The sequence below is a fragment of the uncultured Desulfovibrio sp. genome (genome assembly GCF_902477725.1).
GTDB lineage: Bacteria > Desulfobacterota > Desulfovibrionia > Desulfovibrionales > Desulfovibrionaceae > Desulfovibrio.
The window spans coordinates 1-57,671 of record NZ_CABSIF010000009.1 but is presented as its reverse complement, the minus strand read 5'-3'; the positions used below and the strand labels follow the sequence as shown (position 1 = coordinate 57,671).

At 51.2% G+C, this 57,671-nt stretch carries 47 protein-coding genes, 1 tRNA gene and 1 pseudogene (1 of these 49 running past the window's edge); 32 read left to right on the top strand and 17 right to left on the bottom strand.

Features of this window, described 5'->3' with window-relative positions; all coding sequences use genetic code 11:
• Nucleotides 1-1,413, top strand: the 3' portion of a protein-coding gene (gene cooS / locus RDK48_RS09840) for an anaerobic carbon-monoxide dehydrogenase catalytic subunit (protein ID WP_298993661.1). Its footprint begins 483 nt before the window's first position; 1,413 of the gene's 1,896 nt are visible here — the last part of the coding sequence; its start codon lies beyond the left edge, outside the window; it ends in the stop codon at nucleotides 1,411-1,413.
• Nucleotides 1,414-1,500: 87 nt separating this feature from the next.
• On the top strand, nucleotides 1,501-2,304 hold the full coding sequence (locus RDK48_RS09835) for a P-loop NTPase (protein WP_298993662.1): 804 nt from the start codon (nucleotides 1,501-1,503) through the stop codon (nucleotides 2,302-2,304).
• A 159-nt stretch (nucleotides 2,305-2,463) separates the two neighbouring features.
• On the opposite strand, the gene RDK48_RS09830 is transcribed toward RDK48_RS09835, so the two are convergent.
• The 7 genes from RDK48_RS09830 to trpS all read right to left on the bottom strand — a co-directional run bounded on the left by RDK48_RS09830 (nucleotide 2,464) and on the right by trpS (nucleotide 9,782).
• Nucleotides 2,464-4,635, bottom strand: a complete 2,172-nt coding sequence (locus RDK48_RS09830; RefSeq protein ID WP_298993663.1) for an EAL domain-containing protein — start codon at nucleotides 4,633-4,635, stop codon at nucleotides 2,464-2,466.
• Between the two features lie 473 nt (nucleotides 4,636-5,108).
• The gene (locus tag RDK48_RS09825) at nucleotides 5,109-5,675 is read right to left on the bottom strand and encodes a twin-arginine translocation pathway signal protein (protein ID WP_298993664.1); all 567 of its coding nucleotides are present in this window, start codon (nucleotides 5,673-5,675) and stop codon (nucleotides 5,109-5,111) included.
• A 49-nt stretch (nucleotides 5,676-5,724) separates the two neighbouring features.
• Nucleotides 5,725-6,333, bottom strand: a complete 609-nt coding sequence (locus RDK48_RS09820; protein WP_298993665.1) for a hypothetical protein — start codon at nucleotides 6,331-6,333, stop codon at nucleotides 5,725-5,727.
• A gap of 455 nt (nucleotides 6,334-6,788) precedes the next feature.
• Nucleotides 6,789-7,427 carry a DUF599 domain-containing protein gene (locus RDK48_RS09815; RefSeq protein ID WP_298993666.1) on the bottom strand — a complete coding sequence of 213 codons (639 nt, stop codon included), beginning with the start codon at nucleotides 7,425-7,427 and terminating at the stop codon, nucleotides 6,789-6,791.
• A gap of 197 nt (nucleotides 7,428-7,624) precedes the next feature.
• Nucleotides 7,625-8,026 (bottom strand): pyridoxamine 5'-phosphate oxidase family protein, encoded by a 402-nt coding sequence (locus RDK48_RS09810; RefSeq protein WP_308587924.1) that lies wholly within the window; start codon nucleotides 8,024-8,026, stop codon nucleotides 7,625-7,627.
• 84 nt (nucleotides 8,027-8,110) lie between these two features.
• The gene (locus RDK48_RS09805; RefSeq protein ID WP_298993668.1) at nucleotides 8,111-8,551 is read right to left on the bottom strand and encodes a MarR family winged helix-turn-helix transcriptional regulator; all 441 of its coding nucleotides are present in this window, start codon (nucleotides 8,549-8,551) and stop codon (nucleotides 8,111-8,113) included.
• A gap of 163 nt (nucleotides 8,552-8,714) precedes the next feature.
• Nucleotides 8,715-9,782 carry a tryptophan--tRNA ligase gene (trpS, locus tag RDK48_RS09800; protein WP_298993669.1) on the bottom strand — a complete coding sequence of 356 codons (1,068 nt, stop codon included), beginning with the start codon at nucleotides 9,780-9,782 and terminating at the stop codon, nucleotides 8,715-8,717.
• Between the two features lie 362 nt (nucleotides 9,783-10,144).
• Here trpS and RDK48_RS09795 point away from each other — a divergent pair, with 362 nt between their 5' ends.
• Nucleotides 10,145-10,573 (top strand): cupin domain-containing protein, encoded by a 429-nt coding sequence (locus tag RDK48_RS09795; protein ID WP_298993670.1) that lies wholly within the window; start codon nucleotides 10,145-10,147, stop codon nucleotides 10,571-10,573.
• A 194-nt stretch (nucleotides 10,574-10,767) separates the two neighbouring features.
• Here the strand turns inward: RDK48_RS09795 and RDK48_RS09790 are convergent, their stop codons facing one another.
• The 3 genes from RDK48_RS09790 to RDK48_RS09780 are packed head-to-tail and all read right to left on the bottom strand — an operon-like array spanning nucleotide 10,768 to nucleotide 13,452.
• Nucleotides 10,768-11,625: a DMT family transporter gene (locus RDK48_RS09790; protein ID WP_298993673.1), complete on the bottom strand. Its 858-nt coding sequence runs from the start codon at nucleotides 11,623-11,625 to the stop codon at nucleotides 10,768-10,770.
• Nucleotides 11,626-11,659: 34 nt separating this feature from the next.
• Nucleotides 11,660-12,427: an alkaline phosphatase family protein gene (locus tag RDK48_RS09785; RefSeq protein ID WP_298993676.1), complete on the bottom strand. Its 768-nt coding sequence runs from the start codon at nucleotides 12,425-12,427 to the stop codon at nucleotides 11,660-11,662.
• A complete protein-coding gene (locus tag RDK48_RS09780; protein ID WP_298993678.1) occupies nucleotides 12,427-13,452 on the bottom strand; it encodes a hypothetical protein in 1,026 nt (341 codons plus the stop codon). The genes RDK48_RS09785 and RDK48_RS09780 overlap by 1 nt, the downstream gene beginning before the upstream one ends.
• Before the next feature lie 229 nt (nucleotides 13,453-13,681).
• Here RDK48_RS09780 and RDK48_RS09775 point away from each other — a divergent pair, with 229 nt between their 5' ends.
• From RDK48_RS09775 to RDK48_RS09730, 10 genes are all read left to right on the top strand, one after another.
• Nucleotides 13,682-14,773, top strand: coding sequence for a glycosyltransferase (locus RDK48_RS09775; protein ID WP_298993680.1), 1,092 nt, complete (start codon nucleotides 13,682-13,684; stop codon nucleotides 14,771-14,773).
• Between the two features lie 185 nt (nucleotides 14,774-14,958).
• Entirely contained in the window at nucleotides 14,959-15,444 is a 486-nt protein-coding gene (locus tag RDK48_RS09770; RefSeq protein WP_298993682.1) for a hypothetical protein, read from the top strand.
• 140 nt (nucleotides 15,445-15,584) lie between these two features.
• The gene (locus tag RDK48_RS09765; RefSeq protein ID WP_298993684.1) at nucleotides 15,585-16,772 is read left to right on the top strand and encodes a glycosyltransferase family 2 protein; all 1,188 of its coding nucleotides are present in this window, start codon (nucleotides 15,585-15,587) and stop codon (nucleotides 16,770-16,772) included.
• A 260-nt stretch (nucleotides 16,773-17,032) separates the two neighbouring features.
• Nucleotides 17,033-18,223 (top strand): ABC transporter permease, encoded by a 1,191-nt coding sequence (locus tag RDK48_RS09760; protein ID WP_298993686.1) that lies wholly within the window; start codon nucleotides 17,033-17,035, stop codon nucleotides 18,221-18,223.
• Nucleotides 18,224-18,284: 61 nt separating this feature from the next.
• Nucleotides 18,285-20,270, top strand: coding sequence for a glycosyltransferase (locus RDK48_RS09755; RefSeq protein WP_298993689.1), 1,986 nt, complete (start codon nucleotides 18,285-18,287; stop codon nucleotides 20,268-20,270).
• A gap of 19 nt (nucleotides 20,271-20,289) precedes the next feature.
• Complete coding sequence (rfaE1, locus tag RDK48_RS09750; protein ID WP_298993691.1) at nucleotides 20,290-21,747, top strand: D-glycero-beta-D-manno-heptose-7-phosphate kinase; 1,458 nt, start codon at nucleotides 20,290-20,292, stop codon at nucleotides 21,745-21,747.
• 25 nt (nucleotides 21,748-21,772) lie between these two features.
• Nucleotides 21,773-22,771, top strand: a complete 999-nt coding sequence (locus RDK48_RS09745) for a glucokinase (protein WP_298993694.1) — start codon at nucleotides 21,773-21,775, stop codon at nucleotides 22,769-22,771.
• A 293-nt stretch (nucleotides 22,772-23,064) separates the two neighbouring features.
• Nucleotides 23,065-23,472 carry a Fur family transcriptional regulator gene (locus tag RDK48_RS09740; RefSeq protein WP_022659167.1) on the top strand — a complete coding sequence of 136 codons (408 nt, stop codon included), beginning with the start codon at nucleotides 23,065-23,067 and terminating at the stop codon, nucleotides 23,470-23,472.
• Nucleotides 23,473-23,576: 104 nt separating this feature from the next.
• Complete coding sequence (locus RDK48_RS09735) at nucleotides 23,577-24,116, top strand: bacterioferritin (RefSeq protein ID WP_298993697.1); 540 nt, start codon at nucleotides 23,577-23,579, stop codon at nucleotides 24,114-24,116.
• 15 nt (nucleotides 24,117-24,131) lie between these two features.
• The gene (locus RDK48_RS09730; protein WP_298993699.1) at nucleotides 24,132-24,320 is read left to right on the top strand and encodes a rubredoxin; all 189 of its coding nucleotides are present in this window, start codon (nucleotides 24,132-24,134) and stop codon (nucleotides 24,318-24,320) included.
• 129 nt (nucleotides 24,321-24,449) lie between these two features.
• Here RDK48_RS09730 and RDK48_RS09725 read toward each other — a convergent pair whose 3' ends face one another.
• The 5 genes from RDK48_RS09725 to RDK48_RS09705 all read right to left on the bottom strand — a co-directional run bounded on the left by RDK48_RS09725 (nucleotide 24,450) and on the right by RDK48_RS09705 (nucleotide 31,087).
• Entirely contained in the window at nucleotides 24,450-25,301 is an 852-nt protein-coding gene (locus RDK48_RS09725) for a PhzF family phenazine biosynthesis protein (RefSeq protein ID WP_298993701.1), read from the bottom strand.
• Nucleotides 25,302-25,429: 128 nt separating this feature from the next.
• Entirely contained in the window at nucleotides 25,430-25,918 is a 489-nt protein-coding gene (ybaK, locus tag RDK48_RS09720; RefSeq protein WP_298993704.1) for a Cys-tRNA(Pro) deacylase, read from the bottom strand.
• Between the two features lie 15 nt (nucleotides 25,919-25,933).
• Entirely contained in the window at nucleotides 25,934-27,991 is a 2,058-nt protein-coding gene (locus RDK48_RS09715; RefSeq protein WP_298993706.1) for an ATP-binding protein, read from the bottom strand.
• A 139-nt stretch (nucleotides 27,992-28,130) separates the two neighbouring features.
• Nucleotides 28,131-29,705, bottom strand: a complete 1,575-nt coding sequence (locus RDK48_RS09710; protein WP_298993710.1) for a dephospho-CoA kinase — start codon at nucleotides 29,703-29,705, stop codon at nucleotides 28,131-28,133.
• Nucleotides 29,702-31,087 (bottom strand): NlpC/P60 family N-terminal domain-containing protein, encoded by a 1,386-nt coding sequence (locus RDK48_RS09705; protein ID WP_298993712.1) that lies wholly within the window; start codon nucleotides 31,085-31,087, stop codon nucleotides 29,702-29,704. Before RDK48_RS09705 ends, RDK48_RS09710 begins: the two co-directional genes overlap by 4 nt.
• Nucleotides 31,088-31,237: 150 nt before the next feature.
• On the opposite strand from RDK48_RS09705, the gene RDK48_RS09700 reads away from it, so the two are divergent.
• The 19 genes and pseudogenes from RDK48_RS09700 (at nucleotide 31,238) to RDK48_RS09610 (ending at nucleotide 56,101) form a co-directional block, all read left to right on the top strand.
• Nucleotides 31,238-31,313, top strand: a tRNA-Glu gene (locus RDK48_RS09700).
• A gap of 593 nt (nucleotides 31,314-31,906) precedes the next feature.
• Nucleotides 31,907-33,051, top strand: a pseudogene (locus RDK48_RS09695) (IS3 family transposase).
• Nucleotides 33,052-33,483: 432 nt separating this feature from the next.
• Nucleotides 33,484-34,593, top strand: a complete 1,110-nt coding sequence (locus tag RDK48_RS09690; RefSeq protein WP_298995853.1) for a DegT/DnrJ/EryC1/StrS aminotransferase family protein — start codon at nucleotides 33,484-33,486, stop codon at nucleotides 34,591-34,593.
• Nucleotides 34,594-34,625: 32 nt separating this feature from the next.
• A complete protein-coding gene (locus RDK48_RS09685) occupies nucleotides 34,626-36,626 on the top strand; it encodes a glycosyltransferase (protein WP_298995851.1) in 2,001 nt (666 codons plus the stop codon).
• Between the two features lie 223 nt (nucleotides 36,627-36,849).
• Nucleotides 36,850-37,944, top strand: a complete 1,095-nt coding sequence (locus RDK48_RS09680) for a 3-oxoacyl-ACP synthase III family protein (RefSeq protein WP_298995849.1) — start codon at nucleotides 36,850-36,852, stop codon at nucleotides 37,942-37,944.
• A gap of 20 nt (nucleotides 37,945-37,964) precedes the next feature.
• Nucleotides 37,965-38,192 carry an acyl carrier protein gene (locus RDK48_RS09675; protein WP_298995848.1) on the top strand — a complete coding sequence of 76 codons (228 nt, stop codon included), beginning with the start codon at nucleotides 37,965-37,967 and terminating at the stop codon, nucleotides 38,190-38,192.
• Between the two features lies 1 nt (nucleotide 38,193).
• Nucleotides 38,194-39,297 (top strand): ketoacyl-ACP synthase III, encoded by a 1,104-nt coding sequence (locus RDK48_RS09670; protein WP_298995846.1) that lies wholly within the window; start codon nucleotides 38,194-38,196, stop codon nucleotides 39,295-39,297.
• Complete coding sequence (locus tag RDK48_RS09665) at nucleotides 39,298-40,050, top strand: SDR family NAD(P)-dependent oxidoreductase (RefSeq protein ID WP_298995844.1); 753 nt, start codon at nucleotides 39,298-39,300, stop codon at nucleotides 40,048-40,050. It begins immediately after the preceding gene.
• Nucleotides 40,044-40,952 carry a hypothetical protein gene (locus RDK48_RS09660; RefSeq protein WP_298995843.1) on the top strand — a complete coding sequence of 303 codons (909 nt, stop codon included), beginning with the start codon at nucleotides 40,044-40,046 and terminating at the stop codon, nucleotides 40,950-40,952. Before RDK48_RS09665 ends, RDK48_RS09660 begins: the two co-directional genes overlap by 7 nt.
• Nucleotides 40,953-40,992: 40 nt before the next feature.
• Nucleotides 40,993-41,778, top strand: a complete 786-nt coding sequence (locus RDK48_RS09655; protein WP_298995841.1) for an alpha/beta hydrolase family protein — start codon at nucleotides 40,993-40,995, stop codon at nucleotides 41,776-41,778.
• 1 nt (nucleotide 41,779) lies between these two features.
• Complete coding sequence (locus tag RDK48_RS09650; RefSeq protein ID WP_298995839.1) at nucleotides 41,780-43,330, top strand: amino acid adenylation domain-containing protein; 1,551 nt, start codon at nucleotides 41,780-41,782, stop codon at nucleotides 43,328-43,330.
• 15 nt (nucleotides 43,331-43,345) lie between these two features.
• Nucleotides 43,346-44,080, top strand: coding sequence for an SDR family NAD(P)-dependent oxidoreductase (locus tag RDK48_RS09645; protein WP_298995837.1), 735 nt, complete (start codon nucleotides 43,346-43,348; stop codon nucleotides 44,078-44,080).
• Between the two features lie 9 nt (nucleotides 44,081-44,089).
• Nucleotides 44,090-45,223 carry a radical SAM/SPASM domain-containing protein gene (locus RDK48_RS09640; RefSeq protein ID WP_298995835.1) on the top strand — a complete coding sequence of 378 codons (1,134 nt, stop codon included), beginning with the start codon at nucleotides 44,090-44,092 and terminating at the stop codon, nucleotides 45,221-45,223.
• Nucleotides 45,213-46,391, top strand: a complete 1,179-nt coding sequence (locus RDK48_RS09635) for a bifunctional 2-polyprenyl-6-hydroxyphenol methylase/3-demethylubiquinol 3-O-methyltransferase UbiG (RefSeq protein ID WP_298995833.1) — start codon at nucleotides 45,213-45,215, stop codon at nucleotides 46,389-46,391. Before RDK48_RS09640 ends, RDK48_RS09635 begins: the two co-directional genes overlap by 11 nt.
• Nucleotides 46,388-47,023 (top strand): hypothetical protein, encoded by a 636-nt coding sequence (locus RDK48_RS09630; protein ID WP_298995828.1) that lies wholly within the window; start codon nucleotides 46,388-46,390, stop codon nucleotides 47,021-47,023. The genes RDK48_RS09635 and RDK48_RS09630 overlap by 4 nt, the downstream gene beginning before the upstream one ends.
• A 43-nt stretch (nucleotides 47,024-47,066) precedes the next feature.
• Nucleotides 47,067-47,300: a phosphopantetheine-binding protein gene (locus RDK48_RS09625; protein ID WP_298995824.1), complete on the top strand. Its 234-nt coding sequence runs from the start codon at nucleotides 47,067-47,069 to the stop codon at nucleotides 47,298-47,300.
• A gap of 1,672 nt (nucleotides 47,301-48,972) precedes the next feature.
• On the top strand, nucleotides 48,973-49,815 hold the full coding sequence (locus RDK48_RS09620; protein ID WP_298995822.1) for a formyltransferase family protein: 843 nt from the start codon (nucleotides 48,973-48,975) through the stop codon (nucleotides 49,813-49,815).
• A gap of 2,606 nt (nucleotides 49,816-52,421) precedes the next feature.
• On the top strand, nucleotides 52,422-54,239 hold the full coding sequence (locus RDK48_RS09615; protein ID WP_298995819.1) for a methyl-accepting chemotaxis protein: 1,818 nt from the start codon (nucleotides 52,422-52,424) through the stop codon (nucleotides 54,237-54,239).
• 176 nt (nucleotides 54,240-54,415) lie between these two features.
• Nucleotides 54,416-56,101, top strand: a complete 1,686-nt coding sequence (locus RDK48_RS09610; protein ID WP_298995817.1) for a sigma 54-interacting transcriptional regulator — start codon at nucleotides 54,416-54,418, stop codon at nucleotides 56,099-56,101.
• Nucleotides 56,102-56,235: 134 nt separating this feature from the next.
• On the opposite strand, the gene RDK48_RS09605 is transcribed toward RDK48_RS09610, so the two are convergent.
• Nucleotides 56,236-56,466, bottom strand: coding sequence for a dissimilatory sulfite reductase D family protein (locus RDK48_RS09605; protein ID WP_298995816.1), 231 nt, complete (start codon nucleotides 56,464-56,466; stop codon nucleotides 56,236-56,238).
• Between the two features lie 54 nt (nucleotides 56,467-56,520).
• Nucleotides 56,521-57,666, bottom strand: a complete 1,146-nt coding sequence (gene dsrB / locus RDK48_RS09600; RefSeq protein WP_308587932.1) for a dissimilatory-type sulfite reductase subunit beta — start codon at nucleotides 57,664-57,666, stop codon at nucleotides 56,521-56,523.
• Nucleotides 57,667-57,671: the final 5 nt, after the last annotated feature.

Here is a 57,671-nt window from a genome sequence, read left to right as displayed (position 1 = left end):
GGCAGCAGGCGCAAGGCGGTCAATTTTGTCTCCCGTGTTCCGGCCAAGCGCCGTGAGCTGTGGGAAAAGCTCGACATCACTCCGCGCGGCGTTGACCGTGAAATTGCCGAAATGATGCACCGCACCCACATGGGCTGCGATAACGATGCGCCCAATACCATGCTGCATGCGGCGCGTTGCGCCCTGGCCGATGGCTGGGCTGGCTCCATGATCGCCACGGAGCTGTGCGATGTGCTTTTCGGTACACCCAAACCCAAGATGTCCACCGCCAACCTTGGCGTAATCAAAAAGGACACAGTCAATATCCTGGTGCACGGTCACAATCCGGTGGTGTCCGAGATGATTCTTGACGCTGCTCGCGACCCAGAAATGATCGAGCTTGCCAAAAAGAACGGAGCTACCGGCATCACTGTGGCAGGTTTGTGCTGCACCGGTAACGAACTGCTCATGCGACAGGGCATCCCCATGGCGGGCAACCACCTGATGACGGAGCTGGCAATCGTGACCGGCGCTGTGGAAGTTGTGGTGGTGGACTACCAGTGCATCATGCCGAGCCTGGTGCAGGTGGCTGGCTGCTACCACACCCGCTTTATCGACACTGCCGCCAAGGCGCGCTTTACCGGGGCCATTCATTTTAATTTCCATCCCGAAAATGCGCGGGAAGAAGCCCGCAAGATCGTACGCATGGCGGTGGATGCATTCTTGGAGCGTGACCCCAAGCGTGTGGAAATCCCTGGCGAACCTGTCAGCATCATGACCGGTTTTTCCAACGAGGCCATTCTTGAGGCTCTGGGCGGCTCGCTTGATCCCTTGCTGGATGCCGTCAAGGCTGGCACTGTGCGCGGGTTTGTGGGCGTGGTTGGATGCAACAACCCCAAGATCAAGCACGACTCGGCCAACGTGGGCCTCATGAAGGCGCTTATCAAAAAAGATATTATGGTTCTGGCCACAGGCTGCGTCACCACTGCGGCGGGCAAGGCCGGGCTGCTGGTGCCCGAGGGCGCTTCCATGGCCGGGCCGGGGCTGCAAAGCCTGTGCAGCGCGCTGGGTATTCCGCCGGTACTGCACCTCGGCAGCTGCGTGGATAACGCCCGTATTTTGCAGTTGTGCGCGCTGATCGCCAATGCTCTGGGCGTGGATATCTCCGATCTGCCCGTGGGCGCGTCCTCGCCGGAATGGTATTCTGAAAAAGCGGCGGCCATCGGCCTGTATGCCGTTGCCAGCGGCATTTACACGCATCTTGGTCTGCCGCCCAACATTCTTGGCTCGGAAAAGGTGACAGATATAGCCCTGAACGGTCTGGAACAGATTGTGGGCGCATCCTTTGTGGTAAATGACGACCCCGAAAAGGCGGCTGACCTGCTGGATGCGCGCATCCGGCAGAAGCGGCAGGGCCTTGGCCTGCAGCCTTAGGCCAGTGTGTTTTGCAGAGTGGGTGGGCAGGGCCTGCCCACTCTGTGCAAAGCTCAGGGACTAATACATAAACCACAGGGGGATTGCATGAAGATTGCCGTTTCTGGCAAGGGCGGCGTGGGCAAAACCTCCATCACCGCCTGGCTTGGCGATTATCTGGCGCGGCGCGGAGAAAAGGTCTGGCTTGTGGATGCCGACACGGCGCTTTCGCTTGGGCAGGCCTCTGGTCTGGCGCGGGCTGATTTGCCGGAGGCCCTCACCCAGCGCGCCTCATTGATTGAAGAACGCATTCGCCCCGCTGGCAAGGGTGGCATGATGGATCTTGATCCGCATGTCAGCGATCTGCCCGAGGCTCTGTCAGCCCCCCTGCCTGCTGCAGGAGATGGGGGGAAAAACACTGGAGACAAACGCCTTCTGGTCATGGGCCCCTTGACCAGCGCCGGGGGCGGCTGCGCTTGTGAAAGCAACGCACTGCTCAAGGCCCTGCTGGCGCATCTGGTGCTCGACAGGCGTGAGTGGGTGCTGGTGGATATGGAGGCCGGGGTGGAGCACCTGGGCCGGGGAACCGTGGCACATGTGGACGCCTTGCTGGTGGTATCCGAGCCGAGCATGCGCTCGTTGGAAACAGCAGCAGAGGTTGCCCGCATGGCTGGCGACCTGGGACTGCACCGTCAGGTGCTGGTGCTGAACAAGGCTACTCCTGATCAGACCGCAGATCTGCCGCCTGTTGCCGATCTGCCGCAACAACGCGTCAGCATGCCTGATCTTGAGGCGCTACGTGCGCGCCAGTTGCACTCTGGCTCTGTTCTGGGGCTGGGCGACGAAACAGAACAGATGCTGGATAGCTTTTGCGCCAGCCTGTTGCAAAAAATCGAAGGCGAATCCGTCTAAAGAAGGTAGCGCAGGCTTTGCCCGTCACGCTGCCTTGGCCCTGTCTGACAGGGTATGATTGAGGCAGATTGGTGAGAGTTCAAGCTATAAAGTTCAGGCCCCGGTTATGCCGGGGCTTTTTGCGTGATGGGGCATGCGGAAAAAACGTCTGCTGCTGCATTAGGCTTCCTGATCATTCTGCCCGTTGTAGCGCAGCACAAAGTCCAGGCAGTCCGCACCAGAAAGCGGGCGGCTGAAATAATAGCCCTGAAACGTATGGTAGCCTATGCCCGTAAAAACGCGCAACTGCTGCTCGTCCTCCACTCCCTCCACCACGGTGGTTATGCGCAGGCTGCGGCTCAAATCCAGAATGCTGCGCACGATCTGTTCCTGCACGTTGCTGTTGAGGCTTTCTGTGAGGGATCGGTCAACCTTGACCGTTGTCACGGGGAAGGCGCGGATGTAGCGCAACGATGTGTGCCCCATGCCGAAATCATCAATGGCAAGGCGTACTCCAAGCACACGAAGGCGGGTAAGCAGGTCGAGAGTTCGGGCGTCCGGCTCCAGAATGGAAGATTCCGTGATCTCCAGTTCAAGCTGGGTGGGGGTAAGGCCCAGACCGTGCAGCGTACCAAGTACCATCTGGGCAAAGTTGGCATTGCGCAACTGGCTGGGAGTGATATTGACGGCGATCACAAGGTCATGCGGAACCTTGGGCTGCCATGCAGCGCGCAGTTTGCAGGCCTCAAGCAGAACAAATTTGCCCAGCCGGTCAATGAGGTTTGTGTCCTCGGCGAGCGCAACAATAATTGGTGGGGCCACAGGACCATATATGGGGTGATTCCACCGCAGCAGGGCTTCCACGCCTGCCACGCGTTTTGCCGTGTGGTCGCACTGGGGCTGAAATACAAGATAAAGCTGACCGTCATTGGCGTTTAGCGACCGCTCAAGGTCTGTGGCAAGCGTGTGGGCAAGGCGGCCCACTTCGCCGGGAATGTTCAGGCACTTGCGATTGTCGGGAGAACCAAAATCACAGCGGTTGGCAATTTGCAGCAGGCTGTGCATAACCTGTTTGCCGTGCTTTTCGCGCACTGCGTCAGAGAGAGCCACAAAGGGCAGATATATGAAAAAGCCCAGCCCAAGGTTTATCATCTGCAAAATTGAGCCGTTGATGCTGCCAGTCGCGACATAGCCGCTGATCAGCGGGGGGATGGTCCAGGCAACTCCCACCGTGGTATGCGGCACAAAGCCAATAATTGTTGCAATGTAGGCCACTACGGTTTGTACCGTCGGCACCAGAAGAAAAGGAATGGCAAAGGCGGGGTTGAGCATCAGAGGAATGCCGAAAATAAGAGGCTCATTAACGTTGCACAGGGCCGGAACCAGCGCAAACAGGCAGAGTTTTTTCATGCCCCAGTCGCGGCAGCGTACCAGAACGGCAAAGCAGAGGGCCAGGGTGGAGCCAGAGCCGCCCATGCGCGTAAATGTATCGAAAAATATTTTTGTGAACACAAATGGCGGCTGGTTGCCATACATTATGGCTTTGGCATTAACAAGGCCCGCAGGGGTGAGGATGTTCACATCCACAGAATTGAGCACGTTGGGGCCATGAGCGCCGAAAAACCAGAGCACTTGCGAGGTGAAGCTGTAGAGCAGGCCAAAGCCGAGGCCATTGCCGCTATGCTGAAAGGGCAGGGTAAGCAGCTTGCTTGTTGCGGCATGCAGGTCTGTTGCTCCCCATAGCGTCAGCAGAAAGCGGATAAATCCGAAAAGCAAGATTGTCGCCATGGCCGCTGGCATAACCGTGACTACGTCGCGCACAACCGGATCATGCCCGGCCATTTCTTCCGACAGATGAAAAATCCGGTACCGCGCCAGGCGCACAAATACGGCGCTGCCCGCCATGGCCACGCACATGGCAAGCAGAAGGCCTCTGTCCATGGAAAAGCTGATGGTCCAGGAACTTGTTTCTTCCGGCGCAACAATGACAAAAAAGCAGGAGAGAACCACCAGCGAACTCAGCATGGGGCTGACTGCTGGCGCAGAGGGATTGGTCAGATTGGCCCGCATGGCGCTGGCTCCGCCCAGTGCGCAGGCCAGGGCCAGGGCGGATATGCCGAATGTGCCTGCCACAAGGGTGTCGCACGCGCGCATTCCCACGGGGCCAAGCAGGGCGTCAACGGCATTTTGCGCGGCTTCAAAGGGCAAATTGCGCAGCAGCAGGGTGAATGAGCCGATCATTATGAGCGGCAAAACAATGAACAGCCCTCGCCGTATGGCAAGAAAAAATGGCCTCCCGCTCAAATTATCAAGCAGGGACAAGAGGGATTGGGCTAACTGTTTGCTGTTCATATGCAGAGTGTCGCTTGCAAGTCCACCTTCCACGGCCCAGTGTGTACGGTCAGGCAGTGAGCCGTTTGCTCGAATTTGTGTCAAAGACCTCAAAAGGCACCGGCATCAGAGTTTGCCGAGCCAGCCTGCAAGCTGTCTGCAATTGCACCCGGCAGGAAGGACCATTTGAGCGATCCAGTCATGCATTTGGATGACTTATTATCAACCTGTGTAATATCAGGCTAAAAAACAATCAAGAGGTCAGGGATGTTAGCGGCAAAGATCGGGCGATTTTCAGAAGAAAGGGGAAGGGGCAGATCGGCAAGCGATTCAGACGGTGATTGCACTTGTAAGCTTGAGCCCAAGAACGAGTATGACCACATCACGGGTTCACTATCTTCAACCGCATGCGCAAGAAAAACGGCGGCCTACCTTGAACCGTAAGCCGCCGTTTATGCATTTCAACAGGCTGAAGAGTATGTGAAAAACAGAGGCTACTTGCCCGGATGTATTTCAGTTATTTTGCTACCCTGAATACCCAAGCCAGCCATCAGCCCCTTCTGGTTGAAGAAAAATGCGTACACTCCAGAGCGAGCCGTGGTAGTGGTAAACGATCTGGCCATACCCTCATCCACAACCACCACGCTGGGGCCGACACCTATCTCCCATCCTCCACTGCTTTTCAGATACTTCAGGTCATCATCCGAAAGAAAAAACAGAGCATAGCCAAACTTCTGTATACCGGCCTGCAGCCCGTAGGATGCTGCAACGCTACGATAGAAGCCCTTGGTTTTGCCTCCAACCCGCAGGGCGCCTTCGCCGAATTGACCGCCAATGATAAGGCCGCCCTTGACTATGTTGGGAAAGACAAGGATTCCCTTGGCCGCGCTTCCCATTTTTTTTGCCGCCGGGCTTGAAGCGTATAACTGGTTTAACGCAGCAGTAACATCATAATTGATTGATGCCGCGCTGTCGGCCACGGAGGGCGCTGGAAGTGCAACGACCATGAGTGCAAGCAGGGTTAAGAAGATCATCAAACGCCGAAGAATTTTCCCGTTCATTGACCATTCCCTCATTAATATGACCCTTGAATACACCAGGCTTATAGAATCAACGTTTGGAACCCTGCTTGGAGCTCTGCTTAGGGCTCTTCCGTACGGCGATATCAACAACCTCAAGATAACTTATGCCCAGCGTATCCCCGGCCTTAAGTTTTTTGAGGTTCTCTGGATTTTGCACCTTGACCACCACCACAGAACCGTTGGCGAGTTCAAGCTTGGCCAGCTCGTTGACTTTATCCATGGCAAGTATCTTGGCGGTAAAGTTCGATTCTCTTACTCCCATGCCTTGCGGTTGGGATCCGGGTTTGGCCCTGACAACAGCAGTAGCCTGTTCGTCAGCCACAGAACCAGGTTCCGCCAACCACACTGTCAGTTCACGCCCGTAGGAAATATCGACCATATCTCCTTTCTTTACGCGCCGCAGATTAACGGCTTCCTTGCTCACATGAATAATAAACAAATCACCCTGAAGGCTGCTCAAGGTTACCTTGCGCGCTTTCAGATCAACAGCTTCAACCTTTGCCACCGTGCTCTCAATCTCAGAGCTCATCACCAGCGTTTCATTTGGCTGGGCAGAAGGTTGAGGGGCGTTTTTGCTGCAAGCCACCAAACATATAGTCATAAGTCCTAGCACCAATCCAGAAAATACAATCTTCATGCCTTTCCCTCCCATGGTTGACTTTTTCATTTGATTACAAACATTCTTTGACAAGAATAAAGTACCTCTTGCCTACTAAGCCGTCAATTCTATCTGACTTGCGTCAAGGTTAAAACAATGCGCATACCTAAATAAACTGCATATAAAAACTGCATGCTAGTGATGAAAATGGTGAGTACGCCGTTAATTATGCTTACAAAAGTCGTTCATATTAGATAGAAAAATACGCTATTCTGCAACAATGAAGGTAGAAGTGTGTTGTGAAAACTGGATAATATTCTCGTATGGACTGTTATTTTCATCAGTGTGTTTTATTTATATGGTGGTATTTATAAAAAATTAAACGTAATATGCATGTATATGCGTTAGGTGGTGCTTAAATGCAGAATTTTTTTACGATATTACCAAGGGTATCAGTGTAAAATATTTCAAGATTATATCTGATTCGATTTGTATTATGGCGTTTTATCAAGAACAAAAATAATGCTGATCAAAAAGACAGTGCCAAAAATCATGAACTGCGCGCCAAAAATCCAGAAAACCAGCGGCACGGTGAAATAGAAGGCGCGCATTCCCAAATAAAAATGGTTTGCACCCATATTCAGGTATTTTTCTGCCATGCTGCCAAGCTGGTCAGAATTTTTCTGCCCGGCTTCCGCGCCCAGCATAAAGGCCACATGCGTGTAGAGCCTGAGAGAGGAGGCAAAGCAAAAAAAAGCCAGAAAAAAATTCAGCAAAAGGGCAAGAATCTTGAAGGCAAACATGCCCGGCTCCACAGAACCAAAAAAGTTCAGCGCGTGCCATGTATGCCTGACATTTTCCCCATTGCCTGTAAGGGAGAGCACGCCCACAGCCAGCAAAACGCTTGTTGAGGCCATGAAGGTTGAGGCCATGGTGGCGTTGCGCAGAGTTTGCACGGCAAGAATGCCATTCTTTTTTTCAAGAATGGACGCCACCCACTGAACCCTTGCCGTCCGCGATATGCCGTGGATTGTGTAGCCGGGATTGGATGATTCCCTGAAACGGATATAGAGATTGTATGCGGCGTACAGAGCCACAGAAATACAGAAGCACAGCAGGTCAAAAGTATACATCTGAACCCCCCGAAGGCGTAAAAGTCACTGCGCCTTTGCCCGCAATCTCTGTATACCCCCGCATGCCGATCCGAAGCAACCGATGTACTGATGGGGCAGGGCATGACTACTGCCGGGAGGCCGCACCTTCAGCCACTCATGCAGCCACTGAGCGTAGATTTGCGTGACATGCGAGGCTGAAGGTACGGTTTATCGTTCTAGAAGCTGAAAGACTGAGGCGGGTTGCCGCTGAAATCAAACATGAAGGCCGTGCCGTGATCAACGCTGAAAACCGTAAAATGGGGTTTTTCGGCGGAGCCGTAGATGGAACGCACAAGGCCGTTGTTTTCAATGATGCGCCGCTTGATTGCCATGTCATCGTCCAGATTGGCCTGCCCTTTTACGCGCAGGGTTTCCATCTTGGGCGACATGCAGGCAAACTCCAGCCGGGGGTCGCTCTGCAACTGAGCAAAGGTTTCTTTTGAGCGCGCGGTGCAGAACCACAGGCGGCCATTTTCCGCAAACTGAAACTGAAAGGGCCGCACGCGGGCCGCGCCGGAGTCAGAAGTGGCAAGAAAAACCGTGGTGTTGGCTGCAAGAAAATCGATTACTTTTTGCATGATGAGCTCCTTTTTGTTCTATATCGAACTATTGTTTCACAAAAAAACATCCATAGCACTGTGCGTTGGATGCTTTTGCGGGTATCAGAATATGGTTTTCAGGCTGATGTTGCGCAGCACTCTTTCCAGCCCGGCAACAAGGGTTTCCCTGTCGGCTTGGGGCATGTCGCCCCACACGGCATCAAGCAGAGTCTGGGAAATGGCGTCAAAATCAGTCTTTGCAGCAAGCGCTTTGCCGGAAAGGGAAACCAGCATAACCCGCGAATCTTCCTGCGAGGGAGATTTGGTTACGTAGCCCGTCTGCTCCAGTTTGCCGACCAGTGTAGTCACAGTGTTTTTTTGTTTGCCTATTGCCTCGGCAAGCGCGCTCATATGCATGGGGCCGCGTGTAAAAAGGGCCTGCAAAATGGCGCCGTGAGAGGGGGCCATGCCGCCGTGCCCGCGCTTTTCAAGTTCGGCAACTATAAGGTTGTTGGCTTGCTCGCGCACCCGGCCTATGAGGGCAACAATATGATCGGTCTTCATGGGGAAAATTTATTTCGATATAGAACTAATGTCAAGCCTGTCATGAGCAGCGCACCGCAGAAAAAACAAAAATCCCCGGCACTGCCTGCTGGCACTGCCGGGGATGGCTGGTATGGTACGGCGCAATTATCTGCGCTTCGGGCAACCCGCCTGAGTGGGCTGTTTACTTGGATTGCAGCTTGAGGCCCGCTTCAAAATGGTTCAGCTTCATGGCCCGGCGAACCTTTTCAAGGGTTTTTGCGGCCTTGCCATAAGCCTTTTCCGTACCTTTCTTGAGCACGTCAATGACGAAAGGAATGTCCTGTTCGTATTGCTGCCTGCGGGTGCGGATGGGGCTGAGGATCTGCTGCATGACCTCGTTGAGGAACTTTTTTACCGCCACGTCGCCAAGACCGCCGCGCTGGTAGTGGGCCTTCATTTCGTCCAGGTTGGGGTAGGGCGAATTGAACTTGGCAAAGTCTTCCGGCACGGCAAATGCGTCCAGATAGGTGAACACGGTATTGCCCTCAATCTTGCCGGGGTCGGAAGCCTTGAGGTGCCCGGGGTCGGTGAACATGCTGAAAATCTTGTCGTGAACTTCCTTTTCGGAATCACTCAGATAGATGCAGTTGCCGATGGATTTGCTCATCTTGGCCTTGCCGTCAATGCCGGGCAGGCGCAGGCAGGCGGCGTTCTGTTCCAGCAGTATCTGCGGTTCCACCAGGGTTTCGCCGTAGGTGCTGTTGAACTTGCGCACGATTTCCACAGTCTGTTCAAGCATGGGCTTCTGGTCCTCACCTACCGGCACGGCGGTGGCTTCAAAAGCCGTGATGTCTGCCGCCTGGCTGATGGGGTAGGTGAAGAATCCCACGGGAATGCTCTGCTCAAAATTTTTCTGGGCAATCTCTGCCTTGACCGTTGGGTTGCGCTGCAAGCGCGACACGGTGACAAGGTTCATATAATGGAAGCTCAGCTCATAAAGCTGTGGCAACTGGGACTGAATGAAGATGGAGGATTTTTCCGGGTCAATGCCGCAGGCAAGGTAGTCCAACGCCACTTCAAGAATGTTGTTGCGCACTTTTTCAGGATTGTCGGCATTGTCGGTCAGAGCCTGGGCATCGGCCAGCATGATGTAGATTTCATCAAATTTGCCAGAATTTTGCAGCAAAACGCGCTGCTTGAGCGATCCGGCGAAGTGTCCGATGTGCAACTTACCCGTGGGGCGATCCCCGGTCAGAATGATATTGCTCATAATGTTCTGCGTATGCCCAGGGCAAGGGCATCAGGAACGCAGCCTCCATGCGTGAATTTTTTGTAGTACGGAGCGGGCTTGCTCCATAAATATGCAACCGTGCCGCAATGTTTGCACATTCGGCAGGGCGTAGGCTTTTGCCTATACACTAAGCATGCGCAGGCCACAAGGGGCAAGGCCGGTTGAGACGAGACTTCGGCCTTTTGATTGGGAAATAATTCACTTGCGAGGGGTGGGGCATGGGCGTATGTTCAGGCCGTCAGCCACAGATTGCCACCTGTGTGTCGGCGTTCATTGTTCCAATGTGATTTCAGGGTATTATATTGTATTATGGCGAGTGTTCATGTAACGGGAGTGTGATCATGAAAAAGATGCTTTTTGCCGCAGCGCTGTGTTCTCTGGTGTTTGCCGGAACGGCTCTTGCGGGCGAACCGCAGCTCTACCCCAAGGATTCCTTGAAAACCTGGAACCGCGATAAGGTGGCGGGTGGCCAGGGAACCCTGTTCGGTCAGTTCGGCTTTACCCGCAATGATGCCTCCAAAGACATGGTCATCAAGGAAATCGGCTGGATGACCCTGCAACCGGGCGCTTCCATCGGCATGCACAAACATGAAAACAATGAAGACGCCTATATTATCGTTTCCGGCGAGGGCGTGTTCACCGACAGCGCGGGCAAGGAAACCCCGGTGAAAGGCGGCGACATCACCATCGCCCGTCCTGGCGATACCCATGCGCTCAAATGCAGCGGCAACGCACCGCTGGTATTTCTGGATGTGATCGGCCAGCGATAACGCTTCGGTCTGTCAGGGCAAGATCAGCCCGATAAATATACCCCATCAGGCAAACAAAGCACGGCAGTCCGTACGCTGCATCTTTGAAAGTCTGATGGGGTTTGTCTTTGGTGGAGCGGGTTTTATTTGGCGCAATGGAGTGTATTCGTGGGGGTACTTTCAGGTTGTAACTTACTATCATCCAGCCATTAGCACTATTCGCTGGTTTTGTCCGTGGTCAGCAGGAATACTGCACTGAGAACCAGCGCGCCGCCCAACCAGCCGGACGCGTTGAAACTTTCGTTCCAGAACAACCAGACCCAAAGAGTGCCGAGTACAGGCTCCAGATGGCAGGTAACGGCGGCCCGTACAAGGCTGATGCGTTTCAGCCCCTGCCCGTAGCAGATGTAGGCCATGTAGCAGGTGAGCAGCCCCAGGGCGAACAGCCAGCCCCATGTGCCGGGGGCGTGATCCACATGTACCGGGCCGCTGATGCCAAGAGCCACCACGCCGCCCAGCAGCATGAAACCATAAATGCTGGCTGTGGAATAGCGGCGTTGCCACCAGCGGTAAAAGGGATAGTGCGTGGCGTAGCACAGGCCGGAGAGCAGGCCAAACCCAATGCCCTCAAGGGAGGTCTCGCCCGGCAGGCTGCCGCCGGAAAAGCAGACCAGCGCCGTGCCGGAAAGGGCAATAAGCACGGCCAGCGCCTTACGCCGTGTTATGTGCTCGCCAAATAGAAAGCGCGAAAAAACAGCCACCCACACCGGGGCCGTATACAGCAGCACCACGGCGGTCGCGCCGCCGCTGAGCTTGATGGCCATTTGCATGGCCCCGAAAAATACCCCAACGCCCCATGCGCCAAAGAGCATAAATGTCAGGGCATGGCGCAAGGGAATGCGCAGGCCCCCGGTCAAAGCGGCATGCGCCAGGAAAAAAGCGCAGCCTATGGCCGCCCGCCAAAAGGCCGTTTCAAGCGGCAATACGCCCGCATGCTGGCAAAACTTGGAAACAACGCCCAGCAGCGACCACAGCAGGGCCGCCAGCAAAATCCATACATAGCCGTTAAACATGTTCTGCCGCATGATATTTGGGAGGTGCAGGGGGTTATTCAATGCCGAGCGCACGGCATACAAGCCCCGCAATCTGCGTTTGATCTGTGGGCAGCGGGGTGTTTTTAAACCCTTCGCCCACCAGCCACAGGGGAACCCGGCGGGTGGCTTCGCTGTTGTCGTTATGGTTGCCGTCGTCGTCCATGCCGTGATCGCTGGTGACCAGCACCGCATAGCCTGCCGACGTCCATTCCGGCAGCCAGCGGGCCAGCAGCCCATCGGCCCTGCGGGCGGCATCCCGGTATTCCTTGCTGTTTGCGCCGTGCAGATGGCCCGCGTTGTCGATGCCCATGCTGTGCGCCAGCAGCAGATGAGGCTCATGGTGCCGCCGCAGGCAGGCCGCATCGTGAAAAAGTTCATCGTCCGGGTAGGCATCCGTGCAGTAAAACAGGCCGTGGGCAATGGGCAGGGCCACATCGTCTGTAATACGGTCACGCCCCGGCTCAAAGGGGGCTATGTTGCACAGTTCACTCATCCAGTGGTAGGCAGCGGAGGCGGTGGTCAGGCCTGCGGCCTGTGCGCGGCTGAAAATGGTGGGCGCGGGGCAGAGCCGGGCATCATCATTATGCATAATGCCGCTTTGCGCCGGGCGCAAGCCTGTGAGCAGTGTGGCGTAAATGGGGCGGGAGAGCGGCGGCAGTTCGCCTTGCAACTCCGTATGGCGCGCCAGCCCCGCATCGGTGAGCGACTGCATGTAGCTCATGCAGCGGCGGGCCGTGGCGGCGGCAAGGCCATCCAGCAGCACAAAGACCACGCGCTGCATCACCAGTCTCCCTTGCCTGCCGGGCGGGGGCCGAAATCAAGGCCGGGGGCCTGCTCTCGCAGTTGGGCGGCGGTGAGTCCGCGCACTGCGTAATTGCGCGCCAGCCACGCCAGAAAATCATGAATTTTTTTGTACAGGGCATCGGCTGCTTTTTGATCGGGGATATTGGGCGAGCCGCCGGGCAGCATTTCTGACGAATGCCAAAACAGGCTCAAAACCCGCCCGCCGCGTGCCATGTGCAGGCGTGTAGCCGCCCGCATCACGGCGGCGCTGTGCCACACCGGGTTGGGGCTCAACGCTCCCCAAAAATGAAAGGAATCGGCCCAGGCCGCGCCCTTGGCGCACCCATGCCACAGACGTGCAAGTGTGCGCGAAAGCGGAATCTGCGTAACCGGCGATTCCAGCAGGCCGGGGGCGTCCTCAAGCCAGTACGGGTCGGAGGGCGCAAGAAAATGATCCGGCCCGTCATGGAAGACGCGCAAGGGGCAGACCGAACTGTCAAAGGTGATGCCTTCCTCCGCCAGCAGGGGGCGCACAGTGGATTTGAGATCCCAGCGTCCCATGCGGAAGCTGGTCAGATCCGCGCCCTGAAATTCGCGTCCGGCATCCAGCAGGGTGCGCAGGCGCTGGCGCAGCAGTTCGCGCGGCAGGCGGTCTGTGCGGGTGGGCGGCCCCTGTTTTTGCGTGCCGGGTTGCGCCGTGGCGTCCCCAAGCGGCGGTGTGCTCCAGTGGTGCAGGTGCGCGGCGATCTCCGCATTGCAGTGGTCGCGCATCCAGGCCAGATGGGAACAGGCTTCGGCATTGGCAAAAACAGTGTGCGCGCAAAACAGCGTGAGCGGAAAGCCCAGCTCGCTGGTGAAGGGGGCAAGCCTGCGCAGCAGGGCCACATTGCGCACCCCGCAGCCTTGCGCCGCATAATTGCCGGAAAACAGCCCCTCTTCTTCCACATCAAGGCTCACAATCACGCGCAGGGCGGGTTTGTCTGCCTGATTATTGAAGGATGTATCGTTGGTGCAATCAGTCATTCCTCAACTGTAAGCCCAAGCAGGGCGCATGGCAATGCGGGGCGCGCGCAATCCGCTCACCTGGGGGTCTGCCCAGGGAGGCATAAAATAATTGCGTGTATTTTAAATGTATTAAGAGGTGGTGGCTTGGGCGGCCTTGCAAAACCGGGCGGAATGCATACAATAATGCTTACGGCTGTTCGGCTTTTGCGCCGCAACTTTCCGCCGTCCGGTTATCTGAAGGAGAAGCATGACCATCCCACAGCGCATCCTCTTTTTTATGGAGGATCTTTGTTATGGCGGTACGCAACGCCAGACCCTTGAACTGGCCCGCCGCCTGGATCGAACTCGTTTTACGCCGGTCATGCTTACGCTCACTGGCCCCACTGATCTGGATGAAGCCGCGCGGGATGCGGGCATAGAGCTGCACCACATGGGGCATGACCGCAAGGTGCCGCCCCTGTTTTTTGCTGCACTGTATTCAAAGCTGCGCAGGTTGCAACCAGATGTCATCGTGCCTTGCACGGCCCTGCCCAATATCTGGGGGCGCATCTGGGGGCGGCTGGGCTGGCTTGGCGAAAAAACAGCCCCGCGTATTGTGGGAACCTGCCGTGGCGGCGGCGGCCCCAAGCGGCAACATGAACGCTGGCTTTGGCGGCTTACGGATCACATGATCTGTAATTCCGAAGCACTGCATGAAATTTTGCTGTGTTTTGGTCTGCCGCAATCCCGCTTGAGCTACATCCCCAACGGGGTGGACACGGAATTTTTTGCGCCGTCCGGGGCAGCGCCCTCGGCCCGTGCACCCGAAATTGTCTGCGTGGCGCGCCTTGCGGGAGACAAGGATCACCTGACCCTCCTGCGCGCCTTTGAGATTGTGCTGCAACGGCACCCCTCGGCGCGTTTGCGTATTGTGGGGGATGGCCCGGAAGAAGCCAATCTGCATCAGTGGGCCGCGCAGCACGCCGCCGGAAGCAATGTGGACTTTATCCCCGGTGGGCTTGATATGCGCGGGCATTATGCCGCTGGGCGCATCTTCGCACTTTCATCCGTGCGCGAGGGGCAGCCCAATGTGATTCTTGAAGCCATGGCCTGCGGCCTGCCCGTGTGCGCCACATCGGTTGGCGGCATTCCACGGCTGGTGGAGAACGGGCAGAACGGTCTGCTTTCGCATGCTGGGGATGTGGCGGCCCTTGCGGAAAACTGCTGCCGTCTGCTTGAGGACGGCGCGTTGTGCGATGTCATGGGGCAGGCCGGGCGTTTGCGCGTGGAGCGGGATTTTTCCTTCACTGCCATGGTGGAGGCGCATCAGGCCGTTTTTGCTGGCTTGCGCCGCAACTGACGGCTGAACTTGTCAATCAGTCTTCTGCCCAAGTGTGGAAGGCGCAGGAATATATGGAATTGGATCAAAATTCACTGCGTGCATGCTCCAGGGCTGCACAGGCAACGCGGGCAATACGGCTCAGGCGCACGCGGCTGAAATATGTAGTTTTGTGTCTTGCGGCGCTTTGCGTCTGCTTTTGTCTGATGACCGTGGGTGTTTTTGCGGCCCGCGCTGCCGAAGTTCAAGTTCAGCAGGAACAATCCTCCGGCACTACGGCGGAACAGCGCGGCGAACAGAAAAATACGCCCCTTCCCGCCGGGGATACAGCAACGCCAGCGCCGCCTGCTGCCAACACCCCTGTGGAAGTGCGCGAACTCTGGACAGGCTCGCTCTATTCATCAACATACCGTGTGGGCGTGTGCGTTTCCGCTCAGGGTTCGGTGCGCGGCGTGGTGCACCTGCGTCTGTACAACGGCAAGGTTGACGTGTACCACATAGATGGAACGGTGCGTAACAATGATATTGAGGCGCACCATTCATCCGGGCATTCATTCAAGGGGCGTCTTGTTTCTGCCGATAAAGTCGAGGGCGTCATCAGCCTGAAGAACGGCATGAACGTGCGGCTGGAGGGCAAGCGTACTCACGATGCGCCGCTTGCGCCAGAAGACTGCGCCCCCTTGCCCCAATAAAATTTGCGCTGCGGGCAGGGCGTTATTGCGCCCTGCTCCGGCATGGCTTGCCTGGCATGCGTTTATAGCAAGCGCTGCAAAGGATCCATGTCCTTGCTGCCGATTGCTGATCCATCCAACAATAACATGAAGGAGTGCCTATGTTCTGGATATGGTTTTTGCTGGCCACCTCCCAATGCGCTCTGTTGTATATTCTGGCACGCAGGGGCGAAAGCATGCCCCGCCGTATTGAGGAAGAAGCCGAGGCCAACCGTGCCATACCTGAAGACAAATGGCCCTCGGTGGGCATGATAGTGCCCGTGGCCGGGCGCGACCCGCGTATGGAAGGCGCGTTGCGCAGCCTTTTGACCCAGGATTACCCCCGTTTTGTCCCTGTGCTCGTAACAGCGGAAGAAAATGAACCCGCCGCCGAGCTTGTGGGCAGACTCAAGCAGGAGTTTCCCGCTCTGCGCCATGTGGTGGCAGGCACCGCCACGGGTTGCGGGCAAAAAAACCATAACAGCCTGCAGGGTATTGCCGCTCTGGGCGATGAAGTGGACGTCTATGTGTTCTGCGACAGCACCCACATGGCGGAACCAGATTTTCTGCGGCATCTGGCAGCGCCCATGGCCAGGGGCGAGGCTTCGTTCAGCACCGGCTACCATGTGGTGGAACCGCGCGATGATCAGCCCGTAACACTGGCCTATACGCTGTGCGTCATGCTTATGCGCTATCTGCAAGCCATGTCTGCCTTTACCCAGTTGTGGGGCGGCGCTATGGCCATGACCCGCGCGGCCTACGTAAAATACGGCGTTGCGCAGTTGTGGCTTGAAAACGTGGTGGACGACTGCTCGCTCACGGCCCTGCTTCAGGTGCGCGGCGCCAAGGTGCGGCTTTGCCCTGGCGCTTTGCTGCACACCGATGCCGTTAACCACTCCACGCCAGTCTGGCGGGCCTGGATGGACAGACAGGTGCTCTTTCTCAAGTTTTGCATGCCCGGCCAGTGGAAGCTGCTGGGCCTGATGTGTGTTATGATGGCCCTGCCCATGGTCTGCGCGGCCCTGGCCTTTCTGGGCTGGATTGTGAACGTGGGCAGCGGCGCCGGCGTGTTGCTTGGCTTGTTCTGGCTGGCGGCGATGGTGAGCGCGCTGCATCTGTGGCGTGGCCTGCTTGCCAAGCCCGTGCCGCTGTGGCGCTGGTGCCTGGCCTTTGCGGACGCCGTTCGCATGTTCACCTCTGTTTACTGGCAGAGCATAAAGTCGTGGGATATTGTCTGGCACGGCATGCGGTATGAAGTCGGCAAGGGCGGGGTAGTGTTGCGCTCTGAACACAGTCAGGGAACAAAATAGCAATGTTGAAACCACTCCTGATGGAGGCGTGGTTTGACAGTGTCTTTCTCTTTTGCGCATGCGGCCCGTGACAGGGGATGAAAATAGAGGCTTTGACATACACCCATGGTGGCGTGTACTGTCTTTTGCCCTTTTGTCACGGGCTGAATGCAATCTATCTGTATGCAGCCCGACAGCAGGATGCGGCAATGGCGTTGCGCATGTGCGCGGCATAAGCCACGGCTTTTTTTATCGTTTTTTGTCAGAGTAGTGATTGCGCCATGATTGCAATGTCAGACCTTATTCGCGTCAGCCTCAGACAGGTTGTGCGCCAGCGCGGCTTCGGGGTGATGCTTTCCATCGCCCTTGGCATCACGGCGTTTATCGTCCTGGCGGTACTTGGCCGCGAAATTCGGTACAAGGTTGGGCAAGATATGGTGCTCATGGGTGGCGTCAACGTCATCCAGGTATACATGGATGACGCCCAGTACCCCGGCCAGCCAGACCGCGAGTTTTATCCTGAAACTGTGGAAGCCCTCTCCCAGTTGCCCGGCGTCAGCCTGGTGAGCAGAAACCTGCGCGATAATAAAACTTTCCCAATACGCGGCACCGGCGAACGCACGCTGAATGTGGATTTTATCGGCATCGACCAGTATTTCGCCGAGGTCTACTCCATTGATCTGGTGGCCGGGCGGCTGCTCAATCAGGAAGATGTGGACTCTCACAGGCGCGTATGCCTGCTTGGCAGGGATGCGGCCAGAAATTTATTTGGCGGTTCGGAAGAAGCTATCGGCAAGCTGCTCTTTCTGGAACAGGATGTTTTTGAAGTGGTAGGCGTTGTCAGCGGCGTTATGCTCGGCAGCTGGAGCCAGGGCGGCTTTTTGCCCTATACCACCATGGCCGACCGCAACTGGGGCCGGGGCAAGGTGCGCAGGCTCTTTATCCGCGCCATCGGGTGGGAAGACGTGCCGCCGCTTGTCAAAATTATTCCTCAGATGGTGCGCGAGCATCAGTCCGCTCCCTATATTGTGGTGCAGACGCAGGAAGATCAGCTCAAACGCATCAAAACCACCTTTATGTGGGTTGAGGCTCTGCTGTGGCTTGGTATTGCCGCATCGCTCATGCTGGGTGGTTTCGGCATCTGGTATGGCACATTTGCCGCAGTTCGGGCCAGAACCCGCGAAGTGGGCCTTAAAAAGGCCATGGGCGGCTCGGATATAGACATCCTGGCGCAATTCCTGGCCGAGGCTCTTTGTAAATCTGTTGCTGGCGGCATGCTTGGCATTTTTATTGGCTGCGCGCTGGTCGAGATCGGTTCCTTATCGCTTGGAACGGGCGTTTCGTATTCACTGTTGTTTTTCAGCAGTGTGGGAAGCATCGTTTTTTCTGCCGTTATTGGCATAGCTGGCGGTTTGTTCCCTGCCATGCAGGCAAGCCGTATGGACGTGGTAACCGCTCTGCGATTCGAATAGCACACAATGCGCGGGTTAGCCCGCGTTGTTGCGGCTCTGCCGCACATGCACAAGGTGGATCATGGCACCCGTTATAGTCGCCAAAGATTTATATAAATGCTACGCTGGTTTTACACCGGTGCTGCGCGGCGTGAATTTTGAGGTAGTTCCTGGCGAGATGGTGGCCATCATGGGGCCTTCGGGCTGCGGCAAATCCACCATGTTGCACGTGCTGGGCATGCTGCACGCGCCCGATTCCGGCTCTTTGCAAATTCTTGGCAAGGATGTGCTGACGCTTGACCGTGAGCAGACTGCCAGTTTCCGCCGTGGCACCATGGGCTTTGTCATGCAGTCGAGCAACCTTTTTGACCACTCGACTGTGTTTGAAAATGTTGAATTCCCCCTGATATTTGAGAAGATTCCGCCGGAAGAACGCTGGGAGCGGGTTATCCGCGCCCTTGAACTCGTGCGCCTTTCTGCGCGTGTGCACTACCGCAGCAATCGCCTTTCGGGCGGCGAGCAGCAGCGTGTGGCCATTGCCCGCGCCATGGTCAACAATCCGCGCATCCTGCTGGCTGACGAACCCACGGGCGCGCTGGACGCTAAAACCAGCCGTCTTATCATGGATAATTTCCGTTCGCTCTGCCATACGGGCGGCGTTTCCATGGTTATGGTTACGCATGACCCCAAGATGGCCGAATTTTGCGACAGCATCTATACCCTTGAAGACGGCATTCTGCACTGCCGCCAGCGCAACCTGCCGCAGATGCCCGACACCATTTCGCACAATCTGCTCCAGGGGGTTGCCCCTGTGGTGCGCGGCGCCATGGTTGCCGAGAGCTTTCCCGAGGCTTCCGGTCAGTGCCTGATGGATGAGGCCCACCGTATGCACGCGGCGGGCCTGCTTACCCGTATTTACGCCATCCGCGATAACGGATTTCTGGGCAATCCTGAGGGCTATGCCCTGCCGCTGGCTGTGCGGCGCATTGGCGCGCTGCGTGTGCTTGCGGCCTGCCTGGGTATGCTCAGGCTCATGCGCGGTTCTTCTTCTCAGTTGTGGACGCTTTGGCGTAAACTGCCGGGGCGTGGCCGCTGGGGCAGCCGCTGGTGGGATCACCTGCGCGCATTTTGCGCCGGGGCCATGCTGGCGCGTTGGGGCCAGGAAGAAAAAATCGAATTTTTCTACGCAGCAGGAGCCCACGGCCCGGCAACGGCCAGCTGGGTTGCCTCGCGCCTTTTGCATGTGCCGTATGCCTTTGCCGTGCGCGCTCAGGATATGACTGAGCCCGGCCTCAACTGGGCCGCCAAGGGTGCGGATGCCGATTTTGTGCGCTGCGATACAGAAGCCACGCGCGATGCCATGCTGCAATTGCTGCCCGAGCTGAAAGATAAACTGCTCGTGTTGCGCGATCCCCTTACGCTCACGCCGCCGGAGGATCAGGAAGAGCAGATGCCCGCACCCGCCGGAGCCGATGCCGCCAATGATGCGGATAAAGCTGCGGATTTCAACCTGCTGGCTGTGGGCACCATTGCGCGCCGCAAGGGATACGATCTGCTGCTTCGGGCATGCCGCCTGCTGGCCGACAGAAATGTGAATTTTTCGCTGACCTTTGTGGGCCAGGGGTCGGAAAAGCTGTGTTTGCGCTGGCTTGTCTGGCGGCTTGGGCTTCGTGGTTCGGTGCAGTTTGCCGGGCAGATTCCCCATGAAAACATGGCGGATATGTACAACCGGGCGGATGTTTTTGTGGCTCCTGGCCGCAAGACCACCGGCGGAGATGCCGACGGTGTGCCTTCGGCGCTGGTGGAAGCCCTGGCCTTTGGCCTTGCGGTTGTTGCCAGCGATCTGCCGGGCCATGCGGAAGCCATTACGGACGGCGGCAATGGACGTCTTGTGCCGCAAGACAACGTGGGCGCGCTGGCGGACGTTCTGGAAGCACTTGCCTCCCGTCCCGAGGAGCGCAAACGCCTTGGCGATGCCGCCCGCAAGTCGGTAGTCACCCTTGTGGATACAGACCGCACCGAAGCCCGCCTGACCGAGCTGATCAAAAAAGCCTGCGGCAAGGCCTGAACCACGCCGGGAGAGCGTCATGAATTTTGACGGAGTACGCATACTGGTTGTGGGCGATGTGATGCTTGACCATTACATTGCAGGACAGGTCAAGAGGATTTCTCCCGAGGCTCCGGTGCCCGTGGTGTCTGCGGCAAAACGCTGGTCTGTGCCGGGCGGTGCTGCCAACGTGGCGCGCAACCTTGTGCGCCTTGGCGTTGATGTGGCAGTGGCTGGCGTAGTGGGGCAGGATGCCGCAGCCAGCGACCTGCGCGCGGCGCTCGCGGCTGAGGGAATTGCAGACGGGCTGTCCGTTTCGCCCAGCCGCCGCACGACCTGCAAGACGCGCGTTCTTGCGCAGGGGCAGCAATTGCTGCGCCTTGACGAGGAAGTAAGCGCCCCTCTTGGCGCCGATGAAGCCGAGGCTCTGAAGAATCAGGTTCTTTCCCTGTTGCCGGGGCGGCATGCGGTTATTCTGTCCGACTACGCCAAGGGCGTGTTGCTTGAATCGGCCAGCGGCTGCAATTTGTGCCAGATAATCATTGAAGAAGCCCGCCGCCTTGGCATCGCCGTGCTGGTTGATCCCAAGGGCAGCGACTGGCGGCGCTATGCCGGAGCGCACTGCGTTACCCCCAATGCCGGAGAATTTGACGCAGCCTGCGGGCTGGACGCTGGCGTAACACTCAGCAGACCCCGGCGCGAAACCCTTGCCGGGGAGCTGCGCTCCCGCTACGGCATTGAACGCCTGCTCATTACGCGGGGGCCAAAGGGCATGGCCCTGTTTACTCCTGACGAAGCACCTGTTTACTGCCGCGCCGCCGTGCGCGAAGTGGCCGATGTTTCCGGCGCGGGCGATACCGCCATTGCCACTCTGGCAGCATGCGTGGGCAAAGGCCTGCCCTGGGCCGAAAGCATGCACCTTGCCAATGCGGCGGCAGGGGTCGCCGTGGGCAAAATGGGCACTGCGCCCGTGTCTATTGCAGAACTTAACGAGGCGCTGCGTGAGCAGGCCGACAATCCCAAGCTTTTTAGCGTTCAGAATCTTGTTGAAAAAATTGAAGAATGGCGCAGAAAAAACGAAACTGTGGTTTTTACCAACGGTTGCTTTGACCTGCTGCACCCTGGTCACATTTCCCTTATCCGGCAGAGCGCCGCTCAGGGCGACCACCTGATTGTGGGACTCAACAGTGATGCCTCCGTGCGCCGCCTTAAGGGGCCGACCCGTCCTATTCAGAACGAAAACAGCCGCGCTCTGCTGCTGGCTGCTCTGTCAGATGTGGACGCCATTGTGCTTTTTGACGAAGATACCCCGTTTGAACTCATCTCGGCCCTGCGGCCCGATGTGCTCGTAAAAGGCAGCGACTATACCATTGACAATGTGGTCGGGGCCGATGTCGTGCAACAGGGGGGCGGCAGGGTCTATCTTGCCCGCCTGGTAGACGGTTGCAGCACCACGGGCATCGTGCGCAAAATTGATAATCAGAGGGATGTCAGCTAGCCTCGCAGCCGGAGCTAGGGCCTACATGCAACGCATTTTCGCAGCAGATATAGGTGGAACCAACGCAAGATTCGCCCTGTTTACTGCGCATGAGGGTAACCTCACGCTCACGTCTGCGGTGTGGGCAAAATCGGCTGATCTGGGCAATACCCAGGATGTGCTGCAAGCCATGCAGCAGCTCTTGAAATCTCCATTTTCTGCGGGTGATTCTCTCGTTATTGCCCTTGCCGGGCCTGTGAAGGGCCTGCGCGGCAAACTCACCAACGGGCAGTTGCGGGTAGACCTTGATGGGGTGTCGCAGCGGTACAATCTGGCCTGCTGCCTGCTGCTCAACGATTTCAGCGCGCAAGCCTTTGCCACGTTGACGCCCAGCGGCACAACGGCCGCAGTTGTGCGCAACAGCACACGATCCATTGACGAATCCAGAGATACTAGGGCCGTGCTTGGCGCTGGCACTGGCCTTGGCGCTGCCATGCTGGTGCGCTCGGGCCAACATGACTCTGCCGGAAGCTGGCTGGCCGTGCCCTCGGAGGCCGGGCATGCGGCCTTTGCATTTGTGGGGCCGGAAGAGCAGGCCTATCAGGCCTTTTTGGCGCGCGAGCTGGGACGCGATTATCCCACGGCGGAAAATGTGCTTTCCGGCGAGGGCATCTCCGTGCTGCACTACTATCTTTCCGGCCAGTTTTTTTATCCCCCTGCCGTGGGCGCCGAGGCCCTGTCGCACGAAACGCCCACGTTATTGTGGTATGCCAGATTTTGGGGCCGTTTTTGCCGCCAGTGGATACTGACCACCATCTGCCGTGGCGGATTGTGGATTGCTGGCGGCATTGCCGCCAAAAATTCCCTGTGCGTGACGCATCCGGCCTTTCTGCAAGAGCTTGGTCTGGTGCCCGATATCGGCGGCATTGCGGCCTCTGTTCCCATTTATCTCATCACCGATGGCAACAGTGGCCTGTGGGGTGCGGCCTGCGCGGCTGCGGAGCATTTGTCCTGCTGTGTTCCCTGTGCTGAAAAAAACGGCTAGGTAATCATACCCCTGCGGACTGATGCAATTTGGGGTTACGCCTTGACGCTTTTCTGAAAGTTATTTATTTACCCGCACTGCGATGGTATGTTTTTTATGCGCCTTGTGGGCGCACGCGCTCTAGCTGAACTGGAGCAGCCGCAAGGCCTTTTTTTTCAGCATGGGAACCATATTTCCGATAAGCAGCCATTGCGCACTGTTTTTCGCCAGGCAGAAGTCTTAGTCTTTTGGTTGAGTTTGGGCTTGACAGTATTCCGCGATAACAGTAATTTTTAGCAACACTGGAGGCTGGCATGGCTCAAACACAAACACGAATGACCCGGCAGCGGGCAGTTATTTTGGAAGAACTGCGCAAGCTCAAGAGCCATCCTACTGCGGATGAGCTGTACAGCATTGTGCGCGAGCGTTTGCCCCGAATAAGCCTGGGTACTGTGTACCGGAATCTGGATTTTCTGGCAGACAGCGGCGAGATCCGCCGTCTTGAAGCTGCTGGATCAACCAAACGTTTTGACGGTGATATATCAAACCATCAGCATGTTCGCTGCATTTATTGCGGCCGGGTTGGCGATGTTGAAGACGTCAAGCAGGCCCCCACAGTTGAAGGCATGCAGGCAATGGGATTTGCGAGTATTTTGAGTTCGCGGGTGGAATACGACGGCGTGTGCGAAACCTGCGCGAGATCACTTGAAATAACCCAGTAACTATTGTCCGAAAGTTTTTCCCTGTACGCGGCTGCTTGTGAGATTTTGCTATTCGTATTATACAAATAGCATCTTGAACCTGTTATAACCAAGGAGCTTGCGTCATGGCTGAAAACAGGGAAAGCCGGAAGGCTAAAGTCATAGAAGTACTGAACAAGGCGCGCGCCATGGAGCTGTTCGCCATCCATCAGTATATGAACCAGCACTACAATCTGGATGATATGGATTATGGCGAGCTTGCTGCCAACATGAAGCTTATCGCCATTGACGAAATGCGCCATGCCGAAAATTTTGCCGAACGCATCAAGGAACTGGGCGGCGAGCCCACTACCCAGAAAGAAGGCAAGATTGTAAGCGGGCAGGAAGTGACTGCTATCTATGAGGCTGACGCCAATCAGGAAGAAGCCACCATCGAAGCTTACAGCAGTTTTCTTGCCATCTGTAAGGATGCGGGCGACATTGTTTCTGCACGTCTTTTTGAACGGATCATTGACGAGGAACAGGCCCACCTGACCTATTACGATAATATTGACGGGCATATCAAAAAACTTGGCGACACCTACCTTGCCAAGATTGCCGGTACGCCATCCACAACTGGCCCTGCCAGCAAGGGCTTTGTGACCGCAACGCCCGCAGCGGGCTAACAGGCGGGGCAGAGTATGGCTGAATCCAAGGATATGTGGCGGTGCCAGATGGTCAATTGCGGCTACGTTTACGACCCCGACCGGGGCGACAAACGCCACAAAATACCGGCTGGAACCCGTTTTGAAGACCTGCCTGAAGATTGGAAATGCCCTGTATGCGGGGCAACAAAAAAGAGCTTTCGCCCTTTGAGTGACGAAGGTTAAGCCAAGAATCCAACACCCTTGCGGTGAGTTTTGAAAAGACCCGTTTCCTCGTCCTGCCAATGGCAGACAAGGAGACGGGTCTTTGTTTTTTTGCGCTGTTTTTTGAGAGTTTTTGAGCGGGATGGGGTTTTACATGCCCTGAAGACATTCCCCGCGCACGAGCAGCCGAACCTGACCGTTCACCAGCATGTTGCCGCTGGCTTTGTCCCTGCGGATGCTGATTTCTGAGTCACGCCCCGCAAAGCGCCCCTGCCGGAGAAGTATTTCCTGCGAGGTAGAAAATCTACTGTGCTTGTACAGGTAGGCCCCTACCGGCCCAGCGGCACTGCCAGTGGCAATGTCCTCCACCATGCCCGCATTGTCCCAGGTTCTGCCTTCCACCGCGTTGACGTCAAAAACATACGCGAATTTTGCGCCGATCCGCGCAAGCCGCGATTCGTAATCTGCCACGACAATGCGGGCCTGCTCCAGGCCTGAGGCAAGGGGCACCAGCAGATAGGGCAGCCCAGTGGAAACTACTTCCAGGGGAAACCCGGCGGCAATATGGTGCGGTGTCAGATTCAGCGGCTGCAAATACGTTGTGTACTCTTCAGGCTCCGGGGTGCAGATGAATTCCGCTGGCCCCTGATCCATACAGCAGTCATATAAATCGCCCTGCGGTGCGCAGAAAACAGAAACCTGCTTGCTGTTCAGGTTGAACAGAACCGTGTTGGAGGCCTCCTGAAAAAATTCGTGCTGCACAACCGCAGCAGCGCCCAGAACGGGATGCCCGGCGAAATCCAGTTCTTCCTCAACCGTAAAGATGCGCGCGTCAAAAACGGCATCACTGCGTTGGACAAGGAATATTGTTTCAAACTGCCTGAACTCCCGGGCAATCTGCTGCATGACGGTTCGTTCCGGAAAGGCCTTGGCAATAAAAACAGTCAGACCGTTGCCGGTCATGGGCTCATTGCAAAACACATCTGCGTGGTAATACTGCATGGATGATCTCCTTGTCGGATGGGCAGATGGCTGAGCATGCGCTCCGTAAAGTATTGATGATACCCACGCGGCAGCTTGTGAGTGTCTGCCCCGGCGGGCGGGTTTTATGCGGGAAATACGGGGGGCTACTAAATGCGCGCCACTGGGGCGTATTGCCCTGCAACGGCGCGCAGCAGGTCATCCGGCTTGAGGCGCAGCTGAACGCCGCGCTGACCTGCGCTCACAAAGATGGTTTCAAGCAGGATGGCGTTTTCGTCCACAAAAACCGGATAGGCCTTCTTGGCCCCAAGGGGGGAGCAGCCGCCGCGCATATAACCGGTGAGGGGACGAACATCCTTGAGCGGAACCATTTCCACATGCTTGTTGCCAGATGCGGCGGCCAGCGCCTTGAGGTCAAGCTCCGCCGCAGCAGGGATGCAGGCCATGAGCACGCCTGTTTTGTCGCCCTTGGCTACCAGAGTTTTGAAAACGCAGGCAGGGTCAACGCCCAGATTGTGCGCCATGGTCACGGCTGACAGGTCATTTTCGTCCACGTCAGCAGTGTGCAGTTCGTAGGGAATGCCCAGGCCTTCAAGAATTCTGGCGGCATTGGTTTTGGAAACTTTTGCGGCAGCCATGATTTGTCAGGATGCTCAGTGGAGCTTGAGCCACTTGGCGAGTTTATTGCGCAGGGTAGCCATGCTGAAGGGCTTACCTATGTGATCGTTCATACCCGCGTTGATGATTTCAGCGATATTGTCAGGCAGGGTCGCGGCGGTGAGGGCAATGATGGGCAGGGCTTTTTGCTCGTCATTTTCCGGCAGCATGTTCCGCAGTTCGCGCGTGGCGGTCAGGCCGTCCATGACGGGCATGTTAACGTCCATCAGCACAATATCATATGGGGTTTCCATGGCCATGCGCAGGGCTTCCTTGCCGTTGGGCGCAACATCGCATTCAAAGCCCAGCTGGCGCAGCATGGCGCGCAATACTTCCACGTTGATTTCGTTGTCTTCCGCCACCAGAATGCTGCATTCTGCCGCTCCGTCCAGCGGCTCTGCCGTGGCGGCGGCCTGCTCCTGGGGGCAATAGATATTGCGGGCAGCTGTGCAGGGAATGCTCAGGTGGAAGGTGGAACCCTTGCCCAGTTCGCTCTCGCACCACAGTGCGCCGTGCATGAGCTCCGCAATGCGCTTGCAGATGCTCAGCCCAAGGCCGGTGCCGCCAAAGCGGCGGCTGATGCTCGCATTGGCCTGGGTATAGGGATCAAAAAGGTGCTGCTGGTATTCGCGGCTGATGCCCATGCCCGTATCGGCAATCCGGAAGTGCAGGCTGTCTTTGTCGCCAGAAAGCTCGCGGTCAATTCGCAGTGTTATGCGCCCTTCGGCGGTGAATTTGACGGCATTGTTCATGAGGTTGAGCAAAACCTGCTTGAGGCGCAGGCTGTCGCCCCAGAGCTTCAGCGGCACATCGTCGCCAAGTTTGCATTCATACTCAAGCCCCTTCTGTTCAATGGGAAAGCGCAGAGAGGTGTGTACGAATTCAAGCACGTCTTCCAGCGGATAGTTGGCGTCTTCCAGCACCATCTTGTTGGCTTCGATTTTGGAAAGATCCAGAATATCGTTGATGATGGCCAGCAGGTTGGTGGCGGAAGTGCGGATTTTTTGCAGATAGTTTTTCTGCTCATCGCTGGGATCGGATTGCAGGGCCAGATGGGTGAGGCCGATGATGCCGTTCATGGGCGTGCGGATTTCATGGCTCATGTGCGCCAGAAACTCGCTTTTGGCCTGCGAGGCCACCACGGCATCCTGTTTTTCGTGCTGGGTTTGCAGCAGGTCAGTCACATCGCGTGAAATGCTGAGGCGAACCGTTTTGTCGTTGTCCCACTTGATGGCTTTATCCACCACCGTATAGGTGCGCCTGGTGGTCTTGTTTTCATAAGTCCACTGATATGGCTCGCTGGAGGCGGCAATAATGGCATTGGTGCAAAAGGGGCAGGGCGTATCCCGCCCCATGAGCCTTTTATAGCAGATGTTTGACAGCGTACCGTCTTTGCGTGGATACGTTTCTTCAACACTATTGTTGACGAAAAGAATCTTGTACGTCTCCATATCCACAATACAGACAGGATCAGTGAATGCATCAAGAATGTCGTGTAGTTGCTTGTGCTTGCGCTGCAACTGCCCGTAAAGACGAAAATGGGTCAGAGTGATGGCAAGGATGCTGCCCAAAAGATGGCAAAGGCTGGAGTCCTCGATAGACCATTGCCCGCGATAACGGTGCCGCAAAAGGCAGATGCCGCCAAAAAGCTGGCCATCGTGGGCGATGGGCACGCAGATTGCCGATTTGATTCCACGGGAGAGAAACAGGGCTTTTTGTGGGCCCTCAGGCATGGCCGAGGTATCGGCAACGCACAGGCTTTTGCCCTCTTCAAACAGGCTCAGCACCGGCGACATGTCGTTGAGCGTTGCCGCCGGCATATCTGCCGTTGCACTGCGAATGCCCGACCGCCAGACCACAGGGGCAGACCACTGATCATCGTCAAATTCCACAAGAGACACCTGCTCACAGTGCAAGGATTCGCCAATGCTGGCCATGGCTGCTCTGAGAAAAGGCTCTTTGCTGACGTGCAGAAGGGCTGAACTTGATATTTCCAAGGCCAGCACCAGGGGATTGGCTAGATTGCCCTGATGCGGCTGTTGTGCGTCTGACATGTTTTGCTTCAACTGATGCTTTTGGTCTGAAAATTTAAAGATAGCCTATACGCGAATACTGCGAATTGTGTCAAGAAATGGCAAATTAGGTGAAAAACTCAGGGAACTTGAGTGGATAGACAGTATCTGACTGTAGTAGTTACTGCCACAGCCTCGCGAGGTGCAGCGCAAGGGCCTGTTCATCCTTCTGATCCTGAGTGCGCATGCTTGTCAAAAATTCCTGGGCCTGGGCGCATAAAGATTCCAGCGAACCCTCGTTATCCACAACGGTGTTGCAGGCGGCCATTTTGCGGTCTTGCGTCCATTGCCAGCCTTCAATAGTTTCCAGTTTGTCTTGCGACCAGCCGCGATTAGCCTCTACGCGCTGTGCGCGCAGGGGAATGGCGCAGCGCACCCCGACAACGTGCGGTTCAGGTGAAAAGCTGTTTTGCCAGCCTGTTTCAAAATACAGGGGCACCTCGGCCACGGCCAGCGGCACGCCCAGAGATTCCTGCTGTATCCAGAATGCTTCCAGCGCCTTGTGCGTCAGGCTGTGCACCATGTTTTCCACCTCGCGGCGCAGCACGGGGTTGGTGCGCATGGCCTCAAGCAGTGCGGTTTTATCCACGGCACCTGCTGGAGTAAGCAGGGCGCTACCGCCGATCTGCCCGATCCATTGCGCAGCCTCCCCTCGGGGGGCGTACAGGGCGGCAACCGTTGCATCGGCGCTGAACACAGGCACGGCCATATCGGCCAGGCATTGGGAAAAGGCAGATTTGCCGCTGCCGGGATTGCCCGTTACCACCACGCGGCGCATGCGGCGGCAGCCCTGAAGTGCTGCCATGAGCATGTCGTCCGGCGGAGGGCAGGCAAAATTCATAAGATTACCCGTGGCCGGGTGGATAAAGCTGATGCGCCATGCGTGCAGCATCTGGCGCGGGGCGAGGGCCTGCACGGCTTTGGGCGCATAAAGCCTGTCGCCAAGCAGGGGATGCCCAAGGTGGGTCATGTGCACGCGTATCTGATGCGTGCGCCCGGTATGGATGCGCACGGCAAGCAAGGAGAAGCGCTTGTCCGGAGCTGTCCACAGGGTTTTCCATTCCGTATGGGCTGCGCGCCCGCCGCGCGATTCTGCCACAACAGCCATCTTGACCTTGGCTGTGGGGTGGCGGCCAATAGGTTCGCGACATTCACCCGCTGCGGGCGGCCTGCCGCTCACAACAGCCAGATATTCCTTGTGTATTTTCCTCTGGGCAAAGGCCTCGCTGAGTGCGAGGCGATCCTGTTCTGTCAGGGCCACCAGCAGGATGCCGCTCGTGTCCTTGTCCAGCCGGTGCACTATGCCGGGACGCTGGCCTTCGATTCTGCCCAGTTGCGGAAAACGCCCCAGCAGGCGCTGCACCAGGGTCTGCTCCGGGCAGGAAGGGCAGGGGTGCACCGTAAGGCCCGCAGGCTTGTTGCACACCACCATGTGCTCGTCCTGCCAGAGCAGCTCGAGGTGTCCTTCCTCCGCCTGCAAGGTCGTGGAGGTCTCCGGCAGGCGCAACGTGATTGTCTGCCCGGCCCGCATTTTAGCATTTACGCGGGTTTCCGGCAGACCGTCCACCTGACAGTGCCCGGCCTGAACAGCTTTTTGCAACGCTGCCCGCGACATCTCGGGGGCAACCTGATGCAGTACGCGATCCAGTCGCTGGCCCGTATCCCCGGCTGTTGTTGTATGGCGCAGTTCTGTCACTGAAGGGTATCCGCCGGGGTGCTCAACGTGCGGAGCCTGTCGGCAAACGTCGTTGTACGGTAAAGGTTTTTCAGCTCAGCGCCGGGGGTGATGGAGGTGACAACGGCCCTGCCGATAACAAAGCGGCCATCAGTGTCGCTGCCCTCAACTGTACGCACGCCCCATACATTGTGGAAAATGGCGGGGCGGCCATTATACTTGCCCACATACAACATGATATGCCCGCGCATGCCCACAAGGCTGAGGAAGGGAACGCCGTTGCGCAGAATCTGTTCTTCTTTTTCCGCCGTCGTCATGCCTTCAAGCATGTTGACCGCGCCTGTGCGCGCTTGCGCCACAGAGTTGCGCGGCAGCCAGATGCCAAAGGGCGTGAACAGTTCGCGCGTGAGGGCAGAGCAATCCCTGTCGCCGAACATGCCGCCCCATCCGTAAGGCTGGCCGATCATGAAATTGCCCACCTTGGCCACATTGCCAGGGGTCATGCGCAGGGGCCACGGAACGGCGTCTGCTGTGGTAAGCGACACCGGGGCCAGTTGGGCCATGCCGTCCGCACCGCGTATGGGCACAAGCAGTTCGATTGCGGCCTGACCGCCGGAACCGGCGTCCGCAGGCGAAGAGTATCCGCCACGCATGGGCAGCAATGCACCGATGTTGGCTAGTATGGAACCTGCTGGCGTGACAAGGTTCACCCGGTCGCGCACCAGAGCCGCAAATGTGCTGTTGCGGTACATGTATCTGAATTCTGCGCTGACAGGGGCCAGATCTTCGTCCGCCACCCAGCCGCCCGCCACGGGGCATTCCACATAGTGCCAGCGACCATCACGGCTTGTGTGCGCGATAAGTACCGGTGTGCCCACGGGTAGCAGGGAATACTGAAAATAATCAAAGGGATTGGCCTTGGGATTTGGCGTGGGCTCGGAAAAACGCGCCTCATTGGTAGGCAGTTCGCGCAGGTTCGCGTTGCGCACGGTTATGGCTGCCTGGCTGCGCGAGGGGTAGGAACCCAGAGCCGCGTTGGCGCTCATGGCATCCCATTCCGACTGCGTCCAGCGCACATCGCCAATTTTGTAGCCGCGTGCCTTGTTGAACAGCACGGCCACATCACGCTTGCGGATGGAGGTCTTGGTCATTTCCCACGGGCCAAAGGTTATGCGCATAAACCTGGCCGCCTGATTGGCCTGCTCGGCAGGAGAAACAAGCAGTTTGTCTTCTCCGGCAGCCTTGGCGTACACATCCAGATTCTGCGGATAGCGCCGGAGGTCTTCCAGGGTTCCCATCCACGTGGGCATGTCGCCATCGCGCGTGGGAATAATCTTGCCGCCGCATGCGGTCAACAAGGCAAAACAGGCGATAAGCAGGGGAAGGTGAAGACGAGATTTCATGAGGGCTGCTCCTTCCTTCAAATTTGGGCCGCCGCCAGCGGCAGCTCCATACCTAGCACCTTAAACGCAGGTACGGCAACGGCTGATTTTATGCCCTGTGTATGAACTGCTTGACAAATAAGGCTTGAGAGCCTTATTTAACTCCTCGTTGTCACCATCGTCTATCCGGTTAGGACGGCGGCCTCTCAAGCCGTTAAGACGGGTTCAAATCCCGTTGGTGACGCCATGTTTCCGAGTGAGGCAATTTGACCGTGTGCTAATTTATGTGGCAATTGCCGTTTTATCGGGCGCGAAGGGTGTGATCTTCGCGCCCTTTTTTGTATGTAGCCCCCGCTAGTGGTTGGTATGACCCCCATCAGGTAGACAAAGCAAAAAAGCCCCACTAAGCTTAAATTTTGAAACCATGATGGGGGGCTTTTATGGCCAACGGTAAGAAGACTACATATTCACCTGCATTTAAGGAAGAAGCCGTAATGCTTTTACTTAAGGGTGGCCAAGATTAACTCTGGTGAATCGTTGGAAGATGGCCGTGGTAAAAGTAGCCATGCGGAACATCGTGGGCGACCCAAAACGAAGTTCTCGCCTGAAGAAGAACTCGCCTATGTAAAAGCAGAACGAGACTATTTAAAAAAGTTGTATCGCTCCCGATTCGAGCACGAATGGGGAACGCACCAAAAAGAGTTCTTTTCAAAATAATTGATGAGATGCGCATTTATTCATCTTTGAAAGCACTATTACACTTTTCTGGACTGTCCATTGACCCTCCCCCCGAGAAGTATGCCATTGAAAAGTTAGTGTTCCTGACATAGGAGCACAAGAATGAAACGTAGCAGATTCATCGAAGAGCAAATTATTGGGATTTTGCGGCAGGCTGAGGCTGGAGTTCGTGTCGTTGATCTGTGCCGTCAGCATGGCATCTCGGATGCGACCTTTTACAAATGGCGCAGCAAGTTCGGTGGAATGAACATCTCTGACGCAAAGCGGTTACGCCAGTTATAGGAAGAAAGCGCACGGCTGAAAAGACTTGTAGGCGAGCAGGCACTTGATATTGTCGTCCTGAAGGACGTGATCTCAAAAAAAATTTGAAGCCCGCAGCTAATAGGGCAGCCGTGCAGCACATTCAGGCGGGTCATGGCTACTCAGAGCGGCGGGCTTGCCGAGTGATTCAGTTTAACCGCTGCTCAGCCAGGCGATCACTATCTGAAGACCGTGTTCTTCTTTTACGGACGCGGATGCTGGAGCTGGCACAAGATCGGCGGCGTTTCGGTTCTCCGCGCCTGCATGAGTTATTGCGCCGGGGGGAAGGGCTGGCGCAGAACCACAAGCGGACAGAAAGGGGTTACCAGGAAGAAAACCTTTCGTTGCGTACCCGCAAACGCGTGAGGCGTCCAAGCCATGCCCGTATTGCCCAGGCTGGCCCTGATGGCCCAGATGAACAATGGGCGATGGATTTTGTAAGCGACTCCCTTATGGGTGGGCGACGCATCCCGATTTTGACAATTGCTGATCTGTGGGATCGTTCAAGCCCGGCGCTCGAAGTGGATATGTCGTTGTCTGGAGTCCGAGTTGTGCGAGTGCTTGAAAAACTACGCCTTCAAGAAAGGTTGCCGCAGTATATCAAGGTTGATAACGTACTACGGCCCAGAATTTAACGGTAAGGCCTTGGATGCAGGGGCTTTTGAGCATGGAGTACAGATAGAGTTCACTCGTCCGGGGAAGCCCACGGACAATGGGCACATTGAAAGCTTTAACGGGAAAATTCCGGGATGAGTGCTTAAATCAGAACGTGTTTCTGCCCCTGAACGATGCTCGCAGAACAGTCGAAGCCTGGCGGCAGGATTTACAACCAACGGCGACCGCACAGTTCCTTGGGCTGGCTGACACCGGAAGAATTTCGCGCAAAGAATATGACCTGCAACCCCTTGGGAATCACTAACTTACGAGTGGTATACGCAGTGGGGTAAGGTCACCTCCCAAGGCGTCAAGATGGAACAACCCATCAGAGTAATCGCTCTTGCTAGGTTGCGCAAAGGCGTGACACCCGTCGTGAGTTTATGGTGAAGCGCAGTGAATACGGCCTTACTTATTGAACCAATGGTAAAGCGAAGCTCTTTGCCAGGACTTCAATGCAAAGGTGCGCTATGCAGAAACGTCCCCACTCTGAGAAAGGACAGTCAACCTGCCGGTTGGGCATATCGTTATAATTGCTATAACTCCACGCATGGCAGGAAAACCCTCAGCTTTGAGGCTGAGGGATAATAGTCTGTTGACACTCTATACATACGTAGGCACCATTAGGAGAACGTTAAAAGAGTATCGACCATAGTATGCATCCTAAATTGTTGTAAATAATTTTTTTTAGAACACGTAACGCTCAGAGCGTATCAGGTCGTGTAATGGAAAAGTATCTGGAAGTTACACAGTCGCGCATGCCAGAAATGGAAACGTTTTTGCGGCAATGTGGCGAAATTTTTAAAACCAGGTGGCTCACCAATAACGGTTCTTGTGTCCGTGAATTGGAACAATCCCTGGGTGAATATCTTTCCCTGCCTAATGTTCTTTCTTGTAACAATGGCACAACTGCCCTCATGCTGGCCATTCATTGCGCCGGGCTGGCTCAAAAAAAAGTTGCACTTACTCCCTATACCTATGTAGCCACTCTTTCTGCTTTATTGTGGATGGGGTGCTCCCCTGTCTTTGTTGATGTGGATCCAGACACGTTATGTCTATCCCCCGATCTGTTGCGTCAACGGCTTCGCGATGAACCAGATATTGCTGGTGTACTTCCAGTTCACATTTATGGGCTTGCCTGCGATGTCGAACAGTTGGAAGAAATTTGTCGTGAACGGGGTGTTAAACTTATCTATGACGCAGCTCAGGCTTTTGGTTCCCGTTATAATGGCAGAAGCTTATTGGATTATGGTGACTATAGCATCTGCAGTTTTCATGCGACAAAGGTTTTTCATACTGCAGAAGGCGGCTGTGTCATTTGCCATTCAGACGAAGAGTTTAGAGCCTTGGCGCTGGCTCGGGCATTTGGGCACGTTGGTGACACTCATTATAGTCTGGGTATTAACGGCAAGCTGAGCGAGCTTCATGCAGCCGTTGGTCTAGCTCTCTTGCCGGGGACAGATGAAGAAATCCGAAAACGCAAAAATATCTATGCAATATATGATGAATCCCTTGAGGGACTTGATCTAGTGCGAATTGGCATTCAACAAGGGCTTGAGTGGAATAACGCTTATTATCCTATCTTGCTCCAAGATGAACAACATCGTTTGGCTGTCGAGCGGGCCCTGCAAAAACATGGTGTGCATCCGCGTCGGTATTTTTATCCAGCGCTTAACACGTTGCCGTATTTGGCTCCAGAATATAAAGCCTCTTGCCCTGTTGCAGAAAGTGCGGCACAAAGAGTTCTGTGTTTACCGATGTTTGGTGATTTGCTCGAAAATGAAATCATTAATATATCGAGAAGCATACGGGATGCTTTTCATAATGTTGTATAAATTGCGGTTAAATAATCAACATTAGAAATATTATGGCGCGAATTTTACTTTACACCGATCTGAGTCCTTCATGGCCATGGGTCTTTGCAACAATACATGCGAATCGCGACATGCTGGCGGAGCATGGCATTGTGCTTGGCCCATTTGCTCATTGGCTTTGTGAGTTGGTACCTTCGCAATTGCTGATGTGGAAAGCTGTGTCTGAAAATGAAGCACCACCACCACATATGGTCAAATGGCTTGAAGAGGTGGCTGTTCATATTGATGCAGGACGGGATGTGTTGCTTATGACGCACATCCCAAATCTAATGGGGCAACAATCGCTTGCGCGTTTAATCAGGCGCTATATTGATTTGAAAAAGCACACAGTGCAGAGTTTTTTTTCTGTTGGACGTCCGTTGTGCGCTTTTGAGCAGCGATATATGGAGGCGCTGTATCTTCTTTCTGACGGTGAAGGTCGAATTTGCGGCGAAGTTTACAGTTCTATATCATCGCTTATTAAAGATGCTTATAACGAATGGGGGCGCAATAATGTTGCAGTTCTAACTGATTTTTCAGATAGCCCAGTCGCTAAAACATGTAATGATGTATCTATTGGTTTCTTTGCAAAAATGGGTTGTCCTGCGCCAACCCCACCATCGTCAGTGCCAGTGCATCCGTTATTTTTGGCTTCTCAAGAGGGGCGCCGATTAGCTTGGACGTTGCAAGTTCGTGGCAACGGGTGGCCCCAGGTTGATGCTGGGCTTTTCATGGATTGCCTGATGCGGACTGAAATTTCCTGGGGTACTGCGCCTCTTAGTCCCAAAAAACTGCGCCAGTCGTTAATTGAAAATGGTGCGGCCGACCTACGTGCACTTGAGGAGCTCATCGGACTGGAAGCTGGAAGCCTTGATTGTCCCCCGTGGCTAGCTACGCAAGCAGAAGCCCAATTTGTGACTCAGTTGCCCGATTTAAATGCAGAAGCATTCGCGGCCGCTCTTCCCTCTTCGGTGGCAAATCCCCTCCGTCAGCGATACGTAAACGACTCTTTGCTGCTTTCTGAAGATCAGAAAATTTTTGCTTCGGCGCTTTCTTCTGTGTCTAATGAATATAATGTTATTGGAGAGCAGACACCGCCGATTGAGTTAACTGTGTTAACTATGACTTACAATCACAGTGCGTATATTGCTGAATGTATGGACAGCGTACTGGCACAACGCACAAATTTTCCAGTGAGGCACATTGTACTGGATCATTGTTCTTCGGATGGTACTGCAGAAATCGTTGCTGATTACGCGGCTAAGCATGCGTCAGTTCGGCCGGTGCTATTGTCTCACCGCATGCCGTCTGAAAATGTTATGGGCTTGTTTATACGTTGTAGTTCACGTTATGCTGCGCTGTGTGATGGGGACGACTACTTCCTAGATCCTCTTAAGTTACAAAAACAAGTGGATTTTTTGGAAGCCAGTCCTCAATGCAGTCTATGTTTTCATCCTGTCAGTGTTCGTTATGAGGGAGAGCCATCTCGCTCCGATATCTATCCGCCCTTGTCAATGATGCCAAGAGGCATTCGTAAAGAGTATTATTTGGCAGACCTGTTGCAGGGGAATTTGATTCAAACTAATTCTGTTGTATACCGATGGCGTTTTCAGGATGGCGTGCCTGATTGGTTTCGTCCTGACATTTGCCCTGGCGATTGGTATTGGCATCTACTGCACGCCGAATTGGGAAAAGTCGGTTTTTTGCCGGAGGTGATGTCGGTATACCGGCGGCATAAGACGGCCCTGTACTACGCGAGCACTGTTTCGTCCTTAGAAAATCGCCGCCTCCATGGCATGTCAGAGCTGGAAACCTATCAAGTCGTTAATGAGCATTTCAAAAATCGTTATTTTGTCCGCTTGGCAAGTTTAGCAAATGGTGTTTTTGCAAATTTTCTCGAAATTTATGTTGAAAGTGGGGATACTTCATTGCTGGACAAAGCATGTAAGGCGTTCCCTGAATTTGGTAAACATTTCCTTAACTCTCTTCGTATCGCGCACATTAAAAATGATTAATTTTCATCTGTAGTTAATGGGTATGGTGTGTTGAAAAAAAGATTTTTGGAGGCGGCTGGAATGGTTTTTTATAGTGATTGTCCTTATTGCATTTTGTAGTTAGGTAAGGTGACGACTGTTTTTGCTTCGGATACTATCTTTTCACAAATGGTTTTACAGAAGTCATGCGGTCAAATTACGGAGCAATAAGCTTTAATTCGACGCAAATGAGCATGGGAAAAGTATGAAAGCCAGTGTGTGTGGTGTTAAAATTCGGGGAATATGCGCTACTGTTCCTCAACAAGTTTTTCGTTTTGAAGATGAGTTGAAGCTTTTTCCTTTCCCAGAAAAAACTTCGCGTCGTCTTGGACGAGTGATGGGCTTTAACGAACATAGAATTGCCGATGCAAACACAACACCTTGTGATCTTGCATCGTACTCAATGAATTACCTTTTTCACCATGGTTTGCTTGACAGAGAAAAGTTACAGGCTGTAATCGTCGTAGCACAAATGGCTGATCACCCGGTGCCAGGTAATAGTAAGGTAATACACGGGCAACTCGGTTTGCCGAAAAATGTTTTTTGCACGGATATCTACGAAAATTGTATCGGGTTTATTTCCGGTTTGTACACAGCATGTTCCTATGTGGCTGCGGGTATTGATGAAGTCGTGTTGATAAATACTGACTGTGGCGCTTGCAGAGCTAACAAGCTTGACAGAAATACCTATCCACTTTGTGGCGATGCTGCTGCTGTAACGGTTGTATGTCGGAGCGATGACCCCGAAGACAAAATTCATTTTTTGTTTAATAATGATGGCAGCCGTAGAGAAGCTCTTCTTGTACCTGCTGGCGGATGTCGAATGCCTTACAGCGAGGAAACTGGTAGAGTCTTTCAGGATGACATGGGCAACTACCGGTCAATGAATGATATGCACATGGATGGCACAGCTGTCTTTCAGTTTGTCATGGAGAGTGTTCCCCCTTTGATTGAAGAAGTATGTAATTTTGCAAAAGTAGATAAATATGATATACGATATCACTTAACGCATCAACCGAATAGATTTATGTTACAGAAGTTGGCAGATCTGATGGAAGTTCCGCAAGAAATACTTTTTAACAATGTTGTTGAATATTTTGGCAACTCTTCATCAGTTACTATCCCCGTTAATATCACTTTTAACCTTGGAGAGCGCATGTTGCATGAACGGCCATTGGTGTGCTGTTCTGCGTTTGGTGCGGGTTTGTCCCTAGCTGCGGCTATTTGCCGCTTGGGTGAAATGGATTTTTGCGAACTGATAGAACACCCCGGCAATGGGGTTACTGCCTTTCCAGGATAACGTAAAGAGAAGGAAGTCGTATGAACGAGAAGGAAAAGCTGGCAGCCCTGGAAGAGATGATGGAAATGGACGAAGGTACGCTGAGTCCTGAAGCCTCTCTTTCAGAAATTGAAGAATGGGATTCTTTGGCTGCATTGTCATATGTTGTTTTTATGAGTGACGAGTTTGGAAGAAAAATGAGCGGAGCACAGGTGCGTTCATTTAAAACAGTTAAGGACATTCTTGATACCATGGAACTGGAGGCATGATATGCCTGCCGTTTTTGAATTTGATAATGTCCGTATAGCAGCGCTTGCCTGTGCAGTGCCATCTTTTGTTCAAGTTATAGAGCCTGAAAAAAGTGCAAACCCTGAATATGTGCATAGTTTTCAAAAACAAACAGGGATATTGCAACGCCATATATCTCTTACAGAGCAAACGAGCACAGACTTAGCTTATGGTGCTGCAATAAAAGCCATGGAAAAAGCAGGATGGGATGAAAAAAGCATTGATGCTGTTGTCTTTCTATCTCAAACCCCTGATTTTAATCCTGGTACTGGTAATGCTTTTATAATGCATTACAGATTGAATTTGTCTAAGGATGCAATGGCATATGATATCACACTGGGTTGCTCGAGTTTTCCCAGCGGTCTTGCGACTTGTGCTTCATTACTCCAGCAAAAAAATATACAGCGTATTTTGATGCTTTCTGGTGATGCCCAGTGGCAATATTATAATGATGTAAGCGCCTTGCTTGCTGACCAGAGTTTTATTCATGGAGAAGGAATAACAGCGCTGCTTTTAGAAAAGAAAAGCGGCTATAATATGCGAATTGCTTTGCATACTGATGGCTCAGGATATCGCTTTTTATTTAATCCAATAGGAGGAGTGCGCAACGCCTGGCGCCACAAGCAGTATGTCTCGCTGTCAAATGGTATTGAAACATATTGTGATGGCAAAAATAATTATATGGATGGGCTTGAAATTACAATGTTTTCAACGACAACAGTTGTCGACAGTATAAAAAATTTTATTGCGCGATATAATACTGCAATTGAAGACTATGATGGATTGGTACTGCATCAGGCAAATCTGCAAATTTTGAAAACTATTGCACGGCGTTTAAAAGTTCCTATGGATAAAGTTCCATTATCTGTAGACCGTTTTGCAAATACTAGTGGCGCATCGACTTCGCTGACGCTAGTTGATGCTTACGCAAATTGTGCGAAAGAAAAACTTCGGCTGCTTACTTGTGCTTTTGGAATAGGCCTCTCTTGGGGGATTGCAGAAATCTCGCTTGAGCCAGCAGTTATAGTCCCCATGTTCAACTATGATGGAAGATTTGAAGACGCGTTGGTGAATGAGGTGCAATAAATGGCTTATGAGCATGACGGCAAAAATTATTTGATTATTGGTGCTTCGTCCGGCATAGGTGAAAGCATTGCCATTCAACTTGCCAGAGATGGTGCTTCCCTGGCAATGCTGGCCCGCCGAAAAGATTGCATGGAGCAAGTGCGGCAATCGCTGACGCCAGGCTCACACCAAATCTATCCCTTTGATGTTTCAAATCTTGTTGATATTGATCGAATGGTGGGCACGATAACTGCTGATTACCCCAGCATTAGTGGCTGCGTCTATTGTGCTGGAGTCGGAGATACCTCGAGATTGAGAGATCTTAGTTCTGAACGCCTTCACTACGTGATGCAGGTTAATTTTTACGCTTTCGTAGAATTTGTGCGCTGTCTCGTGCGCAGGAAAAAGAAAGAATCGGAAATGCGGATTGTTGCCATTTCTTCGTTGGCAAGCATTTGTAATGACAAATACTTCACACCTTACGCTGCGTCCAAGGCTGCGTTGGATGCGTCAGTACGCTGCCTGGCGCGTGAATTAGCTTCTAAAAAAGTTACCATTAATAGTATACGACCCGGCGTCGTCAATGTTGCACGGCTGAGCGCCTTAGATGAACTGACAGGTGGGCTTGACGAAGAAATTAAGAGAAATGGGTATCAGCCACTTGGACTAATACCCCCAGAAGATATTGCCTCTATGGTGTCCTATTTATTGTCGGATTCAGCGCGATTTATTACCGGGTCCAACATTCCCTTTAATGGCGGTGCCGCGTGCTAACTAGTAATATTCAGGAAGGCTTTCCCTCTTTGCATCGAGCTGATATTGCGACGTTTGCGGATGCGGTCGATTCTTTGAAAAAGGAGAATCGGGGCGTTTTAAGTAACGTTTTTTTGTCAATTTCTGAATTGGCTGATATATTTGTTAAAAAAGAGTGTTTTATTTCTGCTTTCGAAGAAACTATTATTGTACTCATCCCATATCATGATAAATATTTCGATCTTTTATTTTATACTTCAACAAAGGAGCATCTTAAAAATGCTATGGATATCTTCACACGTGTAATTTATAAGCATGATTTTCCTGTGCGAATATCTGTTATTGGGGTTGAGCCATTAACTGGAGAAATTGCTTCTTTGCTTGAAAATTTTTCTTTTGAGCTTAGTAAAAAAATTGGGCGAGTTAATTTTACTTCCAGCAAAAATGAAGCGGCAGAGGATTTCTTTTCGTCTTTTGGAAAAGATAAGAGAAAGGGGGGCGTTAAAGTGTCACCCTCCTTTGCAGATTTAGACGATGCTCAGGCTGTGCTTGATATGCTCTTGGAAGAATTCGATCTTTGTAGCGAAAATATCCCGGAACTGGATGCAATCAGAGAGAACATAAGAAAGAAGAATGTTGTTGTTGCCAAAAAACATGGTGAGATAATTGCAATCTGTTATTTTACAATAAAAAATAGAATTAGATTTTGTATTTATGAATATACGCGAAAAGAATATCGTGGAGCTGGGGTAATGTTTTACCTCAATAACTTTGTTGAAAAGTATTTCAAAAAAAACAATATTAAATTGGCGCGTTCTTATGGGTGGCGCGATGTAAACAAAAAACGACTTATTAAAATTTATCGGGCCTTGGGTGAAAATTTTGATGGAGTGTATATATATAATTTAATATTTAATAAGTAGTGTTTGTATTTTATAGCAAGTAATAAAATGTGAGTGTGCAATGATAAAGTTGCAGATGACAATAGCTTCGCTTACTCTTTATAGACCTGTAAAGGTCAATATTGTTCTTCCATACGGACATTTGGCTGGGAATCCGCCGTACAAGGCTTTGTGGCTCTTGCATCCTGCCATGGAAGATGAAAATTTTTTTTTAGATAAGCTGTCGATGTTAGGTGAAGCTGATAGGCAAGATATAGCATTAATTTCCCCAGGATTGGGGAATGGTTATTTTTTGAATTCTTGCATTGAACAGCAATCTGATTTTCTTAGCGATGAATTACTTCCTTGTATTCAGGCAAATTTTCAGATTTCTTCTTCCCCTCAGGATAATTTTTTGATTGGCATCTCAATGGGGGCTTTTGGGGCAACCCTTTGGGGTGTGAAGAAACCTGATACTTTCTCAGCTATTGCTGCCATTTCAGGCGTTTATGATCCTAGATTGCCTTTGGATGAAAGGGCGCTGAAAGACAGGACTATACGTCCTTTTATCAAGATTCTGGGTGAAAAAGTTATGAATAGGCTCATGCTTGATGAGCAAGGGCAATTACGGCCGGGAGCAGATATTGAGAGTCTATTAATGCACAAGACGCCCAACAGTTCGCGTTTTAATTTTATGTGCGGCGATAGAGATTATCTTAGTCTAGCACAAACAAAAAACATGGCTGCCGTGTGTCAAAGGTATGGGCTTGACGTTAGCACTGAGGTTAGCCCCGGTCTGCATAATTTGGATTACTGGCTTAGTGCGGTGAAAAATGCAATAAATTGGATTTCAAACTTTGAGAGCTAGTATGTTGCCTATCAATATATCTCAATATTTTGATCAGCGGGTTCAATCTTGTCCTGAAGGCGTTGCTATTGTTGATGGCGAGCAGCGCGTTACAAACAAGCAATTATACGTTAATTCACTCGTTGTTGCTAAACAAATATCACATTTGCTGAAGAAAAAAAACGTCATAATTGCTGTTTATCTTCCTAAAAGCGTTCAATCTGTGGTGGCCAACATTGGTATTCTATACAGTGCGAATGCTTACATGAATCTTGATGTTAAAAATCCTAAAGAGCGCATTCAAAATATTATTTCTCAAATACGACCTTGTTTAATTATTACCTCCACAGCCATGAAGGGGACGTTGCCGCAGAATGATATCCCACTTCTTTTAATTGATGGTTTGCTTTCGGAGTCTGGCGAGACAAGAGAGTTTGCTGATTCAGAAATGCAAGAAATCCTTGGTTTGCGTAAAAAAATTATAGATACTGATCCGTTGTGCGTGATCAATACGTCTGGTTCTACGGGCACTCCTAAAGGTGTAATTTTAAACCACAGAAGTTTTATAGACTTTACGGCAAGAGTCGTTGAGTTGGAGCTTGTGAGTGGGAATGAGGTTGTGGGCAGTCTTTCACCACTGGTTTTTGATATATATAGCTTTGAACTGTGCATGCTTATGGTTATGGGAAGCACTCTTGTATTGATTCCTGATGCCTTGGCAGCATTTCCTGTTCGTTTGCTTGAGTTGTTGAGTCGAGAAAGCGTTACTTTTTTGTTTTGGGTGCCAACGATTATGGTCAACATTGCTAATATGGATATTTTGAACAGCGTTAAACTACCTGCACTTCGAATGGTCTGGTTTGCCGGAGAAGTGTTTCCTACGGCAAAATTTAATTATTGGTACAAAATGCTGCCTCAAACAACTTTTATTAATTTTTATGGTCCTATTGAGATAACGTTAGATTGTACATATTACGTTGTTAATCGTCCCTTGCATGATGATGAGCCGATTCCAATAGGAAAACCTTTTCCAAATACTGATGTCGTAATCATTACTGATGACGGGAGACGGGCTAAGCGCGGAGAAGAAGGCGAACTCTGCGTCCGCGGATCCTCATTATCAATGGGATACTACAATGATCCCGAAAAAACTGCATTAGCTTTTGTTCAAAATCCCCTTAATACTAGCTACCCTGAATTGATTTATAGAACTGGTGACATTGTATATGAAAATGATTTTGGTGATATTGTTTATAAGGGCAGAAAAGACAGCATGATCAAACATCATGGGTATCGAATTGAACTCCCTGAAATAGAACATGCAGTTATTAGTACAAGAGGTGATATTAAAAACTGTTGTGCTATTTACGATAAAGCTGCACAACAAATTGTCCTTTTTTTTGAATCTGCCAATGATATAGAAAGTAGCGAATTAAAAAAAAGCTTGTTACAGCAGTTGCCGCGCTACATGTTGCCTTCAATTTATATTCGTACTTCAGAGTTGCCACGCAACGTTAATGGCAAAATTGACAGACTCAGGTTAAACGATGAGGCTCAGCTTAACCATAAATAAATTTTGAGGGTGGCAATGGCCTATACTTTTATCACTGGTGCGACATCTGGTTTAGGAGAAGCAGCTGCAAAGTTGATCGCTAAGGAGCGAGATTGCATTCTGCTTGGTCGAGATCTCGATAGATTAAAGGCGGTTGGTGATTTCTGCACTCAGTTTGGGCACAATGTTCTGCTTTTTCCTTATGACTTGCTTGAAGTTGAAGCTTTAGGGGGGACAGTCAAAGCCTTTTTAAACGATCATGCTGTTAATGTAGAGTCTTTTGTTCATTTTGCTGGTATGACCGAACTTTTACCCATGTCTAAGACAAAATATTCAGTTGGCCTGCAGGTCATGAAAGTTAATTATTTTTCAGCATGTGAAATTATCAGTACATTGCTCAAGCGCAAAGTTAATGGTGAAGCTCTTAAAAATATTGTTCTTGTGAGTAGTATTGCTGCAGCAATCGGGGCGAAACATCAACCCCATTACTGTGCCAGCAAGGGAGCAATTAATTCATTAGTTTCTGCTCTTGCCCGTGACCTAGCACCGCAGATTCGTGTTAATGCGATTTCGCCTGGTTCTTTTCAAACACGGATGTGGGATACTCCTTTGCTGCAGCCTATATCTGCAGATAGTTGGAATCCCTCTCTACTTTCGCCTGGGCAACCCGTTCAGGTGGCAACTGTTGTTAACTTTTTATTGTCAAATAATGCTTCGTACATTACAGGCGCAAATATCCACGTCGATGGTGGTGAGCATCTGCGGTTTTAAGGGGGTTTTATGTTGAATTGCACCAATCAGCTCATGTCAAGTGTACAAACCTGTGAGCCGCCTATTAGTAGCGTTTTTTTAGAGCTGACATCCCGGTGCAATATGAACTGTTCATTTTGCCCCATTGGGGTTCTTAAGCGAAAAAAGCAAGATATGGCCCATGAAAATGTTCTCAAGGTCCTTGATGAACTTAAAGGTATACCTTGTGATATTACTTTTCACACTCTTGGTGAGCCTTTTTTAAATCCGCGATTTGATGAATATCTCACAATATGTGATCAGAATGATATTCATTATTGGATTACGACTAATGGTTTGCTTTTAACAGCTTCCAAGCAGCAACAACTCTTTCGACATAAAAATTTGCGTCTTGTAGAAATCTCATTGCATACGATATCGGACCGCAGTATGTCGCTTAGAGGTGTAAATATTTCTTTCGCTGAATATTTGAAAAAAATAAAAAATATTGTTTTCAGTAAAGAACGATTTGAGAATAACATTCAGATAAGACTGGATGTTATGTATGATTTACATCTTTTTTATGATAAGTTGTGGAAGGGGTTTAGTGCAGAAGAATGGGGCGCTTTTCAGGATGTTATGGAAAAGTGGCGAGAAGAATTGGAACAGATGTACCCTGAAGCGAGAGAGCGTTATGCCAATTTTTATAATGGTAGAAAGAAAATTTTTTCTCGTGGAGATCACTATCTCTATCGAAGGAGAGAGGATATTCCCAATGACCTTTTTCACTCCTTGCCTGAACACATCACGTGGTTAAACTGGGAAGTTTTCCCCAACTTTTTTGTAACATTGAAGAAGTTTTTTATTTTTACCCCTGATGCCGAATATTTACAGCAGTCCTTTGGTGGTGAATGTAAGATTAATATAACACCTGCATATGATTTTTCATGTACATTTGCCCATAGTCTTGTCATTTTAAGTAATGGTGACATCACTTTTTGTTGCTTGGATTATGAAGGTGTTCTTTCTTGTGGTAATATAGCGGACATGACTCTCACGGAAGCTGTTCAATCAAAAAACAGGAGAGTTGTTTTGTCTAAACCTGATTCATTTGAGTATTGCCGAAATTGTAAAGGCAAACTTGAAATTACTTCCTGCACCAAAGAGACAAATAATGAGAAGTAATCATCTCGCCTACACATGGAAAGGCGTTACAACATATGTTTACACATATATTCTTGTGACAGACAAATTTTCCATTGAAGATATTGGGGCCGCGCAGGCGAGCGGGAAAAAAATTGTTCTCTGGGGATGGAGGCCTGAGTCTTTTGCTGTGGTTTGCGCACTAAAACATGCGGGAATTTCTGTTGATATTGCTTGTGACGTGCAGCAGTATGAGGCTGATTTTGACTTTATGGGTATCAGTGTTGTCAATTACAAAGAGATTCTTAGAGATGTAAATTCATATTTTTTTATAGTAGCCTTGCGTGATTATGCAGAGCATGTCTCAGTGATAAAACTATTGCTATACCAGGGAGTTGACGAGTTTGGGATTGTATATGATTCTTTTTCCAAAGATTTTAACGGTAATAATTTAATGCAAAAAGCTTTTTTTGATTCTATTAATGAAGTTTTCTCACCTATTAATTTTTTGGGAAACTGGAATGAAATAGCGAATATCCGCAGAGCTTCTCTCGAAGGGGCGGGGTATTGGGACTTTTTATATATGTGGATTTATAGATTTTTTAAAAAGAAGAGCGGTATTAAATATCTGGAAGTCGGTGCAGGCATTGGAATAATGTCTTTGAGTTTGAAAAAGCTTATGGACATTGATGTTACATGGATTACGATCCCTAATGAAGAGCAGCTTTGGGCTGAGTGGCGAAGAGAATCTTCTGCTAATCTGCTGAAAAAATATGATATTAAAACCATCAATGGCTTCATTGAGCTCGATAGCTTTAGCGGGCAATATGACATAATCGTTTGCGCACAGGTAATGGAACATTTTATATATAATCCTGTAAACAGCATGAAAAAATTAAGAAATTTGCTTACGGATAATGGTTATCTCTTTGTGAGTGTTCCCCAGGAAATTGTACACCACAACGTAGATAGTTATCGAGAAATGCCTTACCCAGATGATCTTTCAGAAGAGCAACGGAATAGAAGAATGGTCATCAATAACTTTGGACACTTTCATGAATACTCGTATGATGAAGCCATAAGCGTATTCACAGATAGTGGGTTTGATTGCATAGGATATAAATGGGCTTCTCCCATACATCATTTTATGCTGCGCAAGAATGTTGGCAATGTATCTGATAATTCAATTGTCCCTAGGATCAGTCAATGAAGAACCTTTATATATTAGGTGCAGGAGGATGCGGCCGCGAAACTTTGTTAATGTTACATGAAATTCAGACAATCCAAGGACAACGTTGGAATATTGTTGGATTTCTTGACGATACCGACGATCCTTTGCATGGAAAGGCATGTGACCTCAGTGTTGTCGGGAGTATTAAGAATTTTTTTCCTCAAGAAAATGATGTGCTTGTTATGGCAATTGCCGCGCCAAGTGCAAAAGAAAAAATTGCAACGTTACTTAAAGCTCGTGGCGCAGTCTTTGAGACGATTGTTCATCCCTCTGCTGGCTTGGGAAAACATAACTCTATTGGCGAAGGCACGCTCATTTTTGGCGGTTTTGGCATGACGGTCAATATTTCAGTTGGGAGTTTTTGCACACTTTTGGCCTGCACTCTTGGCCATGATGTTACTGTTGGAAACTATAGCACCATTTCATCGTACAGTAATATAATGGGTCATGTGGCAATTGGTGAAAAAGTTTTCATTGGTGGGAATGTGGCTGTTGCACCTCATGCGATTATTGAGGACGGTGCCTACGTGGGCGTGGGCAGTGTTGTGTTAAAAAAGGTTAATATGGGCGAGAAAGTCTTCGGTAATCCAGCGCGTGAAATTGGCTTATGATCATGGACTTTTTCGTTAGAAAATATTTAACAGAGGCTTTGTTATGGATAAGTTGATTTTTGAAATGCTTAAGGAATTGCAGCCAACGTTTGAGTTTGAAGATGGTGTTAATTTTATTGAGTCTGGGTATTTGGACAGTTTTGACATCGTTCAGTTGGTAGCAGAACTCGAATTGCAGTTTAAGATTGTAGTATCAGCGTTAGACATCGTCCCCGAAAATTTTTGTTCTGTGCAAGCAATTAGGCTGCTAGTAGAAAAAAGCACTAAGCGCATCTGATTATCTCTCAACACCCAGTTGATTATCGTGGATGATGGAAAGTGCCTAGATAAATTCACCTGCTGAAATGGTAGTATCCGTTTGGTGCTGCTGGCTTGTCGGTGAAAACTCCGTCTGCTAGGCCACACACCCCGTTCAGTCAGCTTCCTTGGTGGTACAGCCCTTGTGTTGGTATAAATTTGCTTTTGCGAGAATAAACAGGCGAGAGCGACAAAGCCGGCTGGAGCAAACGAACGATTGTTAGCGTTGCCGAAGTACCAAAACTGAAAAGGTGCATCCGTCTGTTGACGTGCGTTTCCGGCAACAAAATACCGTGGGCGGAAATTCTTCATGTTTACATTGGCCATGAAAAAAATTTCGCAATCGCTCTTGCCTTGCGTGGTCTGTTTTCAGTAACTGGGGCCTGAGCCCTTCGTGTCCTCCAGCACCCATCGTACTACGGACATACTACCGCGGCAGTACGTTACGGCAAAGCGGCTGGTACACTGGTATTTCTGATGGTTGCTCCTTTGGACGAACTGCTGACTTGACACAGCCTTTGGTGGCTGTCTACCTTACTCGACTTGTCGCTTGGCGTACATAGCTTAGCGTTTTTGCACTGAATAATTGCAACTTGGAAGCAATGGACCTCTTCACCACCCGGTTGGGGCATGCCTATACTAAAAGTGTCAATCATTGCTTTGAGAACAGTTTGCGATGTCACAACATTGCAGCTAGTTGGATGACTCTCATTGAGCGGCACCTGCTAAGACAAGACAAACAATTTTTTTCGCCTTGCTGAGAATTGTCAGCAGATTTATTCCGTCTCCGCCCCTTAAAATTACGCCACGGCAGAAGCCCTCATCAAACATCAAATATGATGACGTCCCTGCAATTATCTGCCAAATTCTAAAATATGATGACACTGCATCCTGACTGTTTTGATGACTCCAATGAAAGTGCTCCCAAAGGCACTTTGGGCTACTCCTGTAAAAGGTCGATCTTGGGTACGATGGCGTTTTTTGGGACAATCTGATTTTTTGTTTAGAGGTGGTTATTAAATGTGAAATTACAAAAACAAATTTTGAAAAAAAAAAAAAATGTTGGGGGGGGGGGGGGGGGGGGCTTTTGGCGATTATAGACCGTGCGTTTGGGGCCATACTCTAAAAAATTATTCTTTGGGTTGCGTGGTTTCGTAACATATTTCTGCTTTTTTTGGGGGGGGGCTGAAATCATGCAAAGCTTTGAGTTGGGGCATTACTAGATTACTATTGTCTCCCAAGAATCTGCGAAAGTTCATATCTGGTAGGATCTGGTCTGTGTGGTTTAAGTTTTTTTGTTCAATCTTACAGCTCATCAATTTGTTTCTTAGTGCTGCCATTAGCATTTCGAGTAGGTAATTGGCGTGAGAGGGTGTTGAATATTTTTTGTAACTTTAAAAAAAAGCTAATGAAAAACGAGAAATTGTAATGTTATCTGGACTTAGCTATCTTTAATCGATACTCAATGTATACAATATGCTTAAAAGTATGAGCTTCTGTTAAGGTTTGTGCTGAATCAGTGGAACTCATATCTGTGGAAAAATTGCTAGTTGAATAACACTTGTGTCACAAAAAATTATTATATAGGTATTGTAATGGGAATTTGTTGCCAGTTTAATATTTTGTTTATGTAAATTCAGTTGAGACGTTAAATGAAAAATATGTATGATATTATTAAAGTAGTTGGCAAAGGAAGCTTGCCAGTTCAATGTTGTCAATATCTTCAACAGCTAGGTTTTAAACCTGTTTTGCTTGCTGAGCCTGCTGTTGGATTGCCCTTTGCCCAGGTACGCGCTCAGAGATTGGGAATATTGGTTAAGCCGTTGTCAGAGGCAAGCCTGGAAGATGATATCGGGGGACGGGCGACTCTCGTTCTTAGCATTAATAATACATATGTTTTTCATAAAGATTTTGTAAAAAAAGATCATGTTGAGATAATTAATTATCATAACGCACTGCTCCCATTTCATAAAGGTGTCCATGCTGAAGCTTGGACAATATTTAATCAAGATGCAGCCACTGGGATAACTTGGCATTATGTAGATGCAAATATTGATTCCGGTGAAATTATTTTTCAAGAGCAAATGATCCTCGATGATGAAATAAAATCATTTCAGCTACTTCGCAATCAATCCCAATTGGCGTTTTATTCTTTCAAAAAAATAATACCCGCAATACTTTCTCGTTCGGTAGCAACGCAAAAACAGACAAAAATACCTATTAATCTTGTGCATTTCAAGTGTGATCGCCCCAACAATGGCATCCTTCAGCTCCACTGGCCTCCCCATAAAATTTGGGCTTTTTTAAGAGCTATGGATTATGGGCTGCTTAAAACTTTAGGTGTTCCGCGCATTGAATATGAGGAAAGATCTTTTACTTGGGAAAAATACATTAGAAGTGACCAACGATATGAAAAGTGTTTTATTAGAGATAGAAACATGTATTTACCTTGCGGAATCATTTTATTAGGGGTGACACAGATTGCTTCTATGTAGTGTGGAAGATATAAACTTGGATCACTGACCTATGAATTATCATGTAGCTGTGATTATTTTAAATTACTCACACTGGGAAGCCACCCTGACATGTGCTGACACTCTGTGTGTGGGGACGAGATGCCTGCACATATTGTGATTGTGGACAATGACTCTCCCAGGCGCTTCTGCTGACGAGCTCCTGCACTGGATGGAGGAGCGTGGAAATGGCCGAACAGAAAACATTCTCTGCCCATCGGTAAGCATAACGTTAAGTATGCAATGTCTGCCATCGTTGATGCCTCTCGGTATTCGTTAATATGTATGAAGTATAATGGGCTATGCTGCAGGAAATAATGCTGGTACCAGTTTGCGTTATCTTTTGGGGCGGATGCTTGCTGGGTGAATAATGACACTCTTGTGGAAAAGGTGCTCTCGAAGCCATGTGCTTCCGCATGTTCGCTGCTGATGAACCCGGCCTGTGCGTGTCTTTGCTTCTATACGCTGATGAATATGATCGGGTTCAGTGTTGAGGCGGTGGAAAAACCAAATCCTTCAAGGCCAGCAATGAGTTTGCCTTTTATCCATAGATTGATGGTGTTGGGCGGCAAGGTTCGCCGCCATTTTGGGCCCTGTTGTCAGAATGCATTCTTTTTATTCTCTCAATGTAAGAAAATTCGCATGGATTTTCTTCAACGCAGTTCCATGCTATCGCGGCATTCTCCTCAATCAGGAGCTGTCTTGGTGTGTTACTCTTTCCGCGAAGCATTTTGAATATATCAGGTGGTCTTTTTTAAATTCTGAATATTGCCAGCATGTCTCGTAACTTACTTGAACGACAGAAAAGTTTTAGTTGTCTATTTTTCAGGGCATAATGTGTTGGCGAAATATCCTTATTTCCCCAATGAAGAGATTATTTATACTTTTAAGCAATTAATGCATTTGTTCTCTACGCCAGAAAGATTGCTCGTGCATACTCCAGAATGCCATGCCGCAAAAGTATTTAACCATGTCAATAGTCAGGAAGTATCGTATCTTAAAAGTGCTCGTCGCTTGCACATTAATATCCTTAATCAAAATATCCAGTTGATGTCTTCCATGGAGAATCTGGCCCATTTGAACGCATTGACATGCCATCCGTGGACTTTTTCCTACGGTTAGGCTGCCTTTGCAATGCGAATTGGCTATGTGCCTCAACCCCCATTTTTGTTTGCTGGTACCCTGGCGGAAAATGTCGCCTTCAGCCAGTGGAAAATGACTTGGGACGAAAAGGAAGTCCTTTTAGCGTGCGCAAGGCCTCAATTGATTTCCTCGACACTCATCCGTTGGGAGTGCACCAGTCAATAGGCGAAAATGGAACAGGTCTTTCTGGAGGGCAAGCGCAGCGTGTATCAATCGCGCGCTGTATGCATATCCTCAGCTCCTTATTTTTGATGAAGCAACGAGTGCATTGGATCAGTCTAATGAAGATAGCATACAGCATACTATTGATAGCCTTTCAGAAAATATAACGTGCATCATTGTTGCACATCGTCTGACAACTGTTGAATTGTGTGATATTATTATCTGGATGGATAAGGGGCGTGTGGTCATGCAGGGCAATGCGCATGATGTTTTGCAGCGATATAGCTTAAGATGCGAACAAGAATAACGCCTTACATTCAATGTTGTTACGCTAATAATTTGTGATAATTGCACTTTTGACAACATTGCAAAACTTCGTATCTCATTTGTAAGTTATCAGAGATTCATTCCACTACAGAATGTGCTGCGCCATTTGTAAAAGGCCGCATCAGAAATCACAGATCGACAACGCGCTCTCTTACCTCAGCTTTCCGCAATATATATCCCAATAATCTGCTCTTCGGATCTGTTACGTTTCATTCCTGTGCAAGAATCGCCAGATATTGAACTGCTGTCATCCCAATGTCCTGCTGACGCTCAGGGTGTCTCTACGCCTCAATTTAAACTCGGAGAATGCCCCTGAATCTCTTTGAGCAGGGGCTGTACAAGGCGGCAAGGTGCGCACAAGGGCCGCGGGATTTTCGTTTTAAGAATTTATTTGTGGGCAGCATGCCCTTGGGGGTTCTGCCTTGGCGCGCTGAGAGCAATACTGGCGCTTTTTTGTTTAGTCGTAACCGTGTTATGTGATTGCAAATATTCTATGTCATTGTCAGATATCGTATGGATAAGTTGTCTGCTCTGTCGATTGCATGTGTGGAGAATAGTTTATTGTTGCTAAAAATGAATTGAATATGCTGCGGCTAGTTAGGTAGTATGCTATAGATTTAAAAAGCATATGAATTGAGTATGGTGTTTAGTGTTATGTGCTGTAATGGTTAAATTTAATTATAATTTTAAACTATTGCATAATAAAAATGTTTTTATTTCTAACGTAATTTTATTTTGTGTCGATATGGTTTGGAATACAGCCTTACATCTTGACTTTGCACGAATTTGGTTGTTTATATTTGCTATGCTTTTTTGTTCTTGAGCTAAAGGCGAAAGTACCCACAGGGGTGTCATACTTTCGCGTAGTGTTTGCATCGTTATTCTTATGGACAAGCATAGTTACTGATCCCAATTTGATGCTCCATTTATCTTGAACATGCAATTGTGGGGGGCTTATGAGTATCAAGCTGAAAGTTTTGCTTCTTTCGATCATGGGACCAGCTCTTCTTGCTATTTTGGTATTTGCATACGCAATGCAAAGTATCTGGAATTCGGAGGAGGAGGCAGTTCTTGATTCAGCGCACGCCATTGTAAGCATGGCCGAATCTGCCCGCCTGGAAATGGCTTTGAAGTTCAATGGAATCATCAAACCCTTGGATGAAATTTCACGCGACAGACTCGTTGATGCTGTACCTATCATTACGGCCATAAAAATGGCGCGGCAAAATGCCGACAAATTGGGGTACAAATTTCGTGTGCCCAAATACTCTCCGCGTAATCCAGAGAACACGCCCAACGAGCTGGAAAGAGCCGCCCTGGATAAAATAAAGTCGCAGGGGCTCGCAGAGCTTGTGGTGCGGCAGCCAAATGCCATCCATTATTTCAAGCCAATAGCCCTGACTGCAGAGTGCATGTACTGCCATGGTGACCCAAAGGGTGCGCCAGATCCCATTGGCGGCATCAAGGAGGGCTGGAAGGAAGGCGAAATCCATGGGGCGTTTGAAATAATCTATTCACTGGATGATGCCGTTAAACGAACCCAGAACGCTGCCGTTGCTATTGGCACAGCAACAATTATCATCCTGATTTTAATTATATGTGCGGTATGGCTCATTATGCGCAGCAGCCTTGTGAATCCTCTTTTGCGGCTTCAGACATTTGCCCGGCAGGTTTCTGAAGGTGAACTGGACACGCGGCCGCTGGGTTCCTTCAAGGCCGAGATGCAAGCTCTGGAACGCTCTTTGACCGCCATGGTAGCGCGCCTGAAAGAAAAGATCCTCTTTTCCGAGCAAAAAACGGCAGAAGCCGAAGAATCTGAGGCTCGGGCGCAGCAACATGCATGCGAGGCCGCCGAAGCGAGAGACGATGCCATTAAATCCAGAGCATCGGGGATGGTAGAAGCTGCCAATATGCTTGAAGGCGTTGTGGGTTCAGTAACTTCAGCATCTCAGGAAATATCTGCGCAAGTTGATCAGTCCAGCCGTTTTGCTTCAAGCCTGTCAAACAGTATGAATACTGTTGCGTCAGCCATGGAACAAATGAACACATCTGTTCTGGAGGTTTCAACCAATGCCGGACAGGCTTCTTCTTCGTCAGAAATTGTAAAAAACAATGCCAATAAAGAACTTGCTGAAGTCCGTAATATGGTTGAAGCCATCAAGTCCGTGCAAACCATTGCAGACGGATTGAAAACAGGAATGAGCGAACTGGGGCAAAAGGCCGAAGATATTGGAAAAATAATGAATGTCATTAACGATATCGCGGACCAGACCAACCTGCTTGCCCTTAATGCAGCCATCGAAGCCGCAAGGGCGGGTGATGCCGGCAGAGGCTTTGCCGTTGTTGCGGACGAAGTTCGCAAACTTGCAGAAAAAACCATGTTGGCAGTTACGGAAGTCGGCGATGCCATCAAGGCCGTACAGCAGGGTACCCGCAATAATGTCAGTGGCGTGGATGTGGCGGTTGAAGCCATTTCCAAGGTTAATGGCATGGCCGAGGGAACAGGGGAAGCCATCAGCCAGATAACGCTCCACGTGAATGAAATGGCCGGTCAGATTCAGGCCATTGCACGCGCTGTGGATGAGCAAACTCAGGCCTCTTCTGAAATAACAAAATCCATTTCCACAGCAGATCAGGACACGTCCGAAACATCAGCTGCGCTTCAGGAAATATCAACAGCATTGGTTGATCTTTCACAGCAAAGTCAGGTTCTTGAATCACTTATTGCTAAACTTAGAGATGACGCCAAGCAAATAACATCAAAATTTAAATAATGGAGAGGAACGGCCCGCAAGGGCCGTTCCTTGACTTATCAGCATGATAATAAGCCCGGGCGGGCAAAGCATATTCGCCTCCGGAACGCCAATAGTTTGTAAACAACGATTGAGCGCGTTCCTGGGGACGCTGCCTTGCCCGCCTTTACTTTGCCCCAGGCATGCGGAATTGCGGAGTGCAGGCCTGTGCTATATACTCCCGCTCTATGATTATTCTTGGCGACAGAGACATCAAAACGCTCCTTCTGGATCTGGCCCAGCAGCGCGCAGTGGAAGACGTGCTTTCGCTGGCTGTTAAAAGCCTCGGCACCGCGCGCGATTCGGCGCTGGTGCGCATATGGCTTGTGGAACCGGACACTGCCTGCCCCACATGTGCGGACAATGCAATCTGCGCGGGCCGGGGGCGATGCCTGCACCTCAAGGCCAGCTACGGAAAATCCCGCATTGACGCCAGGCTGTGGACAGAAACGGAGCTGTCTGGATTTTATCGCTTTCCTCTTGGCAGCAGAAAGGTCGGAGCCATTGCTCTGACCAACAAACCGCTTGAAGTTGCCCGCATTGACGGCACAGAACCCTGGATTGCCGACCCGCGATGGATCGAGCGGGAGGGCATTATCAGTTTTGCCGGGCAGCCTCTTGTTTGCCGGGGGGAAACCCTTGGTGTCATCGCAGTTTTTTCGCGCGGCATGCTTGAAGCGGGCACTCTTGAACTCTTGCGCATGGTTGCCGATCATATTGCCTACGCCATTGCAAATGCCCGTCTTTTTGAAATAGCCGATGCCAGCAACCAGAAAAAAGAGCTGGAAAACGCCCACCTGCGCGAGGAACTCTGCGAAGCGCGCAAGTTTACGGGCATAATCGGCGAAAGCTCCGCAATCAGGGAAATTCGCGAACAGATTCAGATTGTCGGCGATACGGAAGCAACCGTACTCATTCAAGGTGATTCCGGCACAGGCAAAGAACTTGTCGCCCATGAACTGCACAAGCACAGCAAAAGAAAAAACAGCCCGTTTATCAAGATAAACTGCGCCGCAATCCCGCAGCATCTTTTTGAAAGCGAATTTTTTGGTCACGCCAAGGGGGCTTTCACTGGCGCGATCAATGACCATATGGGATTTTTTCAGCTCGCTGACGGCGGAACCCTTTTTCTTGATGAAATTGCCGAGATTCCGTTGGAGCTTCAAGGCAAGCTGTTGCGGGTCATACAGGATGGGGAGTTCAGGAGAGTCGGCGAAGGTAAAAGCCGCCACACTGATGTGCGGATTATCGCCGCCACCAATAAAAATCTGAAACAGGCCATCCAGAACAAAACGTTCAGGGACGATCTTTATTACCGCCTGCAAGTTTTCCCCATCATCATGCCAAATCTTAATGAGCGGGAAGAAGACATCCCCCTGCTGGTGCGACATTTCATCGGCGTTTTTTGTAAAAAAAATGGTCGCTGCGCTTTTGACCTGTCGGAAGAACAGATGCTCAGGTTGCGGCACTATAGCTGGCCGGGCAACATCCGGGAATTGCAGAATTTTGTTGAAAGAATGGTCATCACCGGGCGGTCTGAGCAGGCCCTGGCCTATCTTGCCCTTTGCGGGCCAGCGGAGCAGGCGGAGAAAGCCTGCGGCGAATCTGCTGGCGGCCCGCAAAAGATTTTGACGGAAAAGCAGATGCGGCACATGGAAAAAGCCAATCTGAAAGCCGCGCTGGAACGGACAAACTGGCTCATATACGGCAACCGGGGCGCTGCGGCCTTGTTAGGGATAAAACCAACAACCCTTATTTCCCGGCTCAAACGGTTTGATCTGTATAAACTCCGCCCGGCATCCATATTTTTTGACGAGCCAAAGGATTTTTCCGGGGCCGACTAATTCACCCAGTTCCCTATGAAAAAAAGGCGAAGTTCCGGCGGCAATGGCGTGCTCCGAAACTTCGCCTTTCATGTCATCTGCCTGCAGTGCAGATCAGCTCAGCGAGGTGCGGTATTGTGGAGGAACGGCATTTCCTATCCCTCGCCCTCGGCCTGGCTTTGCTTTCCAGCCCCCTTGAGGCCGTACATGGTTGTACTGCCTGAGGACCAAAATTCCATCACTTCGCATTGCACCATTGAAGTCAGTATTTTTTTTACTTCTCTAGGGCCTTTTTCAGGAAAAATATCCAGAAAATCTTTGAAGTAAAATTTGGTCTTATTTTTCTCGCTGATGAAATCAACGATTTTTTGTTGATCCGGCGTCATGGTAACCTCATTGTCCTGACCACCCCGCAGAGGGATGCGGGGTGGTCAGGGCTGTTAGAACTTGAACTGCGTGCTCTGCCGCCAGGTGTAGTAGGCGGGATCGCGGAAGTCGTCGATAAGGTGGTGGGTGAATTCAAGGCCGGTCAGCTTGAAGAAGGTTTCCCAGCCGATGCGTTCAGCCCAGTCGCCCAGACGCTCGTACTTGTTGGCGTTGGCTGCGTATACGTCCACAATATGCTTGATGGTCTTGGTCAGTGTGGGCCAGCGGGGCGGTTCGTTGGGGATGTAACCCACAACGACCTTGGAGAACTTGGGCATGCTGATGCGGTTGGAAACCTTGCCGCCAACCATGATGGCAACGCCGTCGCCTTCGCCGTCCGAGATGGGCAGCGCGGGGCACATGGTGTAGCAGTTACCGCAGTACATGCAGCGGTCTTCCTTGATGGCGATGGAGTTCACCTTGTTGCCGTTGTATTCCACCTTGGTGGGACGCACAGCGGCGGTGGGGCAAGCAGAAACAGCCAAAGGAATTTCGCAGAGCTGGTCAGCCCATTCGTGGTCGACCATGGGGGGCTTGCGGTGGATACCCACAAGGCCGATGTCCGAGCAGTGCACAGCGCCGCACATGTTGATGCAGCAGGCCAGCGCGATGCGCACCGGGGCGGGCATCCGCATGTCTTTAAATTCTTCAAACAGGGCGTCCATCACGGCCTTGACCGGGCCGGAGGCGTCGGTGGCGGGGGTGTGGCAGTGCAGCCAGCCCTGAGTGTGCACCATGTTGCTGATGCCAGCGCCGGTGCCGCCCACGGGGAACTTGAACGAACCGCCGTCAAACTTGCGGCTGTTCAGGTCGTCGCGCAGAGCCTCCATGGTGGCCTTGTCTTCCACCATGAATTCGATGTTGCTGCGCGTTGTCCAGCGCAAATGGCCGCCGCAATACTTGTCGGCAATATCGCATAGCTCGCGGATGTGGGTGATGGACATGGTACGGGTGCCGCCAATGCGCACCGTGTAGCATGTTTCGCCGCTTTCGGCCACGTGTACGAGCACGCCGGGCTCCAGAATCTCGTGATAGAGCCATTTGCCAAAGTTTCTGGCAATTACCGGCGGAAAGAATTCATTATATTTGCGGGGGCCAATATCGCTGATACGGCCTTCCATCGGTTTTGCGGGATTGTACCCGGAAGAAATAAAAGCCATGTTCT

Bases quoted from the DNA above. Each gene is read 5' to 3' on its own strand.
- RDK48_RS09835 (WP_298993662.1), top strand. From the start codon at position 1,501: ATGAAGATTGCCGTTTCTGGCAAGGGCGGCGTGGGCAAAACCTCCATC.
- RDK48_RS09830 (WP_298993663.1), bottom strand. From the start codon at position 4,635: ATGAACAGCAAACAGTTAGCCCAATCCCTCTTGTCCCTGCTTGATAAT.
- RDK48_RS09825 (WP_298993664.1), bottom strand. From the start codon at position 5,675: ATGAACGGGAAAATTCTTCGGCGTTTGATGATCTTCTTAACCCTGCTT.
- RDK48_RS09820 (WP_298993665.1), bottom strand. From the start codon at position 6,333: ATGAAGATTGTATTTTCTGGATTGGTGCTAGGACTTATGACTATATGT.
- RDK48_RS09815 (WP_298993666.1), bottom strand. From the start codon at position 7,427: ATGTATACTTTTGACCTGCTGTGCTTCTGTATTTCTGTGGCTCTGTAC.
- RDK48_RS09810 (WP_308587924.1), bottom strand. From the start codon at position 8,026: ATGCAAAAAGTAATCGATTTTCTTGCAGCCAACACCACGGTTTTTCTT.
- RDK48_RS09805 (WP_298993668.1), bottom strand. From the start codon at position 8,551: ATGAAGACCGATCATATTGTTGCCCTCATAGGCCGGGTGCGCGAGCAA.
- trpS (WP_298993669.1), bottom strand. From the start codon at position 9,782: ATGAGCAATATCATTCTGACCGGGGATCGCCCCACGGGTAAGTTGCAC.
- RDK48_RS09795 (WP_298993670.1), top strand. From the start codon at position 10,145: ATGAAAAAGATGCTTTTTGCCGCAGCGCTGTGTTCTCTGGTGTTTGCC.
- RDK48_RS09790 (WP_298993673.1), bottom strand. From the start codon at position 11,625: ATGTTTAACGGCTATGTATGGATTTTGCTGGCGGCCCTGCTGTGGTCG.
- RDK48_RS09785 (WP_298993676.1), bottom strand. From the start codon at position 12,427: ATGCAGCGCGTGGTCTTTGTGCTGCTGGATGGCCTTGCCGCCGCCACG.
- RDK48_RS09780 (WP_298993678.1), bottom strand. From the start codon at position 13,452: ATGACTGATTGCACCAACGATACATCCTTCAATAATCAGGCAGACAAA.
- RDK48_RS09775 (WP_298993680.1), top strand. From the start codon at position 13,682: ATGACCATCCCACAGCGCATCCTCTTTTTTATGGAGGATCTTTGTTAT.
- RDK48_RS09770 (WP_298993682.1), top strand. From the start codon at position 14,959: ATGACCGTGGGTGTTTTTGCGGCCCGCGCTGCCGAAGTTCAAGTTCAG.
- RDK48_RS09765 (WP_298993684.1), top strand. From the start codon at position 15,585: ATGTTCTGGATATGGTTTTTGCTGGCCACCTCCCAATGCGCTCTGTTG.
- RDK48_RS09760 (WP_298993686.1), top strand. From the start codon at position 17,033: ATGATTGCAATGTCAGACCTTATTCGCGTCAGCCTCAGACAGGTTGTG.
- RDK48_RS09755 (WP_298993689.1), top strand. From the start codon at position 18,285: ATGGCACCCGTTATAGTCGCCAAAGATTTATATAAATGCTACGCTGGT.
- rfaE1 (WP_298993691.1), top strand. From the start codon at position 20,290: ATGAATTTTGACGGAGTACGCATACTGGTTGTGGGCGATGTGATGCTT.
- RDK48_RS09745 (WP_298993694.1), top strand. From the start codon at position 21,773: ATGCAACGCATTTTCGCAGCAGATATAGGTGGAACCAACGCAAGATTC.
- RDK48_RS09740 (WP_022659167.1), top strand. From the start codon at position 23,065: ATGGCTCAAACACAAACACGAATGACCCGGCAGCGGGCAGTTATTTTG.
- RDK48_RS09735 (WP_298993697.1), top strand. From the start codon at position 23,577: ATGGCTGAAAACAGGGAAAGCCGGAAGGCTAAAGTCATAGAAGTACTG.
- RDK48_RS09730 (WP_298993699.1), top strand. From the start codon at position 24,132: ATGGCTGAATCCAAGGATATGTGGCGGTGCCAGATGGTCAATTGCGGC.
- RDK48_RS09725 (WP_298993701.1), bottom strand. From the start codon at position 25,301: ATGCAGTATTACCACGCAGATGTGTTTTGCAATGAGCCCATGACCGGC.
- ybaK (WP_298993704.1), bottom strand. From the start codon at position 25,918: ATGGCTGCCGCAAAAGTTTCCAAAACCAATGCCGCCAGAATTCTTGAA.
- RDK48_RS09715 (WP_298993706.1), bottom strand. From the start codon at position 27,991: ATGTCAGACGCACAACAGCCGCATCAGGGCAATCTAGCCAATCCCCTG.
- RDK48_RS09705 (WP_298993712.1), bottom strand. From the start codon at position 31,087: ATGAAATCTCGTCTTCACCTTCCCCTGCTTATCGCCTGTTTTGCCTTG.
- RDK48_RS09690 (WP_298995853.1), top strand. From the start codon at position 33,484: ATGGAAAAGTATCTGGAAGTTACACAGTCGCGCATGCCAGAAATGGAA.
- RDK48_RS09685 (WP_298995851.1), top strand. From the start codon at position 34,626: ATGGCGCGAATTTTACTTTACACCGATCTGAGTCCTTCATGGCCATGG.
- RDK48_RS09680 (WP_298995849.1), top strand. From the start codon at position 36,850: ATGAAAGCCAGTGTGTGTGGTGTTAAAATTCGGGGAATATGCGCTACT.
- RDK48_RS09675 (WP_298995848.1), top strand. From the start codon at position 37,965: ATGAACGAGAAGGAAAAGCTGGCAGCCCTGGAAGAGATGATGGAAATG.
- RDK48_RS09670 (WP_298995846.1), top strand. From the start codon at position 38,194: ATGCCTGCCGTTTTTGAATTTGATAATGTCCGTATAGCAGCGCTTGCC.
- RDK48_RS09665 (WP_298995844.1), top strand. From the start codon at position 39,298: ATGGCTTATGAGCATGACGGCAAAAATTATTTGATTATTGGTGCTTCG.
- RDK48_RS09655 (WP_298995841.1), top strand. From the start codon at position 40,993: ATGATAAAGTTGCAGATGACAATAGCTTCGCTTACTCTTTATAGACCT.
- RDK48_RS09650 (WP_298995839.1), top strand. From the start codon at position 41,780: ATGTTGCCTATCAATATATCTCAATATTTTGATCAGCGGGTTCAATCT.
- RDK48_RS09645 (WP_298995837.1), top strand. From the start codon at position 43,346: ATGGCCTATACTTTTATCACTGGTGCGACATCTGGTTTAGGAGAAGCA.
- RDK48_RS09640 (WP_298995835.1), top strand. From the start codon at position 44,090: ATGTTGAATTGCACCAATCAGCTCATGTCAAGTGTACAAACCTGTGAG.
- RDK48_RS09635 (WP_298995833.1), top strand. From the start codon at position 45,213: ATGAGAAGTAATCATCTCGCCTACACATGGAAAGGCGTTACAACATAT.
- RDK48_RS09630 (WP_298995828.1), top strand. From the start codon at position 46,388: ATGAAGAACCTTTATATATTAGGTGCAGGAGGATGCGGCCGCGAAACT.
- RDK48_RS09625 (WP_298995824.1), top strand. From the start codon at position 47,067: ATGGATAAGTTGATTTTTGAAATGCTTAAGGAATTGCAGCCAACGTTT.
- RDK48_RS09620 (WP_298995822.1), top strand. From the start codon at position 48,973: ATGAAAAATATGTATGATATTATTAAAGTAGTTGGCAAAGGAAGCTTG.
- RDK48_RS09615 (WP_298995819.1), top strand. From the start codon at position 52,422: ATGAGTATCAAGCTGAAAGTTTTGCTTCTTTCGATCATGGGACCAGCT.
- RDK48_RS09605 (WP_298995816.1), bottom strand. From the start codon at position 56,466: ATGACGCCGGATCAACAAAAAATCGTTGATTTCATCAGCGAGAAAAAT.
- dsrB (WP_308587932.1), bottom strand. From the start codon at position 57,666: ATGGCTTTTATTTCTTCCGGGTACAATCCCGCAAAACCGATGGAAGGC.